This window comes from Thauera sp. (genome assembly GCF_034003485.1).
In the GTDB taxonomy this organism is placed as follows: Bacteria; Pseudomonadota; Gammaproteobacteria; order Burkholderiales; family Rhodocyclaceae; genus Thauera.
On record NZ_JAVEYL010000011.1, the window covers coordinates 1 to 55,771 of the forward strand.

Sequence of the window (55,771 nt, forward strand, 5' to 3'; positions counted from 1 at the left end):
CCCGCGCCGCCCTCCGCCTCGGCGCTCGTGAAGTTGGCGACCCCCACCCCGGCCCCGCGACTGGAAACGTGGGTGCGGCTCGATGGAGGAACCCCTTTGGGGCTTCAGCGTTCGTTCGCTTTCTGCATTGCTTGTTCGAGGTCGGCGATCAGGTCGTCGGGGTCTTCGATGCCGACGGAGATCCGGAGCAGGTCGAGCGGGCAGCGCGTGCCGGGGCCCTCGATCGGGCCGCGGTGCTCGATGAGGCTCTCGACCGAGCCCAGGGAGGTTGCACGGCGGAATATCTTTACGGCGCCTGCGACCCGGCGCGCGGCCGCTTCGCCGCCTTTCACGCGCAGCGACAGCATGGCGCCGAAGCCGCCGTCCATCTGGCGGCAGGCGATGTCGTGGCCGGGGTGTGCGGGGAGGCCGGGGTAGAGGACCGCGAGCAGCGCGGGGTGGTGCTCGAAATGCTGCGCGATGCGCAGCGCCGAGGCAGCGGCGGTGCGCACGCGCGGGAAGAGCGTGCGCAGGCCGCGGTTGAGCAGCCAGGCCTCGAAGGGGCCGAGCACCGCGCCGCCGGCGGCGCGCGCGGTCTTGATGCGCGTCCAGAAGTCGTCGGTGGAGCGGGTCACCAGCACGCCGGCGACCACATCGGAGTGGCCGTTGAGGTATTTGGTCGCCGAGTGCATCACCACGTCGGCGCCGAGCGCGAGCGGGCGGGTGAACACCGGGGTCGGTACCGTGGAGTCGACCACCAGGTGGGCGCCGGCGGTGTGGGCGAGCTTTGCAGCGCGGGCGATGTCGGTGATCTCCCAGGTCGGATTGGCGGGGGTTTCCACCCACACCAGGTCGGCGGGGCGCTGCAGCAGCGCGGCGAGTTCGGCGCCGTCGGCGTAGAAGTCGAGGCCGATCTGCCAGGTGGCGGCAAAGCCGATCATCCAGTTGCGCAGCGACCAGTACATGTCGTGCGGGGCGACGATGCGCGCACCGGGCTTCAGCGCCAGCAGCACCGCGGAGGCCGCGGCCATGCCGGAGGCGAAGAGCGCGGCCTCGGCGCCACCTTCGAGTTTGCACAGCAGGGCTTCGGCGGGGTCGTAGGCCGGGCTGGCGTCGCGCGCGTAGATACGCCCACCGGGGAGGGTGCCGTCTTCGGTGCGCTCGAAGGTGGTCGCCATGTGGATCGGCGGCACGATGTCGCGGTGCGGCATCGTGGTCGCGCCGAGGCCCTGGGCGGCGAGGGTGGCGGGGGAGAAGGTGTCGTCGTGCTGCATGATGCGCAGTCCTTGCGGGCGAGAGGCGTTGAAGACGATGAGCCGATGATCGGAGCGGTGCGTCTGGAGCAGAGCGGGGCGGGGCGGGCTGTCTGCGTGAGGCGAGGGCTCATCCTCGCGCCGTGGGAGCGGGCTTGCCCGCGAAAGTGGCGCTCGGTTTTGCGACATTCGCGGGCAAGCCCGCTCCCACAGAGCGTTGCTCCCACGACATTTGCGGGCAGGCCTGCTGCGGTCGGGGGGCTTGTTTCTTCGGGTGATCGTTCTGAGGTGCCGAGAGCCTACAAGCTCGTCTTGTTGGTGTCGAGTCGGCGGCGCGGGTAAGATCGCAAGCTTTTTTCCAGCTCGGGCACCCTCCGTGATCCGCATCGAAAACCTGCGCAAGACCTACCGTGCCGCCGACGGCCGCGAGGTGGAGGCGCTTGCCGACATCGAGCTCGAGATCGGCGCCGGCGAAGTGTTCGGCATCATCGGCCGCTCGGGCGCGGGCAAGAGCACGCTGATCCGTACGCTGAACCTGCTCGAGCGCCCCTCGGCCGGCCGTGTGCTGATCGACGGCGAGGACATCACGACGCTTGACAGCGAAGGCCTGTACGCGCTGCGCCGGCGCGTGGGCATGATCTTCCAGCACTTCAATCTGCTCAACGCCAAGACCGTCGCCGACAACATCGACTGGCCGCTGAAGGCGACCGGACACACGAATGCCGCCGAGCGTTCGGCCAGGGTGAAGGAGCTGCTGGCGCTGGTCGGGCTGTCCGAGCAGGGGCACAAGTACCCGTCGCAACTGTCGGGCGGGCAGAAGCAGCGCGTGGGCATCGCGCGTGCGCTCGCCAACCGGCCGCGGATCCTGCTGTGCGACGAGGCGACCTCGGCGCTCGACCCCGAGACCACCCAGTCCATCCTGCGCCTGCTGCTCGACATCAACCGCCAGCTCGGGCTCACCATCGTGCTGATTACCCACGAGATGCAGGTCATCCGCACGATCTGCGACCGCGTCGCGGTGATCGACGGCGGGCGCATCGTCGAGGCCGGGAAGGTGGTCGATGTCTTCCTGCATCCGCAGCATCCGGTCACGCGCAGCATGGTGGCGCAGAGCGACGCGCTCGCCGCGGCGAGCTTCGACCCGGCGCATGTCTACATGAAGGACAAGCTGCGCGGCAGGCTGGTGCGCCTGACCTACATCGGCGACGTGACCTACCAGCCGATCCTGAGCCGCATCATGGCCGGCGCGAAGGTGCAGGTGACGATCCTGCAGGGCGAGGTCTCCAGCATCAAGGACGTGCCCTTCGGCCAGCTCCTGCTCGAGCTCGAAGGCAGCGAGGACGACATCCGCGCGGTGTTCGCCGAGCTCGACCGCCACCAGATCCACCACGAGGTGCTGCAGTAATGGACCTGTCCGTCATCGACTGGAGCGACATCTGGCTGGCGACCTGGGAGACCCTGGTCATGACCGGCGTGTCGCTGTTCTTCACCATCCTGCTCGGCCTGCCGCTGGGCATCCTGCTGTTCGTCACTGCCAAGCGCCAGCTGCTGGAGCAGGGCTTCGTCTACACGGTGCTGTCGTTCGTGGTGAACGTGCTGCGCTCGGTGCCCTTCCTGATCCTGCTGATAGTGATGATCCCGGTCACGGTGATCCTGATCGGCACCTCGCTCGGCGTCGAGGGCGCGATCCCGCCGCTGGTGGTGGGCACCGCGCCCTTCTTCGCGCGCCTGGTCGAGAACGTGCTGCGTGAGGTCGACCGCGGCGTGATCGAGGCCTGCCAGGCGATGGGCATCCGCAACTCGCGCATCATCTTCGGCGCGCTGCTGCCCGAGGCCCTGCCCGGGCTGATCGCCGCGGTGACCGTGACGGCGATCACCTTGATGTCCTATGCTGCAATGTCCGGCGTGATCGGCGGCGGTGGCCTCGGCGACCTCGCGATCCGTTTCGGCTATCAGCGCTTCCAGACCGAGGTGATGGTGATCACCGTTGCCCTGCTGGTCGTGCTCGTCCAGATCATCCAGTACTCGGGCGACCGCCTGGTGCTGTATTTCACCCGCAAGTGATCCTCACGAAGGAGACTTCAACGATGTCGTTTACCCTGCGCAAACTCCTGGCGGCCGCCCTCGGCACGCTGACCCTGGCCGCCGGCACCGCCGCCGTGGCCGCCGACCGCCTGGTCATCGCCGCCACCCCGGTGCCGCACGCCGAGATCCTCGAGTTCGTCAAGCCGATGCTGGCCAAGGACGGCGTGGAGCTCGAGGTGAAGGTGTTCACCGACTACGTCCAGCCCTCGATGCAGACCAACGAGAAGCGCGTCGACGGCAACTTCTTCCTGCACCAGCCCTACCTCGACGAGTTCAAGAAGAAGCAGAAGAACGACATCCAGGTCGTGGTGGCCAAGGTGCACGTCGAGCCGCTCGGTGCCTACTCGGGCAAGCACAAGGCGGTGGCCGACATCCCTGACGGCGGGACGGTTGCGATCCCGAACGACCCGTCCAACTCCGGTCGTGCGCTGCTGCTGATGGCCAAGAACGGGCTGATCACGCTCAAGGATCTGAACAACATCTCGGCCACGCAGAAGGACATCGCCGAGAATCCGAAGAAGCTCAAGATCCGCGAGCTCGAGGCTGCGACCCTGCCGCGCATCCTCAACCAGGTCGACCTGGCGGTGATCAACACCAACTACGCGATCGAGGCCAAGCTCAACCCGCTGACGGACTCGCTCTTCATCGAGGATGCCAGCTCGCCCTACGCCAACCTGCTGGTGGCGCACGAGGAGAGCGCGAACACCGAGGCGATGAAGAAGCTCGCCGCTGCGCTGAATTCGCCTGAGGTGAGGCAGTTCATCGCCGACAAGTACAAGGGCGCGGTGGTGCCGGCGTTCTGATCGGCATCTGAGGATCGCGCAGCCCGATCGCGGCGCTCATGAAGCAAGAGGCCTGCAGTCCCGTGTCCGGGGTGCAGGCCTTTTTGCTTGCTTGGGGCGCGCGTTCGCGGGCAAGCCCGCTCCCACAGTGCCGGAGGCGCGCAGATGGCGGAGTGTCTCCAACCTCGTGGGAGCGGGCTCGCCCGCGAATGCTGAGCCTGAACGGCTTGCCCCGAGGCTTGTGGGGCGTCGCAAGGCCAGGTGCGGGTGCCTCAGGGCCAGGCGCGGGCGCCGAACATCATTCGGCGCGCAACGAAATGGCGCAGCGGGGGGATCAGGTCGAGGGCGAACAGCGCGGCGCCGCGCGCGTGGCGCAGCGGGGCGAAGTCGTTGCTGAACACGCGCACCAGGGTGTCGGTGAAGCGGATCGTGCCGAGGCGGTCGAGGCCGCGGGCTGCGGCGTAGGCTGCGAGCACCTCGGCCCGACCGGGGTCGAAGGACATGGAGACTTGTGCCCCGGGGTTCGCCGTGTGCGAGCCCGAGGATTGCCCGGGTGAAGCGATCGGGCTGGCATGCGAGCGCGCCGCGGCAGCGAAGTGTGCGTCGCGCTGCTTGAGCAGCGTGTCGGCCAGCGCCCATACATCACGAAGCGCGAGGTTGAAGCCCTGGCCCGCGACCGGGTGCAGCGTCTGCGCGGCGTTGCCCAGCCACACCGTGCGCTGGGCGATGGTCGAGCGCCGGTAACGCAGCACCAGCGGATAGCGCAGGCGCGTGCCCACGCCGGTCAGCCGTGCGCGGCCGCCGATGTGGGCCTGCAGGCGGCCGAGGTAGGCGGCGTCGTCGAGCGCGAGCAGTTCGTCGGCAGTGTCCGGGCGGGCGACATGCACCAGCGCGTAGCCTTCGCCCTTGGGCAGCAGCGCAACCGGGCCCTGCGGGGTGAAGCGCTCGAAGGCGGCGTGGCGATGGCCGCCCGCGACCTGCACGTCGGCGATCAGTGCGTGCTGGTCGTAGTCGTGCTCGACCACGTTGGGGTCGCCCGCGCGCAGGCCGCCTTCTGCGCAGGCGGCAAGGCGCGTACGCAGCGTGGGCGCGGGGCGGCCGGCGCCGGCGAGGCTGGCGATCACGTCGCTCTCGCCGGCGGCCAGGTTGGTGATCTCGGTTTCGTCGAACACGGGGATGCCAGCCGCGTCCACCGCCTTGCGCAGGGCGGCGGCGAGCGCGCCGGCCGAGGCAACGTAGCCGAGCGCGGGCATATCGTGTTCGGCGGCGTCGATCAGGGTGCGCCCTAGCCCGCCCTGGTGCGAGATGTGGATGTGCTGGATCGCGGTGGTCGGCAGCCCATCCCACACGCCGAGGCGCTGCAGCGTAAGCCGGGTGCCGTGGGCGAGCGCGAGGTCGCGCGGGTCCCTTGTCACCGCGTCGCGCGTGCGTGTGTCGGCGAGCACGATGTCGAGGCCGGCGTCCTTCAGCGCGAGCGCCAGCGCCAGACCGACCGGGCCGGCGCCGACGATCAGCAGGTCATGGACGCGGTCGGGGGTGTCGTCAGCCATGGCGAGTGTCTCGCATCAGCGCCTCGATCTCTGCGACCGCCTTGGGCACGTCCCCGGTGATCAGCTCGCAGCCGTCGGCGGTGACGACCGCGTCGTCCTCGATGCGGATGCCGATGTTCCAGAAGGCCTCGGGCACATCGTCGGCCGGGCGGATGTAGCAGCCGGGCTCGATGGTCAGCACCATGCCCTCGGTGAGCGGGCGCCAGTCGCCGCCGAGCTTGTATTCGCCCGCGTCATGGACGTCCATGCCGAGCCAGTGGCCGGTGCGGTGCATATAGAAGCGGCGGTAGTCGCCGTTCTCGAGAACGCCGTCCAGGCTGCCCTTGATGAGGCCGAGGTCGAGCATGCCCTGGGCGAGCACCTTCACCGCGGCGTCGTGCGGCTGGTTCCAGTGCGCGCCGGGGCGGGTGGCGGTGCGCGCAGCGGCCTGGGCGGCGAGGACGATTTCGTAAACCTCGCGCTGCGGGCCGGAGAAGCGGCCGTTCACCGGGAAGGTCCGGGTGATGTCGGAGGCGTAGCCGTCGAGCTCGCAGCCGGCGTCGATCAGCAGCAGGTCGCCGTCTTTGAGGCGCTGATCGTTTTCGACGTAGTGCAGCACGCAGGCGTTGGCGCCGCCGGCGACGATGCTGGTGTAGGCGGGCGCCTGGCTGCCAGCGGCGCGGAAGGCGTGCAGCAGCTCGGCTTCGATCTCGAATTCGAAGTGGCCCGCGCGGGTGGCGCGCATGGCGCGGCAGTGCGCGGCGGCGGAGATCTGCGCGGCGCGGCGCATGGTTGCAAGCTCGGAAGCGTCCTTGACGAGGCGCATCTCGTCGAGCTCGGCGCGCAGGTCGCGCACCGAATGCGGCGGGGTGAGGCCGCTGCGGGCCTTGTCGCGCACGGCGTTGAGCGCGCCGAGCACGCGTGCGTCCCAGTCGTTGTCGTAGCCGAGGCTGGTCCATAGCAGGGGCTGGTCGGCGAGGTAGTCGGGCAGGCGCTTTTCGAGGTCGCCGATGGTCCAGGCTTCGTCGAAGCCATAGGCTTCGCGCGCGGCCTCGGGGCCCCAGCGGTAGCCGTCCCAGATCTCGCGTTCTTCGTTCTTTTCGCGGCAGAACAGGATCTGCTTGGGCTCCTTGCCGGCGACGAGCACAACGACGGCCTCGGGTTCGCGGAAGGCGGTGAGGTAGTAGAAGTAGCTGTCATGGCGGTAGGGGTAGTGGGCGTCGCGGTTGCGCACGCGCTCGGGGGCGGTGGGCAGGATGGCGACGCCGCCGCCGGCGGCCTGCATGCGCTGCATGAGGCGGGCGCGGCGGGCGCGGAAGGGGGCGGTGTCCATGGGGGTGGTGCCGGGTGCGTTCATGGGAGGAATTATCTCACGCGGAGGGAGTGGGGGCAGGTCGGTGGCGAGCATGAGGTGGGTGGGGCTTCTGGCGGCTCATCGGATGATATGGATCGCGTTCGTCGTGGGAAGTGCCGGGCGCGGAGCATGGGGGGGCGGGTGCTGGTCCGCTTGGGTTGGTATGTGGCGCGGTGGCACGTGGCGCGGGCTGGTCGGCGGCGGGACGGGGCGGGCGTGTGGCGGGCAGACGTTCGCGGCCTTCGGCTTCCCGATCCGGCGAACGTTCGCGGGGCGGCGATGCAAACTCGCTCGCTGCGCTCGCTCAGACATGCATCGCCTTGTTTCCCCGCGAACGCCCGCCGGATCGGCGCTCTCGACAGCCCGCCCCCCGCCCGCCCCATCCCGCCGCCTGCGTGGGCAAGCTCGCCACCTCCCATGTAGGAGCGCCGGAAGGTGCGAATGGGGGGATGGTCGGCGGATGGGCAAATGGGCAGAGGGTGGACGATGAGCGTCGCCGGAAAGCGGGCCGCCAGGTTCGCGCCTTCTGGCGCTCGCGCAGGAAAACCATCGCGGAGGGGTTCCGCAGCCGGTTCAGTCCCGCGCGCGCACCAGTTCTCGATCGAGTTCGGCCAGGCGCTCTGGCGTGCCGACGTCGATCCAGCGGCCGGTGTGGTGCTGGCCGGTGACTTGGCCGGCGGTCATCGCCGTGCGCAGCAGGGGGGCGAGCTTGGCGGGGGTGTTGTCGGCGAGGTCGGCGAACAGGGTGGGGTGGTAGGCGCCGAGGCCGGAGAAGGTCAGGCGCGGCTGGCCGTCGGTGTGGATGCGGCCTGCGGTGCCGAGGTGGAAGTCGCCTTCGGGGTGGTGCTCGGGGTTGTCCACCAGCAGCAGGTGGGCGAGCGGGCCGTCTGCGCGCAGCTTTTCGGCTGCGGTGCGCAGCGCGGTGAAGTCGGCGTCGCAGAAGACGTCGCCGTTGACGACGACGAAGGGCGCGTCGCCGAGCAGCGGCAGGGCGTGGCGGATGCCGCCGGCGGTTTCCAGGGCGCTGGCTTCGGGTGACCAGGCGATGCGCACGCCGAAGGCGGCGCCGTCGCCCAGCGCTTGTTCCAGCCGGTGGCCGAGGTGGGCGTGGTTGATGACGAGCTCGGTGAAGCCGGCGGCGCGCAGGCGCTCGATGTGCCACACGATGAGGGGCTTGCCGCCGGCTGGCAGCAGGGGCTTGGGGGTGTGGTCGGTGAGCGGGCGCATGCGCTCGCCGCGGCCGGCGGCGAGGATCATGGCGCGGGGGTGGGCCATCAGAAGGTGTAGCCGACCTGGGTCTGCTCGGGCTCGAGGCGGTCGAGCAGCTTCAACAGCGGGCCGAGGTCGCGGTAGCGTTTGCAGGCGCGGCGCAGGTAGTCCATCACCAGCGGCATGTCGGCGAGGTAGCCCTCCTTGCCGTCGCGGTGATAGAGACGCGCGAAAATGCCGAGCACCTTGATGTGGCGCTGCACGCCCATCCACTCGAAGTCGCGGTGGAAGTCGGCGAATTCCGCGCGCACGGGCAGACCGAGCTTTCTGGCCGTCTCCCAGTAGCGGATCAGCATGTCGAGCACGAAGTCTTCGTCCCAGCGGATGTAGGCGTCCTTGAACAGCGACACCAGGTCGTAGGAGATGGGGCCGTAGACCGCGTCCTGGAAGTCGATGATGCCGGGGTTGGCACCGAGGCCGTCGGAAGGCTCGAGCAGCATCAAGTTGCGCGAGTGGTAGTCGCGATGCACGAAGACCTGCGGCTCGGCGAGGTTGACCGCGAGGATGCGCTCGAACACGGTGTTGAGCTTGGCGGTTTCGGCATCGGTGAGGGTGACGCCCTTGTGGCGGGCGATGTACCACTCGGGGAAGAGCTGCAGCTCGCGCAGCAGCAGCGCGCGGTCGTACTCGGGCAGCACGTCGGGGCGGCTCGCACTCTGGATGGCGGCGAGCGCGCCGAGCGCGTCGGCGTAGAGGTGGGCGGCGCGGTGGAGGTCGGGCTCCTGGCCCGCGGGGGGCTGCAGGGCGTTCAGGTAGGTGGTCGAGCCGAGGTCGGAGAGCAGCAGGAAGCCCTGGTCGAGGTCCTGCGCGAGCACCTCGGGTACGTGGGCGCCGGCGGCGCGGAAGAGTTCGGCCACGTGCAGCCAGGGGCGCACGTCTTCCTTTTCGGGCGGGGCGTCCATGACGATGCGGGACGGGCTGCCATCGGCGAAGCTGGCGCGAAAGTAGCGCCGGAAGCTCGCGTCGGCCGAGGCCGGGGCGAGGTCGAAGGGCTGGCCGGGCAGGGTTGCGGCGAGCCAGGCCCTGAGTTGTTCGAGACGATGCAAACCGGTTCTCCGCGGACGTTCGTGTAGAATCCGCGAGTTTATCAATACGGTGGTCCGGGTGTGCAGTCGTGCATGCCGGGCAATCGCAAAGGCTTGATCCGCATGGCTCCCCGTATGGCTCCAAACGCGCGCATTCGTCTGATTCCGCTGCTGCTGCTCTGCATGTCGGGCGCGAGTCTCGCAGAGTCCTTGCCGCCGCTTAAGGTGTCGCCCGATCTGCTGCGCACGTCGCGGCCTGCGCCGGCGAAGGCATCCGTGCCGGTGGTCGAGCGCGCCGTGAAGGCGGTCGACTCCACACCGGCAACCGATGCAGTGCCCGCTGTTCCGGCAGCGAAGGCGGTTGGGGCTGGCGCAGAGCCGTCGTCCGGTGCCGACTCGACGGCTGTGCATTCGTCTGCAGTCGAGACCTCTGAGGAGCAGGCTTCAACGGCGGCGCCGCTGCCGGTCGGCACCACCGCCATCAGCGCGCTGCGCATCCACGGTTCGCGCAGCATCGAACTCGTCGCCGAGGGCGACGCCGAGCTGCAGCGCGACGACACCGTGCTCACCGCCGATAAGGTCACCTACCGCGAGCCGACCGACGAGGTGGTGGCCGAAGGCAACGTCGTGCTCAGCCGCGGCACCGACACCATCCGCGGGCCGCAGGCGACGTTGGTGGTGGGGGACCGCACGGGGCGCTTCGAGTCGCCGCAGTACCAGCTTTCCCGCGCCCGCGGCCCCGTCCTGGCCGGCGATGCGCCACGCTCGGTGTCGGGTAGCGGCGAGGCCGACGTGCTGAACCTCGAGGGCGAGAACCAGTACAGCCTGAAGAACGCCACGTGGACGACCTGCAGCCCGACCGACCCCGACTGGTACATCAAGGCGCGCGAACTCGAACTCGACTACGACCGCGAGGTCGGCACCGCGCATGGCGCCTCGATCGTGTTCATGGACACGCCGATCTTCTGGATGCCGTGGGCCGAGTTCCCGCTCAACGGGCAGCGTCAGTCAGGCTTCCTGCCGCCGACCTTCGGCTCGTCGAACAAGACCGGTGTCGACTTCACCCAGCCCTACTACTGGAACATCGCCCCCAACTACGATGCCACCGTCGCCCCCCGCATCATGAGCCGGCGCGGCCTGCAGGTCGGTGGCGAAGTGCGTTACCTGGGGGAGGACTACCAGGGCACGACGCGTGTCGAGTGGATGCCGGAAGACAAGGTGACGGGCGAAGAGCGTCGGCTCGGGTCGATCCAGCACCAGCATCGGTTTGCGCCGAATCTGTACGGTACGCTGGATCTGAACGCTGTGTCCGATGACGATTACTTCGAGGATCTGTCCTCCAACATCGGCGTCGCATCACGAGTCAACCTGCTGCGCGAGGGCCGACTGATCTACGCGGGCGGCTGGTGGTCCGCATCCGCCCTGGTTCAGCGTTACCAGACACTCAGCCCAGAGGGCGAGGCGCCCAACGCCGAGCCCTATCGGCGCTTGCCGCAGATTGCGCTCAATGCGTACCGTGCGGACCTTGTGGGTGGTCTGGCGGCCACGCTGGAAAGCGAGGTCACCCGCTTCGCGCACGCGAATCCGGACGCTAACGACGAGGCGACCCGCTTCGTTGCTTATCCGCAATTGTCGCTGCCGCTGCAGGGCGCCTCGTGGTTCGTGACCCCGAAGGCCGGCGTGCACTACAGCAGTTACGACGTCGATCGTGCCAAGGCGAATGAGGCCAAGCCGAATTCGATCACGCGCAGCCTGCCGATCATGTCGCTCGATTCCGGCCTGTTCTTCGAGCGTGAGACAAACATCTTCGGGGGCGACTATGTGCAGACGCTGGAGCCGCGTCTGTTCTACCTGCGTGTTCAGGACAAGGACCAGACTCAGATCCCGGTCTTCGACAGCAATCGCTTCGACGTGGGTTTTGCGCAGATCTTCTCTGAAAACCGTTTCTCGGGCAGCGACCGCATCGGCGACGCCAACGACCTGACCGCGGCGGTGACGACACGCTTCATCGATTCGGATACGGGTGTCGAGCGCCTGCGTGCGCTGTTGGGGCAGCGCTATTATTTCTCGGATCAGCAGGTTTATCTGTTCGACGAGAGTGAGCTACGCCGTGCCGGGCGCGGCAACGAGATCCTGGCTGGCCTGGGGGGCCAGATCAACAAGCGGGTCTCGGTCGACTCGTACATGCAATTCAACACCGAAACCAGTCAGACCGAGCGCCTGAATGCCAACATCCGCTATCAGGCCGGCTTTGCTAGAACGCTGAACCTCAGCTACCGGTACGCGCCCAAGCTGCCAGTCGACAGGGGTGTTGTCGGCCTCGAAGACATCGACGTCTCCGGCCAGTGGCCGATCGCGCGCAACTGGTACGGTGTCGGCCGCGTGACCCACTCCCTCAAGGACAACCGCGTCACCGAAGCCGTCGCCGGTCTCGAATACGATGGCGGCTGCTGGGTGTTCCGCACCGCAATGCACCGCTTCGCCATCGACGAGAACGACGTTACCAATGCCATCTTCGTCCAGCTCGAACTCAACGACCTCGCCGGCATCGGCTCCAACCCGCTCAGCCTGATCAAGCGCAGCGTGCCGGGCTATGGCAAGATCAACGACTCCTCCGCCGACCGGGTGTTCGGTGCCGAGTGAGTCCCGCTCCGCGAATCCACAGCGAATGAACATGACCCGTCTCTTTCTCCATACCCGTGTCGCGCTGGCCATCGGCCTGGCGGCGGCGACGATCGCAATGCCCGTCCACCCCGCGCCGCGCGCGGTCGAAGTCGATCGCATCGTCGCGGTCGTCAACAGCGAAGTGATCACGTCCCTGCAACTGCGCGCCCGCATCGAGCAGGCCAAGCGCCAGCTCGCCCGCCAGGGCGTCGAGTTGCCGCCCGACAACGTACTCGAGCGCCAGTTGCTCGAGCGCCTGATCGTCGAGCGCGCGCAGGTCCAGCTTGCGCAGGAGACCTCGTTGCGGGTGGACGACGCCACGCTCGAGCGTGCGATCGAGCGCATCGCGGGCAACAACAAGCTGTCGGTCGAGCAACTGCGGACGACGCTCGAAACGGACGGCGTCGCCTGGAACCGCTTCCGCGACGAGATCCGCACCGAGATCCTGCTCACCCGCCTGCGCGAGCGCGAGGTCGACAGCCGCGTGGTCGTCACCGACGCCGAGATCGACAACTTCATCGCCAACAACCCGGATGCGTTCTCCGGTCAGGAGTTCTCGGTCGCGCACATCCTGCTGCGCACGCCCGAAGGCGCCACGCCGCAGCAGATCGAGGCGGTGGCGCGGCGTGCAGAGCAGGTCATGGTGCGTCTGCGCTCGGGTGAGGACTTTGCCCGCGTGGCGGCCGAAGTGTCGGATGCACCGGACGGCCTGTCGGGCGGCGCCCTGGGCTGGCGCCCGCTCGATCGTCTGCCGGGGCTGTTCGCCGACGCAGTGCGTCGCATGCAGCCGGGGGAGACTTCGCCGATCCTGCGCAGCGCGGCCGGCCTGCACATCGTGCGTCTGGTCGAGCGTCGCGGCGGTGGCGCCGAGGCGGTACAGCAGCTCGAGCAGACCCGCGCGCGACACATCCTGATCAAGACCTCCGAGGTGCTCTCCGATACCGACGCCGAGACGCGTCTGCTGGCGATCCGCGAGCGCGTGGTCAACGGGGCCGATTTCGGCGAGCTCGCCAAGGCCAGCTCGGCCGACCTGTCCGCCGCCAAGGGTGGCGATCTGGGCTGGCTGAACCCGGGCGACACGGTCCCTGAATTCGAGCGTGCGATGAACGCGCTGCAGGCGGGCGAGGTGAGCCCGCCGGTGCGCTCGCCCTTTGGCTGGCACCTGATCCAGGTGATGGAGCGTCGCGTGCAGGACGTCACCGACGAGCGCAAGCGTTCGGCGGCACGCCAGGCCCTGCGCGAGCGCAAGGCCGAACAGGCCTACGAGGACTGGGTGCGGCAACTGCGCGACAGCACCTACGTCGACTACCGCCTAGAGCGCGAATGAGCGTCGCCGCAGGCACGCCGTCGCCGAGCGCCGCGCTCGGCGCGCAGCGGCCGATCGTCGCCATCACCAGCGGTGAGCCTGCCGGTGTCGGCCCGGAGCTGTGCCTGCGTATCGTCGAGCGTGAATGGCCGGTTCGGCTGGTGGTGCTCGGCGACATCGAGCTGATGCGCGCGCGCGCGGCAGCGCTGGGCTGCCGCGTGCGAATCGTCCCCTTCGATGCCGACGTGGCGGCAGCGCCGGATACGGTCGAGGTCATCCACCAGGGGCTCGCCCGTCCTGCGGTTGCCGGCAAGCTCGATCCTGCCAACGGCGCCTACGTCCTGCGCCTGCTCGATCATGCGATCGAGGCCTGCCTCGACGGTCGCTTCGCGGCGATGGTCACCGCGCCGGTGCACAAGGGCGTGATCTGCGAGGGCCTGGGCGCGCACGACACCATGCCCTTCACCGGCCACACCGAATACCTCGCCGAGCACACCGGCACGCCGCGGGTGGTGATGATGCTGGTGGGAGGTGGCCTGCGCGTGGCGCTGGTGACCACCCACCTGCCGCTCGCCGCAGTGCCGGCGGCGATCACGCCGCAGGCGCTGGAAGAAACCCTGCGCATCCTGCACGCCGACCTCGTCCATCACTTCGGGCTCGAGTCGCCACGCATCCTCGTCGCCGGCCTCAACCCGCACGCGGGCGAGGGCGGCCACATGGGGCGCGAGGAAATCGACGTCATCATCCCGGTGCTCGAGCGCCTGCGCGCCGAAGGCATGCAGCTCGTCGGCCCGCTGCCGGCCGATACCTTGTTCGTGCCGCACACGCTCGCGCACGGCGACGCGGTGCTGGCGATGTACCACGATCAGGGTCTGCCGGTGCTCAAGCACGCCAGCTTTGGCGGCGGCGTCAATGTCACGCTCGGCCTGCCCATCATCCGCACCTCGGTCGACCACGGCACCGCGCTCGACCTCGCCGGCAGTGGTCGCGCCGACGCGGGCAGCCTGTTTGCCGCGATCGAACTCGCGATCGCCATGGCTGCCGCCCGCGCCACCGCGCGTGCCGCGGCCTGATCCGGCGCACAAAGGATTTCCATGCACGACCTAGAAACAGACGGCCATCGCGCACGCAAGCGCTTCGGCCAGAACTTCCTGTCCGACCCCAACATCATCCGCAAGATCATCGACGGCATCCGCCCGCAGCCGGGCGAGCTGATGGTGGAGATCGGCCCCGGCCTGGGGGCGATGACCGCGCCGCTGATCGAGCGCCTCGGTCACCTGCACGTGGTCGAGATCGACCGCGATCTCATCGCCCGCCTGCACGAGCGCTACACCGCCGAGCAACTGACGGTGCATGAGGGCGATGCGCTCAAGTTCGACTTCGGCAGCCTGTGCGGCAGCCAGGACGCCGGTGCCGAGCCCTCGCTGCGCATCGTCGGCAACCTGCCGTACAACATTTCCACGCCGATCCTGTTCCACCTCGCCGGCTTTGCCGACAAGGTCAAGGACATGACCTTCATGCTGCAGAAGGAGGTGGTGATGCGCATGGTGGCCGAGCCGGGTACCGAGGAATACGGCCGGCTGTCGGTGATGCTCCAGTACCGCTTCCGGATGGGGCGGCTGTTCGACGTGCCGCCGGGCGCCTTCCGGCCGGCGCCCAAGGTGATGTCGAGCATCGTGCGCCTGGCGCCGCTGCCGGCGGATCGACTGGGCGCGAAGGATGAGGACCTGTTCAGCCGCATCGTCACCGCTGCGTTCGGTCAGCGTCGCAAGACCTTGCGCAACACGCTGCGTGCGTTCCTGGACGAGGCCGACTTCGATGCGGTGGGCATCGACCCGGGCCTGCGCGGCGAGAGGCTGTCGGTGGAGCAGTACGTCGCCATCGCCAACCACTGCGCCTCGCGCGGCTGAGATAGTGCGTCGGGCGCGGCTCGCAGCGCAGACCGCGCCCTCAGCGCGCCCTCAGGTTGGCGGCGTGGCCGCCAGACCCGAAGGCAGGCTGCTTACTTCTTGCTCAGCGGGCAGGTGTTCATGCCGAACAGCGTGTAGGCCGGGCACCAGCCGAGCAGGCCGGTAGCGAGCGGGACCACGCCGATCCAGGCCCACACCGGGCCGCCCATCAGCGCCCAGGCGATCAGAGCGATGCCTGCAAGGATGCGGATGATCTTGTCGATGCCGCCAACGTTGGTTTTCATGGTGTTCTCCTGAATGGAATGGGGTAGTGGCGCGATTGGATCACGCCAGCATGACCACCGTCTGTAACCATGGTTACACAGCCCTTACAGGATAGGTGCGCGCGCCCCGTTTTCCAAACGGCATCGACGCCCGGCCCCCGCGTGCGCAGACCGGCGCAGCGCGGTCGTCAGGCCTTGCCCGAGCCTTCGCTGGAGAGCCGGCGCAGCCCCGCGGGGTCCAGGATCTCGAGCTGTTCGCGGCCAAGTTTCACCAGACCCTGATCGGCGAAGCTCTTGAGCAGGCGGCTCACGATCTCGCGCACGCTGCCCAGTTCGTCGGCGAGCTGCTGGTGAGTGATGTGGAGCAAGCGGCCCTTGCCCAGGAGCAGGGCCGCGAGGCGCTGGTCGAGCTTGCGGAAGGCGACTTCCTCGATCAACTGCATCAGGTCGGCGATGCGCTCGGCGAAAAGGTGGAAAACGAAGTCGCGGAACGGACGCTCGCCCATCAGCTCGTCGAACACGGGCTTTGGCAGCAGCATCAGCAAGGTGTCTGACTCGGTGACGCCGCGCGCGTTGTAGTCCTCGTGGCCGAGCAGGCAGGACGAGGAGATGATGCACGTTTCGCCCGGGCCGACACGATACAGCGGCAACTCGCGCCCGCTCGGCGCGCACTTGCTGACGCGCACCGTGCCCTCGACGACGAAAGGGAAACCCTCGCAGGCCTGGCGGTCGTCGAACAACATCGCCCCCGACGGCACGCGCATCCACTGCGCGCTGTGCAGCAGGCGGCTGCGTGCGGGGGGCGACAGCGCCGACAGCACCGGGTAGCAGCGCTCGAGGCGCTCGGTTTCGGTCTGAGCCGTCGGTGCGGAGTCGGCGTGCGTGGTCATGGGCGCATTGTCGTACAGAAGAATGACGGTCAGCGCGCGCTCACACGTCGGGCGCCAGATCCAGCACCACCGGGGCGTGGTCCGAGGGGCGCTCCAGGCGGCGCGGTTCCTTGTCCACCACGCAACTACGGCAGGCCGCGCGCAGCGCGGGCGACACCAGCAGGTGGTCGATGCGCAGGCCGAAGTTGCGGCGGAAGGCCATCATCCGGTAGTCCCACCACGAGAAGGCGCGCTCGGGCTGCTCGAACAGGCGGAAGGCGTCGATCAGGCCGAGGTCCTGCAGCGCGCGGAAGGCGGCGCGCTCGGGCTCCGAGACATGGATCTCGTCCTTCCAGTCCGGGTGGGCGTCGCGGTCCTCAGGGGCGATGTTGAAGTCGCCGGCCAGCACCAGGCGTTCGTGCGTCTTCAGTTCCTCGCGCAGCCACTCGGTTAGTGCCGCGAGCCAGCGCAGCTTGTACTCGAACTTGTCCGAGCCCACCGCCTGGCCGTTGGGGAAGTAGCCGCACACCACCCGCACGCCATTGATGGTGGCTGCGATGATGCGCTTCTGCTCGTCCTCGAAGCCGGGGATGTTGCGCACCACGGTGGCTTCGTCGATCGGCTGCGGGCTCAGGATGGCGACGCCGTTGTAGGTCTTCTGGCCGATGAACACGGCGTGGTAGCCGGCGGCCTCGAACTCGGCGACCGGGAAGGCCTTGTCCTCGAGCTTCAGTTCCTGCAGGCAGAGCGCGTCGGGCTTGTTGGCCGCCAGCCAGTCGAGGACGTGGGGCAGGCGGACCTTGAGCGAGTTGACGTTCCAGGTGGCGATCTTCATGCCTGCGCCACCATGCCGCTGTGGCGCAGGAGCGCGTCGACCTTGGGCTCGCGGCCGCGGAAGGCCTTGAAGGAGTCGAGCGCCGGGCGGCTGCCGCCCACCGCCAGAATCTCGCGCCAGAAGCGCTCGCCGGTCTCCGGGTCGAGCAGGCTGCCGCGGCCGGCGCCGGCTTCCTCGAAGGCCGCGAAGGCGTCAGCCGACAGCACCTCGGCCCACTTGTAGCTGTAGTAGCCCGCCGCGTAGCCGCCGGCGAAGATGTGCGAGAAGCTGTGCGGGAAGCGGTGCCAGGCGGGCGGGATCATCACCGCGACTTCCTTGCGCACCTCGTTGAGCAGGCTCATGACGCGCTCGATCGGCACCGGGCCCGAGCTTGCATCAATCTCGCCGTGCAGGCGCAGGTCGAACATCGAGAACTCGAGCTGGCGCACGGTCTGCATGCCGCTCTGGAAGTTCTTGGCGGCGATCATCTTGTCGTACAGCGCGCGCGGCAGCGGCTCGCCGGTATCGACGTGCGCCGTCATGCCCTGCAGCACGTCCCACTCCCAGCAGAAGTTTTCCATGAACTGGCTGGGCAGCTCGACCGCGTCCCACTCCACGCCGTGGATACCGGACACCGCGAGCTCATCGACCTGGGTGAGCAGGTGGTGCAGGCCGTGGCCGCACTCGTGGAACAGCGTCAGCACGTCGTCGTGGGTGAAGGTGGCCGGCTTGCCACCCACCGGGCCGGGGAAGTTGCACACCAGGTAGGCGACCGGCGTGTCGCTGCCCCAGGTGTTGCGGTGGCGGCTGCGCGCCGAATCCATCCATGCACCGCCGCGCTTGGTGCTGCGCGCGTGCAGGTCGAGGTAGAAGTGGCCGACGAGCTCCCCTTCCTTCTCGATGCGGAAGAAGCGCACGTCGGGATCCCAGCTCGGCGCCTCGTCGGGGAGGATGTCGACGCGGTACAGCGCGCGGATCACGCCGAACAGGCCGTCGAGCACTTTGGGCTCGGGGAAGTACTGCTTCACCTCCTGGTCGGAGTAGGCGTAGCGCTGCTCGCGCAGCTTCTCGGAGGCGTAGGCCACGTCCCAGGGTTCTAGCGTGTCCAGCCCCAGCTCGGCCTTGGCGAAGGCCTTGAGCTCTTCCAGGTCCTTCTCGGCAAAGGGCTTGGCCCTGGCGGCTAGGTCGTGCAGGAAGCCAAGTACCTGTTCCGGCGTGTCGGCCATCTTCGGCACCAGCGATACTTCGGCGAAGTTGCGGTAGCCGAGCATGCGCGCCTCTTCATCGCGCAGCGCGAGAATGCGGCCGATCAGCGGGCCGTTGTCCAGTTCCGGGTTGCCGAGTTCGGACGCGCGGGTGGCGTAGGCGCGGTACATGCGCGCGCGCAGCTCGCGGTCGTCGGCGTACTGCAGCACCGGCAGGTAGGACGGCATCTGCAGCGTGAACTTCCAGCCTTCCTTGCCCTCGGCTTCGGCGGCGGCGCGGGCGGCCTGGCGCGCATCCTCCGGGATGCCGGCAAGGCCGGCTCCGTCGCTGATCCACTCGGCGTGGGCGTTGGTGGCGTCGAGCAGGTTCTCGGAGAACTTGGCGGCGAGCTGGGACTGCTCTTCCTGGATTTCCTGGAAACGCGGCTTCTGCGCGTCGGGCAGCTCGGCGCCGGAGAGGCGGAAGTCGCGCAGCGCGTGCTCGAGGATGCGCTGGCGCACCGGTGACAGGGTGGCGAATTCGGCACTGTCGTGCAGCGCCTTGTATTTCTGGAACAGCGCCAGGTTCTGCCCGACCTCGGCGAAGAAGCGCGAGATCTCGGGCAGCATTGCGTTGTAGGCCTCGCGCCACGCGGGCACGTCGAACACGCTGTGCAGGTGGCCGACCACGCCCCAGGCGCGGCCGAGGCGCTCGCCGGCCTCGTCCATCGGGCTCACGAAGTCGTCCCACGTCGGGGTGGCCGGGTCGGCGGTGAGGCGCTCGATGAGCGCGCGGTTCTCGTCGATCAGGCCGCGGATCGCGGGTTCGACGTGTTCCGGCTTGATGTCGGCAAAGCGCGGCATGCCCGAGAAGTCGAGCAGGGGATTGGTTGGGGTGGTGTTGGCGGAGGTCTTGGCGTGCATCTTCTACCTTGTCTGTTCGTTCCGGGTTGCCCGGACAAGTCGGCTATTCTGCCGCAAAAAAATGCGGCGGGCGCCGCGTTCGGCGCCCGCCGCCGGTTCGACTTGAATGGGTCAGCGGACCAGGTCGCGATACGCATGCCAGGTGGCATGGCCCACCAGCGGCAGCAGGATCACCATGCCGATCATCATGCTCGCGAAGCCGACGCCGATCAGGGCGACGATCATCACCGCCCAGAGCAGCATGGTGTCGAAATTGACCTGTACGGCCCGCAGGCTGGTCATCGCCGCGGTGACGGTGTCGCTTTCGCGGTCCATCACCATCGGAATTGCGATCGCCGAAAGTGAGAACACGACGAGCGCGAGCACGGCACCGACGATGATGTAGGCCGCCATGAAGTAGAGGTTGGAGCCCGAGCCCAGAATGCCGCTGACGAAGTTCGTCACGTCACTGACTTCGCCCCGGTAGAAGAGGGCGAACATGATGGCCGAGAGCCGTTCCCAGGCGATGAGCGCGACGGCAAGGAAGGCGCCGAACATCGCCAGCCCGTCGGCGTTCCTGGCCAGTCCGCGGATCGATCCCACGAACGAGATCTTCTCGCCCTTCTCGTAGCGGCGTGAAATCTCGTAGAGGCCGGCGGCTGCGATCGGTCCGATCAGCATGAAGCCCGAAATGGCGGCCATGAACAGATAAGGCTTGTTCGCCGCGTAGGACAGGATCACATAACCGATCGCGGCCAGGATCACGCCATAGGAAAGGCTGGCCCCCAGGTTGTCGCGCATGTCGCTCCACCCCATGCGCAACCACTGCATCGGCCGATCGGTGCCGATCGACCGGATGTGAGGCAGCTTGAAATGCTGGTCCAGCGAGTCGTAGGGTTTGTCCATGTTCTTCTCCACATCTCTGTTGTTTTGGGTGAGCCGTGCCCCGGGCGTGCGCAGGTGGCGGGCATGAATGCCCACGTCAGTCACCGGGTCTTCACTTTTTTAGAATAGGACATGTGCGAAGAGTTCGCGAATGCGAGTTATTCCTTGTTCACATAGGCTGATGCTATGCAGCATACGTTGGTTTGGCCTCACGCCGCGCGGGTGGATCGATCAGGCACGCAGTGGAAATCGGAACGCGGAACCAAAAAAGGCGCCCTCTGGACGCCCCTTCCCCTGATCACGCGTGGTCCGCGTACGCAGTTCAGGCCAGCTTCTGGCCGGTCAGGCGCTCGTAGGCCTCGCGGTACTTGCCTGCGGTGTGCTCGATCACGTCAGCCGGCAGTTTCGGGCCGGGCGCGGTCTTGTTCCAGTCCAGCGTTTCCAGGTAGTCGCGCACGTACTGCTTGTCGAAGGACGGCGGGCTGATGCCCTCGCGGTAGCTGTCGGCCGGCCAGAAGCGCGAGGAGTCGGGGGTCAGCGCCTCGTCGATCAGATGCAGCGTGCCGGCGGCGTCGATGCCGAACTCGAACTTGGTGTCGGCGATGATGATGCCGCGGCTGGCGGCGAACTCGGCCGCCTCGGAATACAGCGCGATCGCCGCCGTGCGTGCTTCCTCGGCGAGTTGGGCGCCGGTCTTGCCGGTGCCGGCGAGCGCGTCCTTCAGCATCGCCTCGCAGCGCGCCTGCGCCTGCGCGAAGGAGATGTTCTCGTCGTGCTCGCCCATGTCGGCCTTGGACGAGGGCGTGAAGATCGGCGCCGGCAGCTTCGCCGCCTGCTGCAGGCCCGCCGGCAGCGCGATGCCGCAGATCGCGCCGGTGGCCTGGTAGTCCTTCCAGCCCGAACCGATCACGTAGCCGCGCACCACCGCCTCGATCGGCAGCGGCTTCAGGCGCTTGACCACCAGCGCGCGCCCGCGCACCTGTTCACGCTCGTCGGCGGCCACCACGGTCTCGGGGTCGATGCCGGTGAGCTGGTTGGGCAGGATGTGAGCGAGCTTGTCGAACCAGAAGTTCGCCAGCGCCACCAGCACGCGACCCTTGTCGGGAATCGGGTCGGGCAGGATCACGTCGAAAGCCGACAGGCGATCGCTGGTCACGATCAGCAGCTTTTCGTCGTCGACGGCGTAGATGTCGCGCACCTTGCCGCGGCCGAGCAGCGGCAGGCTCTTGATGGAAGTCTCGAAAATGGGCGTCGCCACGGTGGGGCCTCGGGTTGCTGGCAAAGCCGGGATTATAGGGGAGGTGAAGGTGCCCGGCGGTGCTACATCCAAACGCGGAAGGGAAGCCCTTGGGGCCAGGTCTTTCGTTTGCTCGCGAGTTGCCGGGAAACTCGTTGGTGCGCTCAAGTTGTTAGCGATGATCCTTGCCAAGTTGTCACGGTGGATCTCGGCCCAAGGAAGCCTGCGCGCCAGCATTGACGAGGCGTACGCTATGTCGTACGTTCATCGTCTCGACGGAGACCAGCCATGACCACACTTACCGCCTCCGAAGCACGGGCCAACCTCTACCGCCTCATCGATCAAACCGCGGAGTCCCATCAGCCGATCCACATCGCGGGCAAGCGCACGAGCGCCGTCTTGCTGTCCGCGGAGGATTGGCAGGCCATACAGGAAACCCTTTACCTGCTTTCGATTCCGGGGATGCGCGAGTCCATCAAGGAGGGTATGGCCGAGCCGCTTGGCGAGAGTGCCGGGGAGCTTGACTGGTGAGTTGGCAGCTCGGGTTCTCGAAGCACGCCCAGAAGGACGCGAAGAAGCTGGCCGCTGCGGGCCTGAAGTCGAAAGCTCAGGAATTGCTGGCGATCCTGGCAAACGACCCTTTCCAGAAGCCGCCGCCCTACGAGAAGCTCGTCGGTGATCTTGCCGGGCCTTACTCGCGGCGGATCAACATCCAGCACCGCCTGGTCTATGAGGTCTTCGCAGATGAGCGCGTGGTTCGCGTGCTCAGGATGTGGTCGCATTACGAGTAGGAGCGCGGGCTTCCTGTGCGCCGCCCTACGCCGCAAGCTCCGGAAACAGCACGTCCGTGAACCCGAACCTGCTGAAGTCCCGCACCCGCATCGGGTACAGCATGCCGTCGAGGTGGTCGCATTCGTGCTGCACCACGCGGGCGTGAAAGCCGTCGGCGATGCGGTCGATCGGTTCCCCATCGGGCGTGAAGCCCTGGTAGCGGATGCGGGTGTGGCGGGGCACGACGCCGCGCAGGCCGGGGACCGAGAGGCAACCTTCCCAGCCGTCCTCGGTTTTGTCGTCCAGCGGCGTGATCACCGGGTTGATGAGGACGGTCATCGGCACGGGCGGCGCGTCCGGGTAGCGCTCGCTGTGCTCGAAACCGAAGATCACGACGCGCACGCCGACGCCGATCTGCGGGGCGGCGAGGCCGACGCCGCCTTCGGCCGCCATGGTGTCGAACATGTCGGCGATGAGCGCGGCGAGCTCGGGCGTGCCGAAGGCGGTGACCGGGGCGGCGGGCTGCAGCAGGCGCGCATCGCCCATGCGCAGGACGGTGCGGACGGTCATGGACGGGTGGGCCTCCGGTCGGGGCCTGGATGCGCGCGTTGAGGGTTCATGGCTGCAGGGTCATCCGCAAGAGGGCTTCAGGATCGGGGTCAGGCCGAGTGTGCCTCCCCATGTGCCTCCGGATGGGCCTCGAACAGCCCGGCCAGCACCGGCGACAACACGAAGTCGAATTCTGCCGCGAGTTCGGCGACCGGGTCATCCACCGCGACGAAGTCGGCGAGCAGCAGCGGGCGCAGTGCCTCGGGGACGCGCATGAAGAGGCCGTCGCGCTCGTTGAGCGGCTCGCCGGCGACGTAGATCTGGGTGACGAAGGGGCGGTCGGCTTCCTGGAACACCGCGGCATGGATGTGCGGCGTGCGCCCCGGGTAGGGCACCGGGCGGATGGTGCGGAAGCGATAGCGTCCCTCGGCGTCGGTGACGGTGTGGCCGAAGCCCTGGAAGTTCGGGTCCTCGTCGAGGCCGCCGCGGTCGCGCGGGTGGCGGTAGCGGCCGTTGGCGTCGCACTGCCAGATCTCCACACGCAGCCCGGCCAGCGGCCGGCCATTGATGTCGAGCACGCGGCCCGACAGGTCGGCGACCTGCCCGGCGGCGCGGCCGCTGCGACCCTCGACCTGGGTGAGGTCGTTGTCCTTGTGCAGCGGCGGCGTGACCGGATAGAAGGGGCCGAGCATCTGACTGGGCGTGAGCGCGCGTTGCGCGGCGGTGATCGGCGTGGCCAGCAGCAGGGCGCTGCTGCCGAGGACGAGCTGGCGACGCAGTCTGGCGTGGGGCGACATGGTGGCAGGTCCTGTGTTGTGCATGCTCTGCGGACCACCGCGGCGCGGTTCGGTTCCGCCTTTCGCGGCGGGTTCGGATGATCTACCTTTCGTTCAGGGCCCAGACGCGCGTTGTGTCGCTGTGGCTTCCCGCACCACGCACTGGGGCACGACCATGAAGAGAAGGGCGTTCATCACCGCAGCGACCGCCGCAGGCCTGGGCGTGGCTGGCGGCCTGGCCTATGTCTCGCACACGAGGCGTGTTGCGCACTATGAGGACGCGGTGCGCCGGATCTGGCGCCATGGCGAGCCCGCCGGCGACGACGCTGCAGCGCTGCGCGAGCTCGTGCGCTACGCCACGCTTGCGCCGTCCAGTCACAACACCCAGTGCTGGAAGTTCAGGCTGGGCGAGCGCCGGGTGTCGATCTTGCCCGACCATGGGCGCAGGTGTCCGGTGGTGGACCCGGACGATCACCACCTCTTCGTCAGCCTCGGCTGCGCCGCCGAAAACCTCATGCAGGCCGGGCTGGCAATGGGGCTTCGAGCCGAGCCTGAATTTGTCCCGGGTGCGGATGAGGCCCTGCACATCGCGCTCGAGCCTGCGGCCGCCGAACGCACCCCCTCGTTCGAGGCCATTCCGCGCCGCCAGTCGACCCGGACCGAGTTCGATGCCAGGCCGCTTGCGCTCGACGAGCTGAAGCGGCTCGAGGCGGCGGGCACCGGCAAGGGCGTCCGGGTGCTGCTGCTGACGGATTCGCGGGCCATGGAAGAAGTGCTCGGCTTCGTCGTCGAGGGCAACACCGCACAGATGCGCGACCCCGCATTCGTGCGCGAGCTCATGGACTGGATCCGGTTCAACGGCGGCGAGGCAGCCCGCTCGGGGGACGGGTTGTTCTCGGGCGCGTCCGGAAATCCGTCCCTCCCGGGCTGGTTGGGCCGGCTGATGTTCGATGCCGTCTTCTCGGAGCAGGCAGAGAACGACAAGTACGCGCGGCATGTCCGGAGCGCGGCCGGCATTGCCGTGTTCGTGTCCGAGGTGGACGACAAGGCACACTGGATCGAAGTCGGCCGTTGCTTCCAGCGCTTTGCGCTGCAGGCGACGGCGATGGGCGTGCGCACCGCACATCTGAATCAGCCGGTCGAGCTGGTGTCGCTGCGTCCCGCTTTCGCCCGCTTCCTCGGCATCACCGGCGGCCGGCCCGACCTCGTCATTCGCTTCGGCCGCGGACCCGAGATGCCGCGCTCGCTGCGGCGCCCGCTCGAGTCCGTGTTGCTGTGATCGAGCGCGCTCTGCCTCGCACGACGCCACTTGGCCGATGGCCGACCTGGACGCCGGGCCAGACCGATCGACATCTTGAGGAGCCGCGGCGTCAACCGTGCGCGTCGCCGCCTTCTTCCTTGCTCAACAGCTTGCGCATCCGCCGCAGCCCCATGAACACCAGCCCCGCGATCACCGGGATCGACAGCGCGGTAAGCACCTCCGGCGTGGCCGGGGCGATGAAGTCCTTGGCGCCCTTGGCGATGTAATTGACCAGTTGCGAGGCGTAGTAGGTGATCGCCACCACCGACAGCCCTTCCACCGTCTCCTGCAGGTGGAGCTGGATCTTGGCGCGGCGGTTCATCTGCGCGAGCAGTTCCTGGTTCTGGCGCTCGATCTCGATGTCGACGCGGGTGCGCAGCAGTTGCGAGTTGCGCGCGATGCGGCCGGAGATGTCGTCCTGGCGGCGGGCGATCGAGGTGCAGGTGTCGATCGCGGGGACCAGGCGGCGATCCATGAACTCGCCGATCGGCGAGAAGCCGGGCAGGCGCTGCTCGCGCAGGTCGTCGATGCGCTGGCGCACCAGGCGGTAGTAGGCGCCGGCGGCGCCGAAGCGGAAGGTGGTGCGCGCCACCGAGCGCTCGACCTCGGCGGCCAGCCGCGACAGGCGGACGAGCACGGCGCGGTCGTCCTCGGCGCTGCGCGACTGGCCCATGCCGTCCATCAGGTCGGCGAGTTCGTCCTCCGCGCGCGACACCAGCCGGCCGACGTCCTTGGCAACTGGGAAGGCGAGCAGCGCCATCACCCGGTAGGTCTCGATCTCGACCAGGCGCTGGGCGATGCGGCCGGCCTGGCGTGGCGTGAAGCCGTTGTCGAGCAGCAGGAAGTGCGAGAAGCCCTCATGCAGGTGGAAGTCGGTCATCACCCAGCCCGCGCCGTCGGAGACGCTGGAGGCCACCATCGCCTGGCCGTAGCGCGACTGCTGGTGCAGCACGGTCTCCAGCGGTACCTCGGTAACGCTGCGCAGCTCGATGTGGGTGGCGGCGATCAACTGGCCGGGGATCGCCTTGCGCCAGGCCGCGGGGACATGCAGCAGCGCGTATTCGTCCGGGCTGTCTTCGGGCTCGATGCGGCGGAAGAAGCAGTAGCTCGAGAATTCGTTGTGGCGCTCCCACTTGAGCCGGAAGCCCTCGGCCTCGAGCAGCACATGGCCCGTGTCGGTGATCGGTGCCGGCAGGCCGAGCTGTTCGGCGAGCTGAGCCAGGTGCGAGGACTCGCGGCTAGCGCTGCCCTCGTGGTGCAGGAAGGCGAGATAGGTGACGAACTCCGGCGTGTCGAGTGGAACCGGCGGGCGGGCATGGACCTCGTCGTTGAGGGTCTGGCGCAGGGGGTGCTGTTCGAACAGGGAGGACATGATGGCGGGCGGGTCGGCGCGCGGTTCAGCGCGTGGCGGGGCAGAAGTGCCGAGGGCCATTCTTGCCCACGGCTTCAGGCACTGACAAGCGTGAAATCATGAGGACTGGGGCGATCAGGCAAAAAAAGCCCGCTTCCGGAACGGAAGCGGGCTGAATGCCCGAGGGCAGGGAGTAAGGAGAGACGGTCGTGCGCGGCGGCAGCGGCGAGCGATGTCCGATGAAGGGCGTGCCGCGCTGGGCCTGCAGACGCGATGAGCGCGAAACGGGGCTCGGTGAGCCGCGATCCGTTGGCGATCAGCGCTGCCCGGCGGCGTAGCGACGCGCGAGCACGTCCAGCGCCAGCGGCTTGATGCGGCTGGCGTGCCCGGCGCAGCCGAAGGCCTCGAAGCGCGCGCGGCAGATGTCGCGCGCAGCATCGCGGGCGGCCTTGAAGAACTTGCGCGGGTCGAACTCCTTGCGGTCGGTAGCCATCAGCCGGCGCATCGCGCCGCTCATCGCCAGGCGCAGGTCGGTGTCGATGTTGACCTTGCGCACGCCGCTCCTGATGCCCTGCACGATGGCCTCGACCGGCACGCCGTAGGTCTCGCCGATCTCGCCGCCGTGCTCGCGGATGATGGCGAGCCACTCCTGCGGCACGCTGCTCGACCCATGCATCACCAGGTGGGTGTCGGGGATGCGCGCGTGGATCGCGGCGATGCGCTCGATTGCGAGGATGTCGCCGGTGGGCGGACGGGAGAACTTGTAGGCGCCGTGGCTGGTGCCGATCGCCACCGCCAGGGCATCGACGCCGGTGGCGGCGACGAAGTCGGCGGCCTCCGCGGGGTCGGTCAGCATCTGGCTGTGGTCGAGCGTGCCTTCGGCGCCGACGCCGTCTTCTTCCCCGGCCTGGCCGGTCTCGAGCGAGCCGAGGCAGCCGAGCTCGCCCTCCACCGACACGCCCACCGCGTGCGCCATCTCCACCACGCGGCGGGTGACGTCCACGTTGTATTCGTAGCTCGCCGGGGTCTTCATGTCCTCACGCAGCGAGCCGTCCATCATCACGCTGGTGAAGCCGCTGCGGATCGACTGCTGGCACACCGCCGGGCTGGCGCCGTGGTCCTGGTGCAGGCAGATCGGGATGTCGGGCCATTGCTCGACGGCGGCCTCGACCATCTTCTTCAGGAAGGCCTCGCCGGCGTAGCCGCGCGCACCGGCCGAAGCCTGCAGGATCACCGGGCTGGCGGTGGCCTCGGCGGCGAGCATGATCGCCTGGATCTGTTCCATGTTGTTGATGTTGAAGGCGGGCACGCCGTAGTCGTGCTCGGCGGCGTGGTCGAGCAACTGGCGCAGGGCGATCATGGCCATGAGGAGTCTCCGGGAAGATGGCTGGACGGTTTTGTGGGCGGATTCTTGTCGAGCGGGTTTTGGGGGAGCGGGCTTGCCCGCGAATGCTGTGGGCACCGTTCGCGGGCAAGCCCGCTCCCACGGCGACCCTGGTGCGGATGGTCAGGTGAGCTCGGGTTCGTGCTCGAACTGTGGTACCGGCTCGACGCGGCGGCTGGCCGGACGGGCGCGGGCGCGCAGCGCGGCGATGGCGGGCAACTCGCGGCCCTCGAGGAATTCCAGGAAGGCGCCGCCGCCGGTGGAGATGTAGTCGATGCGTTCGCCCACGCCGAAGCGCGCGATCGCGGCCAGCGTGTCGCCGCCGCCGGCGATGCTGTAGGCGGGGCTGTTGGCGATGGCCTCGGCGAGCGCGCGCGTGCCGGCGGCGAAGGCGTCCATCTCGAAGACGCCGACCGGGCCGTTCCACACGATGGTGCCGGCGCGCGCGAGCACGCTGGCGAGGGAGTCACGACTCTTGGGGCCGATGTCGAGGATCATCCAGCCCGGTGGCACGGCCTCGGCATCGCAGATGCGGGTGGCGGCATCTGCTGCGAAGCGGTCGGCGATCACCACGTCCTCGGGCAGCCAGACCACGCCGCCGCGCTCGGCCAGCCGGCGCTCGACCCGGCGCGCGGCCTCGAGCAGCTCGGGCTCGTGCAGCGAGCTGCCGACCTCGCAGCCGCGTGCGGCAAGGAAGGTGTTGGCGATGCCACCGCCGAGCACCAGCACATCGACCTTGTCGGCGAGGCTGTCGAGGATGGTGAGCTTGGTCGAGACCTTGGAGCCGGCGACGATGGCGGCGAGCGGGCGCGCGGGCTGGGCGAGTGCACGACCCAGCGCGTCGAGCTCGGCGGTCATCAGCGGCCCGGCGCAGGCCAGCGGCGCGGCGAGCGCCAGCGCGTGCAGCGTGCATTCCTTGCGGTGGGCGGTGCCGAAGGCGTCGTTCACATAGACGTCGATGAAGCGGGCGATGCGTGCGGCCAGCGCCGGGTCGTCGGCCTTCTCGCCGACGTTGCCGCGGCAGTTCTCGAGCAACACCACCTCGCCCGGCTGCACGCTGAACTGGCCGTTGATCCAGTCCCTGATCAGCGGCACCGGGCGGCCGAGCAGCGCGGACAGGGCCGCGGCGACCGGGGCGAGGGAGTCGGCCGTGGTGAGCGCGCCTTCGATGGGGCGGCCGAGGTGGGAGGTGATCATCACCGCCGCGCCGGCCTCCAGACAGTGACAGATCGCCGGCAGCGTGGCGCGGATGCGGGTGTCGTCCGAGAGCGTGCCGTCGGCATTGAAGGGCACGTTGAAGTCGGCTCGGATGAAGACTCGCGTGCCGGAGAGATCGAGCTCGGAGAGACGCAGGAAGTTCATGACAGGGCTCCGTTCGGGGTGGGGCGATGCGTTCATGGCGCGGGCGTGAGCAGGGCGCGGGCGCGCTCGACCACGGCTTCGGGGGTGAAGCCGAAGCGCTTCATCAAGGCCCCGGCGGGAGCGGATTCGCCAAAGCGGTCGATGCCGATGACCTCGCCCCCGGCGCCGCCATCGCTCGCGATATAGCGCCACCAGCCGTCGCTGCGCGCGGCTTCGACGACCAGGCGCGGCACGCCCGGCGACAGCACGCTGCGCCGCCATTCATCGGTCTGGCGGTCGAACAGCGTGGTGCAAGGCATGGACACCACACGCACGGCAAGGCCATCCGCTGCCAGCGCCTCGCGCGCGGCCATCGCCAGCGCGACCTCCGAGCCGGTGGCGATGATGATGAGCGCGGGTGTGTCCGCATCGGCGAGCACATAGCCGCCGCGCAGGATGGCCTGGACCTGCATCTCGTCTCTGGGTTGATGCGGCAGGTTCTGGCGCGACAGTGCGAGCAGGCTGGGACCATCGCGGCGCGTGACTGCGGCGTTCCAGGCAGCTTGCGTTTCCACCGCGTCGCAGGGCCGCCACACGTCCAGCCCCGGGATCAGGCGCAGGCTGGGGATGTGTTCGACCGGCTGGTGGGTGGGGCCGTCCTCGCCGAGGCCGATCGAGTCGTGCGTCATCACGTACACCACGCGCTGCTTCATCAGCGCGCTCATGCGGATGGCGTTGCGGGCGTAGTCGGAGAACACCAGAAAGGTGGCGCCGAAGGGGATGAAGCCGCCGTGCAGGGCGATGCCGTTCAAGGCCGCGGCCATGCCGAACTCGCGTACGCCCCAGTTGATGTGGCGCCCGGGCTCATCCGCGCGCACCGCGCCGCAGCCTGGCCAGTCGGTGAGGTTGGAGTGGGTGAGGTCGGCCGAGCCACCGAGCAGCTCGGGCAGCGCGCGCGCCAGGCGGCCGATGGCCTGCTGGCTGGCCTTGCGGGTGGCGACGGTTGCGGCTTCCTTGGCGACCCCGCGCAGGATGGCGTTGGACAGGATGTTGAAGCCCACCGGCAGCTTGCCCGCCATGCGGCGGGCGAACGCTTCCGCCTCGTCGGGAAACGCGGCGGCGTAGGCGTCGAAGCGCGCCTGCCAGTCGGCATGCCGGGACGCGCCGCGGGGGCGGGCGTCGAAGGCCTGGCGCACCTCGTCCGGGATCTCGAAGGGGCCGTGCGCCCAGCCGAGCGCGCTGCGGGTGGCGGCGCTCTCTTCGGCGCCGAGCGGCGCGCCGTGCACATCGGCCGTGCCGGCGCGGCCCGGGCTGCCATGGCCGATGTTGGTACGGCAGCAGATCAGGGTGGGGCCGATGTCGTTCTCGGTGTTGGCGAGCGCCTCGCGGATCGCGCGGTCGACGGCCTCGACGTCGTGGCCATTGACCGCCTCGACCACGTTCCAGCCATAGGCGCGAAAGCGTGCCGGGGTGTCGTCGGCGAACCAGCCTTCGACTTCGCCGTCGATCGAGATGCGGTTGTCGTCCCAGAAGCAGATGAGTTTCGACAGCCGCTGCACACCGGCGAAGCTCGCGGCCTCGTGGCTGATGCCTTCCATCAGGCAGCCGTCGCCGAGGAAGACCCAGGTGCGGTGATCGACGATGGCGTGGCCGGGGCGGTTGAACTCGGCGGCGAGCAGCTTCTCGGCGAGCGCCATGCCCACGGCGTTGGTGAGGCCCTGGCCGAGCGGGCCGGTGGTGGTCTCCACCCCGGGCGTGTGGCCGACTTCGGGGTGGCCGGGGGTGCGGCTGTCGAGCTGGCGGAAGCGCTTGAGCTCCTCCACCGGCAGGTCGTAGCCGCTGAGGTGGAGCAGGGCGTAGAGCAGCATCGAGCCGTGGCCGTTGGAGAGCACGAAGCGGTCACGGTCGGCCCAGGCGGGGTCCGCCGGATCGTGCTTCAGGTGCCGCGTCCACAAGGTGACGGCGATCTCGGCCATGCCCATCGGCATGCCGGGGTGGCCGGACCTGGCGGCTTCGACGGCGTCGATGGCGAGAAAGCGCAGCGCGTTGGCGCACAGGGTGTCGATCGGCGCCTGGGTGAGTCGCATGTTCATCGAGGTGTCTCCGGTGCGGTGGGCGTCACTGCGCCAGCGCCTTGCGGCGGCGGTCCATCAGGCGCCAGATGAAGGGGGTGAAAATCAGCTGCATCGCCAGTTCCATCTTTCCGCCCGGCACCACGATGGTGTTGGCGCGGCTCATGAAGCTGTCGTTGATCATGTTGAGCAGGTAGGGAAAGTCGATGCCCTTCGGGTTGGCGAAGCGGATCACCACCATCGACTCGTCTGCAGTGGGGATGGCGCGCGCGATGAAGGGGTTGGAGGTGTCCACCATCGGCACGCGCTGGAAGTTCACATGGGTGCGTGCGAACTGCGGGCAGATGTAATGCACGTAGTCGTGCATGCGACGCAGGATGGTGTCGGTGACGGCCTCGGTGGAGTAGCCGCGCATGCTCTTGTCGCGGTTCAGCTTCTGGATCCACTCCAGGTTGATCACCGGCACCACGCCGATCAGCAGATCGACGAAGCGCGCCACGTCGATGTTCTCGTGCTGCACGGCGCCGTGCAGGCCTTCGTAGAACATCAGGTCGGTGCCGGTCGGGACCTCCTCCCATGGGGTGAAGGTGCCGGGCTCCTGCTTGTACGGCTCGGCTTCTTCGACGCTGTGCAGGTATTTGCGCCGTTTGCCGGTCCCGGACTCGGCATAGCTGCGAAACAGGTTCTCGATTTCGCCGAACAGGTTGGCCTCGGGGCCGAAGTGGCTCAACTGGCAGTTGCCGTCGACGTCGCAGGCGGCGAGCTTTTCACGCATGGTCTTGCGGTCGTAGGCATGGAAGCTGTCGCCTTCGATGACCGCGGCGGTCACGCTCTCGCGGCGGAAGATCTCCTCGAAGGTGCGCTGCACGGTGCTGGTGCCGGCACCGGACGAGCCGGTGATGGCGACGATCGGATGGCGTTCGGACATGGTGTCTCCCCCTTTTCTTGTGGCTACTGAGCGAATTCGGTGTCGCGGAACAGCGAGCGGGCGTGGAACAGCGGCAGCTCGTCCTGTTCGCCGCCAATGAGCGGCTCGTTGTGGTAACGCTCGACGCGCTCGACCTCTTCCTTCGAGCCGAACACGAAGCCGATGCGCTGGTGCAGGCCCTCGGGCTGGACCTCGAGCACCGGGCGCACGCCGGTGCTGGCGCGTCCGCCCGCCTGCTCGATCAGGAAGCCGATCGGGTTGCATTCGTAGAGCAGGCGCAGCCGCCCGGGCTTGGCCGGGTCCTTGCGGTCGCGCGGGTAGAGGAAGACGCCGCCGCGCATCAGGATGCGATGGGTCTCGGCCACCAGCGAGGCGATCCAGCGCATGTTGAAGTCGGCGCCGCGTGGGCCGGTACGCCCCGCCAGGCATTCGTCCACGTAGCGCCGTACCGGCTGTTCCCAGAAGCGCGAGTTGGAGGCGTTGATGGCGAACTCGCGCGTGGTTTCGGGCACGCGGATGTCGGGGTGGGTGAGGTAGAACTCGCCGATGATCGGGTCCAGGGTGAAGCCCGCGACGCCGTTGCCGACCGACAGCATCAGCATCGTCGATGGGCCGTAGATCGCGTAGCCGGCGGCAACCTGCTGGCTGCCGGGCTGCAGGAATTCCTCGGCTGCGGCGTCCTCGCCCGGGCGCGGCGCGCGCAGCACGGAGAAGATGGAGCCGACCGCCACGTTGACGTCGATGTTGCTGGAGCCATCGAGCGGATCGAACGCGAGCAGGTACTTGCCGCGCTGGTCGCTGGCGGGCAGCGGGATCGGGGCCTCGTTCTCTTCCGAGACCATGCCGGCGAGTTCGCCGCCCCAGTGCGTGGCGCGCAGGAAGATCTCGTCGGCGAGCACGTCGAGCTTCTTCTGCTCCTCGCCCTGCACGTTGGTGCTGTCGCGGCTGCCGAGCACGTCGGCGAGGGCGCCGTGGGCCACTGCGCGCGAGATCGCCTTGCAGGCCTGGGCGACCTGCAGGATGAGGGCGTTGAGCTCGCCGGTGGCCTCCGGGTTGCGGCGGCGGTGTTCGATCAGGTATTCGGTGAGCGTGCTGCGGTCGAGGCTGAACATGGTGTGTCTCCTCCGGGTGGTGCCGGACTGGCGCCCGTTGTGGTGCGTTGTCGTTATGGTTGCGGCGCGTCTGTGGCGCTCAGTCGGCTTCGGCCTGCTGGAAGTGGCGGCTGGCGCGCACGTCGGATTCGGTGATGGTGGTCAAGGCCTCGGCATCGACGATCGCGCCGGATTCGAACAGGCGCAGGGCCTGGCGCAGGCGCATGCGGTCGAGCGCATTGCGCACGCTGCGTGCGTTGGCGAAGTGCGACTGGCGCCGGCGCAGCACGACGTATTCGTCGAAGGCGCGGCGCGCGGCCTCGTCGAAGCGGTAGTTCCAGCCGGTGAGCATGCGCTGGGCGATCTCGCCGAGCTCATCGTTGCTGTAGTCGGGGAAGTCGACGTGGTGGGCGACGCGCGACTTCATGCCGGGGTTGGATTCGAAGAAGCGCTCCATGCGGTCGGCGTAGCCGGCGAGGATCACCACCAGGTCGTCGCGCTGGTTCTCCATCACCTGCAGCAGGATCTCGATCGCCTCCTGGCCGTAGTCCTTTTCGTTCTCGGGCCGGTAGAGGTAGTAGGCCTCGTCGATGAAGAGCACGCCGCCCATCGCGCGCTTGAGCACTTCCTTGGTCTTGGGCGCGGTGTGGCCGATGTACTGGCCGACGAGGTCGTCGCGCGTCACCGCCACCACGTGGCCGCGGCGGCAGTAGCCCAGCCGATGCAGGATCTCGGCCATGCGCATCGCCACCGTGGTCTTGCCGGTGCCGGGGTTGCCGGTGAAGCTCATGTGCAGCGAGGGGTGCTCGGTGGCGAGCCCCAGGCGCTGGCGCACGCGGTCGACGAGCAGCAGGGCGGCGATCTCACGCACGCGACGCTTCACCGGGGCGAGGCCGACGAGGTCGCGCTCGAGCGACTCGAGCACCTCGCCGATGCCGGCGTCGCGGAACTCGGCGCCGAGGTCGATGCTGGCGGGAGCCTGCTCGGGGGGCTGCTTGGGGGCCTTCTCGGGGGCGTTCATGGTCTCGTCTCCTGACTGGGTGGGGGCGTGGGAGCGGGTTTCTGGGAGCGGGCAAGCCCGCTCCCACCGACAAGGGCGCCGTCAGGCGCTCAGCTCGCGTAGCGCGCGCCTTCCGGGTTGCGGCCGACGGCGTAGCTCTCCATCGTGTAGCGCAGGTTGCGGCCCTGCGTTTCCTGGCGGATGAGGCGGAAGCCGGGCTCGACGGTGGGGCGCTGGACGATGAATGACATGCGCACCGTCTCCCAGCCCTTGGTCGAGTCGAAGGCGTTGATGCGGATGTAGTTCTCGGGGTTGGCCTCGCGGCAGGCCTTGAGCTCGCCCATCACGCCGGCCGGGTCGCGCAGGTCGAACATCGGCAGGCCCCACATGTTCCAGTAGGTGTTGCGCGGGTGCGGGTCGTCGGTGAACTCGAGGGCGACCGCCCAGTTCTGCTCGAGGCAGTAGTTGATCTGCGCCGCGACCTGGGTGTCGGTGAGGTCGGGCAGGAAGGAAAAGCAGCCTTGGGTGATGCGCATGATGGTGTCTCCTCTGGCGCGATGGCTCAGGCCACGCTGGCGGTCGGCACGAAGTCGGACGTGTCGGTGCTGGTGTAGTTGAAGGTGATGTCGCCCCAGGTATCGAGCGCGGCGCGCAGCGGCTGGCACCACTTGGCGGCGTCGGCGAGGATCTGCGGGCCTTCGTTGAGGATGTCGCGGCCTTCGTTGCGGGCGAGCACCATCGATTCGAGCGCGACGCGGTTGGCGGTGGCGCCGGCCTGGATGCCCATCGGGTGGCCGATGGTGCCGCCGCCGAACTGCAGCACGCATTCGTCGCCGAACAGGTCGAGCAGCTGGTGCATCTGGCCGGCGTGGATGCCGCCCGAGGCCACCGGCATCACGCGCTTGATGCTCGCCCAGTCCTGGTCGAAGAACAGGCCGCGCGGCAGATCCTGTTTGGTGTAGGTGTCGCGGCAGACGTTGTAGAAGCCCTGCACCGTCATCGGGTCGCCTTCGAGCTTGCCCACCGCGGTGCCCGCGTGCAGGTGATCGACGCCGGCCAGGCGCAGCCACTTGGCGATCACGCGGAAGCTCACGCCGTGGTTCTTCTGCCGGGTGTAGGTGCCGTGGCCCGCGCGGTGCATGTGCAGGATCATGTCGTTGTCGCGGCACCAGTTGCTGATCGACTGGATCGCGGTCCAGCCGATGACGAGGTCGATCATGACGATGCACGAACCGAGCTCGCGGGCGAACTCGGCGCGCTTGTACATCTCCTCCATGGTGCCGGCGGTGATGTTGAGGTAGTGGCCCTTGGATTCGCCGGTCTGCGCCGCGGCCTGGTTGACGCCTTCCATGCAGTACAGGAAGCGGTCGCGCCAGTGCATGAAGGGCTGCGAGTTGATGTTCTCGTCATCCTTGGTGAAGTCCAGACCGCCGCGCAGGGCTTCATAGACCACACGGCCGTAGTTCTTGCCCGAGAGTCCCAGCTTGGGTTTCATCGTCGCGCCGAGCAGCGGGCGGCCGTATTTCTCGAGGCGCTCGCGCTCGACGACGATGCCGGTCGGCGGGCCGCGGAAGGTCTTCACGTAGGCCACCGGCAGGCGCATGTCCTCGAGGCGCGCGGCCTTGAGCGGCTTGAAGCTGAAGACGTTGCCGATGATCGACGCGGTGAGGTTGGCGATCGAGCCTTCCTCGAACAGGTCGAGGTCGTAGGCGACCCAGCAGAAGTACTGGCCTTCCTGGCCCGGCACCGGGTCGATGCGGTAGGCCTTGGCGCGGTACTTGTCGCAGGCGGTGAGGCGGTCGGTCCACACCACGGTCCAGGTGGCGGTGGAGGATTCGCCGGCGACCGCGGCGGCGGCCTCGATCGGGTCGACGCCTTCCTGCGGGGTGATGCGGAAGACGGCGAGCACGTCGGTGTCCTTCGGCTCGTAGTCGGCGTCCCAGTAGCCCATCTGCGCGTACTTGAGCACGCCAGCCTGGTAGCGCTTCTTGGGATCGAGGATCTGCTGCGGGGTGTCTGCGGCGCCCATGTCGTGTCTCCTTCCTTTTGTATGCTGCGAGTGGTGTGTCAAGCAGTGGTGACTGGACAATAGTTCGGCGCTTCAATAAGCTCAAATGACGTTTTATGGCCTTTTGAGATAAGGTTTTCTGATGAAGCTCGCGCAACGCCTGACCTTCAAGCAGCTCCGTGCCCTGGTGGCGGTGGCCGACAGCGCCAGCTTCACGCAGGCCGCGCGCCTGCTGCACCTGACCCAGCCCGCGATCTCGATGCAGATCCGCGACGCGGAGGCCATCGTCGGCCAGGTGCTGGTCGATGGCCGGCGCGAGATCCACCTCACGCCGGCGGGCGAAATCCTGGTGCGGGCGGCGCGCCAGGCGCTGCAAAGCCTGGAGATGGCCGAGGTCGAGCTGAAGGCGCGCATGGGCGTGGCGGCGGGCACGCTGGATGTGGTGGCGATCACCACCGCCGAATATTTCGTGCCGCACCTGCTGGCCGAATTCGGCCGCCGTCACCCGGACATCACCTTCCGGCTGACGGTGGAGAACCGCGAGCGCGTGCGCACCCTGCTGCAGGAGCAGCGCTGCGACGTCGCCATCATGGGCCAGCCGCCGCGCGGGCTGGACCTGCGCCGCATCCCCTTCGCGCCGCACCGGCTGTCCTTCGTCGCGCGCCCGGATCACCGCCTGGCGGGGCGCAAGCGCATCCCGCCCGCGGCGCTCACCGACGAGCGCCTGCTGCTGCGCGAGCAGGGCTCGGGCACGCGCGACAACCTCGAGCGCTTCCTGCGCGCGCACGGCGTCAAGCCGCTGGCGGCGGACGAGCTCGGCAGCAACGAGACCTTGAAGCAGGCGGTGATGGCCGGCATGGGCATCGCCTTCCTGTCACACCACACCTTTGCGATGGAGGTGGAAAGCGGGCGCCTGGTGCGCCTGGACGTGGCCGATACGCCGGTGATCCGGGAGTGGAACGTGGTGTCGCGCACCGACCGGCCGATGACGCCGGCGCTCGATGCGCTGCTGGAATTCCTGCAGACCGAAGGGGCGGCGCGGATGCGGGCGATGGAGCGCTGAAGGTCTTGCAGCCGGGCAGCGCCCAAAATGAAAAACGCGCCACGAGGGCGCGTTTTCAGGTGCTTCGGAGGCGGTGAAACTCAGCGCACGATCTGCGTCAGCTCGCCCGCCTTGTAGCGCGCTGCCATCTTCTCGAGCGAGACCGACTTGATCTTCGAGGCCATGCCGGCGCAGCCGAAGGCTTCGAAACGCGCCTTGCACACCAGCTTGGCGGCTTCGCGGGCGGGCTTGTTGAACTCGCGCGGGTCGAACTTGGAGGGGTTCTCGACCAGGAACTTGCGCACCGCGCCGGTCATCGCCAGGCGGATGTCGGTGTCGATGTTGATCTTGCGCACGCCGTACCTGATGCCCTGCACGATCTCCTCGACCGGCACGCCGTAGGTCTCCTTCATGTCGCCGCCGTACTGGCGGATGATCTCGAGCAGCTCCTGCGGCACCGACGACGAGCCGTGCATCACCAGGTGGGTGTTGGGGATGCGGGCGTGGATGGCCTTGATGCGCTCGATGGCGAGGATGTCGCCGGTGGGCTTGCGGCTGAACTTGTAGGCGCCGTGGCTGGTGCCGATGGCGATGGCGAGCGCGTCGCAGTCGGTGTGCTTGACGAAGTCGGCGGCCTGGTCGGGGTCGGTGAGCATCTGGCTGTGGTCGAGCGTACCCTCCGCGCCAACGCCGTCTTCCTCGCCGGCCTGGCCGGTCTCGAGCGAGCCGAGGCAGCCGAGCTCGCCTTCCACGCTGACGCCGATCGCGTGCGAGAACTTCACCACCTCACGGGTGACGGCGACGTTGTATTCGTAGGAGGAGGGTGTCTTGCCGTCTTCCAGCAGCGAACCGTCCATCATCACGCTGGAAAAACCGGAGCGGATCGCGCCCATGCAGATCGCCGGGCTCTGGCCGTGGTCCTGGTGCATGACGATGGGGATGTTCGGGTAGGACTCGACGGCGGCCTCGATGAGGTGGCGCAGGAAGGCCTCGCCCGCGTACTTACGCGCGCCGGCCGAGGCCTGCATGATCACCGGGCTGTCGCATTCGGCAGCCGCTTCCATGATGGCCTGGACCTGCTCGAGGTTGTTCACGTTGAAGGCGGGCAGGCCGTAGCTGTGTTCGGCGGCGTGGTCGAGCAGCTGGCGCATGGAAACGAGGGGCATGGAGTCTCTCCGGAAGAGGGCAGCCCGCGTGGGCGGCGGGCGATCGTAAAATGATATTTTAGCCTGTGTCGCGACGAATGCGGCTTCCGGGCACGGCCGGCGTGTGAGCGACGCGTGCGCGGAGCCTGATCGTGAGCGTCAGACCGGGTCGTCGAGCGTGCCCGGCATGTGGTGCTCGCCGACGCGCACGATCTTGAGCGTGTTGGTACCGCCCGCGGCGCCGATCGGCTCGCCGATGGTGAGCACGATCAGGTCGCCGTAGTCGACCACGCCCTGCTCCAGCAGCACCTGCTCGGCCTCCCACAGCAGCACGTCGCGGTCCTGGTGGGTCTGGCTCATCAGCAGCGGATGGACCTCGCGGTACAGCGTCATCTGGTTGCGCGCCGAGACCTCGGGGGTGAGGGCGTAGATCGGTACCCCGGCATTGAGCCGGCTCATCCAAAGTGCGGTCGAGCCGGTCTGGGTGAGCGAGGCGATCGCCTTCACCTTGAGGTGGTAGGCGGTCCAGATAGCAGCCATCGCGATCGACTGGTCGATGCGCGTGAACACGCGGTTGAGCACCTCGCGGTCGAGGCTCACCTCGGCGGATTTCTCGGCCTCGAGGCAGACGCGGCTCATCGCCTCGATGACCTCCACCGGGAACTGCCCGGAGGCGGTCTCCGCCGACAGCATCACCGCGTCGGTGCCGTCGAGCACCGCGTTGGCCACGTCCGAGACCTCGGCGCGGGTCGGCACCGGGCTGGTGATCATCGACTCCATCATCTGGGTGGCGGTGATGGTGAGCTTGTTGCGGTCGCGCGCGGCGCGGATCATCTTCTTCTGCAGCGCGGGCACCGCAGCGTCGCCGACTTCCACCGCGAGGTCGCCGCGCGCCACCATGATGCCGTCCGAGGCGTCGAGGATCTCGTCGAGGTTGGCGACTGCCTCGGTGCGCTCGATCTTGGCGATCAGCAGCGCCGAACTGCCTGCCGCGCGCAGCAACTGGCGTGCCATGTACATGTCGGCCGCGGTCTTGGGGAAGGACACGGCGACGAAGTCCACGCCGATCTGCGCCGCGGTGCGGATGTCGTCCATGTCCTTGGCGGTGAGCGCCGGCGCGGTCAGGCCGCCGCCCTGGCGGTTGATGCCCTTGTTGTTCGACAGCTCGCCGCCCACCTTCACGACGGTGTGGATCTCGTGGCCGAGCACGCGCTGCACGGTCAGCTTCACGCGGCCGTCGTCGAGCAGCAGCACGTCGCCGACCTTGACGTCTTTCGGCAGGTCCTTGTAGTCGAGGCCGACGCGCTGGATGTTGCCCAGCTCGCAGCGCGCGTCGAGCACGAAGGGCGCATCGCGGGTCAGGGTGATGCGGCCGTTCTCGAACTTGCCGATGCGGATCTTCGGGCCCTGCAGGTCGGCGAGGATGCCGACCGGGCGCCCGGCAAGTGCGGATGCATCGCGGATGGCATTGGCACGCGCAACATGTTCTTCCGCCTTGCCGTGGGAGAAGTTCATGCGTACGACGTCCAGGCCAGCCTGCACCATGCGTTCGAGGGTGTGGAGGTCGGACGAGGCGGGGCCGAGGGTGGCGACGATCTTGGTGTGGCGGGACATGCGGTCTCCGGTTCGATGTTTTGCCTGGCGCGTGGTGCCTGCGGATTCTACCGTGGCCGGGTTTGGCGAAAACCTGAAGATCGTCCGCGCAACGCAGTCATGCTGAGGGCACGCGAATTCGATTGTTGATCGAATCGGTTCTTGATCGCATTGACAGGCCCAAAGGCGTCTGCCACAACACAATCATGGTCCCCGTCCCCTTGCGGGAGGCGCGATGCAGGCAGATGTCTTTCTCAGCTATGCCGAAGAAGATCGCGCACGCGCTGGTGCGGTTTCGAGCGCGCTCGAAGCCTTGGGCTGGACGGTGTGGTGGGATCGCGAGATCGCACCCGGCAGCACTTGGCGCGAGACGATCGAACGCGCGATCGAAGGCACGCGGTGCATGGTCGTGCTGTGGTCGGCAAGCGCGCTCGCGAGCCGCTGGGTGCACGAGGAGGCGGAGGAGGGGTTGGCGCGTGCGCGCCTGGTACCGGTGCTGATCGAGCAGGTCCGGCCGCCGATGGGGTTTCGCAGCGTGCAAGCCTGTGACCTCAGCGACTGGGAGGGGGACCCCGAGGCGGCGGAGTTCGTGGCCCTGACGAGGGCGATTTCCACGCTGGCGGGTCCGCCACCTCAGGGCGGGCCGGTCCAGTCCAGTACGCCATTGCCGCCGGCCGAGCCGCCGCGGCGCGGAGTGCGGCGGTATGCGTGGGGTGTCGCTGCCGTCATGGCTGCGTCAGTGCTGGCGGTGGCGGGCATGTGGCGGTGGGGGAGCCCGGCGCCGACGCCCGATCCGTTGCCGGTCTCGACCGTGGTCGAGTCTGCTCCTCGAAGTGATCCGCTTGTGCCGGGTGGCTCCCCGATTCCGGCGCCGCCCCTTGCGCCGGAAGCAGGCCCTGTGCAGCGTGAGATCGAAGCTCGGGTGATCACCGTCCCTGGCGCGGATTCGCCCGTAGCGCCGAACGTTGATGTACAGCAGGCGACGGTGTCCAAGCCACCGCCGGCACCGCGCATCGCGCCGAAGGCGCAGACGCGATTGAGCAGTTCGACGCTGTCGGCACGCTGTACCGCGGTGCTCGAGCGCATGCAGCTCGGCGAACCCGTATCCGACAGCGAACGCAGGGAGTGCACGCGATGAAGCACAAGGCCATTCAGATCCTCGCCGTGGCGACCATGCTCTTCATCGGCGGCTGCACGCAGATGTCGGCGCTGCTCGACGGATCAGCACCTGCGCCTGCTCCTGCGGCATCGACGCCAGCGCCCGCTGCGGCACCCGCGTCCCCGCCGATCCTGGCATTCGACGAAGCGGTGCTGGCTGCGGCCAACGACGTGTTCACCCGCGCCGCTCTGCCTGCCGGAGCCGATCGCGTTGCCGTGGTCATCGACCCGCTGGTCGACGGCATGGCCGGTGAGCAGACCGTCGCCACGAAGGCGATCGGCGAGCGCATTGCCGAACTGGCGCGCAGCCGTTACCCCCGCTTCGAGATCCTGCCCTTCGATGCCGCCAGCCTGCGCCGTGCGCCCTGGGTGCTGGTCGGCACCTTCACCCCGGTGAGCGCGGCGGGACGCACCGAAGGCAGCCGGGCCGCTTATCGCTTCTGCCTTGCGCTGGCCGACCTGGGGACTGGCAAGATCGTCAGCAAGGGCTTGGCACGTTCGCAGCTCGAAGGCGTGGACAGCACCCCGCTGCCGGCCTTTCGCGACAGTCCCGCCTGGGCGCGCGACCCGCGTGTCGACGGCTACATCCGCACCTGCCAGGGCACCAAGGCGGGCGATCCGATCCAGCCCGCATATCTTGACGGCATCCTCACCGCAAGCCTCATCAGTCAGGCGGTCGACGCCTACAACGCGGGGCGGTACAGGGATGCGCTCGAGCGCTACGAGGCTGCCGAGGAAACGCCGGCGGGCCGACAACTGCGCGTGCTCAACGGGCTCTATCTCACCAACACTCGACTGGGGCACGTGGATGCGGCGAACCGGGCTTTTGGCCGGCTGGTCGATTTCGGGCTCGAGCAGCAGCGCCTGGCGGTGAAGTTCCTGTTCCGCCCGGGCAGCACGGGTTTCGTCCCCGAGCGCAGGCTGTCGGGCGCTTATCCGATGTGGCTCGGCCAGATTGCGCGCAGCGCGGCACAAGGCGAAGCCTGTCTCGAAGTGGCGGGACACGCCAGCCGCACGGGGCCCGAGCCGCTGAACGAGCGGCTGTCGCTGCTGCGTGCCGAAGCCGTGCGCCGGTCGCTGCTTGCGAACGAGGCGAAGCTGGCGACACGCACGATCGCGGTCGGCTATGGCTCGCGCGAGACCATGGTGGGCACCGGGCGCGACGACGCCAGCGATGCGATGGATCGTCGCGTGGAGTTCCGCGTGGTCAACTGCGCCGCCGGTTGAGCTTGGAAATGAAAGCGGCCACCCGAAGGTGGCCGACAGCGGACGTGGGGCCGCGGGTCAGCCCTCGTAGCGCTCTTCCAGCGCCGCGATCGCCGGCAGGGTCTTGCCTTCGAGGAACTCGAGGAAGGCGCCCCCGCCGGTGGAGATGTAGCCGACGTCCTGGGCGATGTCGAACTTTGCGATGGCGGCCAGGGTGTCGCCGCCGCCGGCGATCGAGAAGGCTTCGGAGTGGGCGATGGCCGAGGCCATCATCTTGGTGCCGCCGGCGAACTGCGGGTACTCGAACACGCCGACCGGGCCGTTCCAGACGATGGTCCCGGCGTGGGCGATGATGTCCGCGAGCTTGGCCGAGCTCTTCGGGCCGAAGTCCAGGATGCGGTCGTGCGGGCCGACCTCGTCCACCGAGATGCGGTTGGCACGGGCGAGCGCGGAGACCTCGTCGGCCACCACCACGTCAACCGGGAGCGGCACTTCGGCGCCGCGCGCCTTCATGATGTCCATGACCTGCTGCGCCTCGCGCACCATCTCGGGCTCGGCGAGCGACTCGCCGATGCGCTTGCCAGCAGCGAGCAGGAAGGTGTTGGCGATACCGCCGCCGACGATGAGCTGGTCGACCTTGTTGGCCAGGGTCTTGAGGATGGTGAGCTTGGTCGACACCTTGGCGCCGCCGACGATGGCAACCAGCGGACGCGTCGGGCTCTCGGTGGCCTGGGACAGGGCGTCGATCTCGGCGCCCATCAGCATGCCGGCACAGGCGACCGGGGCGAAGCGGGCGATGCCGTGGGTGGTGGCTTCGGCGCGGTGGGCGGTGCCGAAGGCGTCATTGACGTAGACGTCGCACAGCGCCGCCATCTTTCTCGACAGCTCTTCGTTGTTCTTCTTTTCGCCCTTGTTGCAGCGGCAGTTCTCCAGCAGCACCACTTCTCCGGCCTTCACCTCGAAGCCGCCGTCGACCCAGTCCTGGATCAGGCGCACCGGCTTGTGCAGGAGCTGGCCGAGGCGCACCGCGACCGGCGCCAGGGTGTCGTCGGGGCCGACCGTGCCCTCGGTGGGCCGTCCCAGGTGCGAGGTGATCATGACCGCAGCGCCCTTGTCCAGGCAGTACTGGATCGAGGGGATCGAGGCGCGGATGCGGGTGTCCTCGGTGATGTTACCGGCGTCGTCCTGAGGCACGTTGAGGTCGGCGCGGATGAAGACTTTCTTGCCGCTGACGTCGAGTTCGGCGAGTTTCTTGACTTGCATGGTCTGTTCGGTCTCGTGAAAACGCCCTGCGGGGCAGGGCGTCGTGGGTTCTTGACTGGCGGTCGGCTTGGTCGGCGCTTACTTGGCGTTGCAGAACGCGCGGGCGGCGTCGAGCATGCGGCAGGAGTAGCCCCACTCGTTGTCGTACCACGCCAGCACCTTGACCAGCACCGAGCCGTCCTCGCCCTTGATGACGCGGGTCTGGGTGGCGTCGAAGGTGGAGGACACGGTGGTGTGGTTGAAGTCGGAGGACACCAGCGGCTCGGTGTTGACCGCGAGGATGCCCTTCAACGGGCCCTTGGCCGCGGCGGTCATCAGTTCGTTGATCTCTTCCTTGGTGGTGGCGCGCTCGGCGGTGAAGGTGAGGTCGACCAGCGAGACGTTGATGACAGGCACGCGCAGCGCAAAGCCATCGACCTTGCCCACGAGCTGCGGCAGCACCAGGCCGACGGCCTTGGCGGCGCCGGTCTTGGTCGGGATGATGTTCGCCGCAGCGGCACGGGCGCGGCGCAGGTCCTTGTGGCGCACGTCCACTGTGACCTGGTCGTTGGTGTAGGCGTGGATGGTGGTCATCAGGCCCTGCTTGATGCCGACGCTATCGGCCAGGACCTTGGCGACCGGCGCCAGGCAGTTGGTGGTGCACGAGGCGTTGGAGACGACGGTCATGCCGGCCTTCAGCACGCCTTCGTTGACGCCCATGACGATGGTGGTGTCCACGTCGTCGCCGCCCGGGGCGGAGATCAGTACGCGTTTGGCGCCCTGGTCGAGCAGGACCTGGGCCTTGGCCTTGGTCGTGTAGGCGCCGGTGCATTCGAGCAGCACGTCCACGCCGTGGCTGCCCCAGTCGACGCCCAGTGGGTCCTTGGTGGAGTAGAAGGGGATCTTCTTGCCGTCGATGATGATGACGTTCTCGCCCTCGGTCTCGACCGAGGTGGCGAAGCGGCCGTGGGTGGTGTCGTACCTGAGCAGGTGGGCGTTGGTGGTCAGATCGCCGGAGGCGTTGATGGCGACCACTTCGAACTCATTCTGCAGGCCCTGCTCGTAGATGGCGCGCAGCGTGCAGCGACCGATACGACCGAAACCGTTGATGGCGACCTTGATGCTCATCGATGCTTCTCCTTGGAATAGTGGTGGAAAACCGGGTGCTTGTGTTTGCTGTTGCCCTGCCGGCCCGTGTCGAACCGAGCCCTGATGTACAGCGGGAGCGGTCCGCTTCCGGAGCCGCTCCCGCGCCAGGTCGTGGTCAGAGCACCGACTTCACGGCCTGCACCACCGCATCCGCGGTGATGCCGAAATACTTGAACAGCTCGCCCGCCGGTGCCGACTCGCCGAAGCGGTCGATGCCGATCACGCGGCCTTCCAGCCCGACGTACTTGTACCAGCCGTCGGTCGTGCCGGCCTCGACCGCGACGCGCGGCAGGCCCGCGGGCAGCACGCTCGCCTTGTACGCGGCGTCCTGGCGGTCGAAGACGTTGGTCGAGGGCATGGACACCACGCGCACGGCCACGCCTTGTTCGGCCAGGGTCTGCTGCGCGGCCATGGCGAGCGCGACCTCGGAGCCGGTGGCGAGGATGACCGCCTGCGGCTTGCCTCCATTCACCTTGGATGGGGCTTCCGACAGCACGTAGCCGCCCCTGCGGATCGCGGCGACCTGTTCTGCCGTCCGCGCCTGGAAGGGCAGGTTCTGGCGCGAGAAGCACATGCTGGTCGGACCATCCTTACGCTCGATCGCATTCGCCCACGCCACGGCCGATTCGGTGGTGTCGCAGGGGCGCCACACGTCCATGTTGGGGATCAGGCGCAGGGTCGCGGTCTGTTCCACCGGCTGGTGGGTGGGGCCGTCTTCGCCGAGGCCGATCGAGTCGTGCGTGAACACGAAGATCTGGCGGATCTTCATCAGCGCGGCCATGCGCAGGGCGTTGCGCGCGTACTCGCTGAACATCAGGAAGGTGGCGGTGTAGGGGATGAGGCCGCCGTGCAGCGCGACACCGTTGGCGATGGCCGCCATGCCGAATTCGCGCACGCCGTAATACACGTAGTTGCCGCCGCTGGTCTTGCTGACGCCCTTGGCGCCCGACCACAGCGTGAGGTTGGAGCCGGCGAGGTCGGCCGAGCCGCCGAGGAGTTCGGGCAGCTTGGGCGCGTAGGCTTCGATGCTGTTCTGGCTGGCCTTGCGGGTGGCGATGGTCTCGGCCTTATCGACGACCTTGGCGAGCACCGCGGCGGCGTGGGCGTCCCAGTCGGCGGGCAGGTCGCCGGCCATGCGACGCTCGAACTCGGCGGCGAGCTCGGGGTGGGTCGTGCGGTAGGCAGCGAAGCCGGCGTTCCACTGCGCCTCGAGCGAGGCGCCCCTGGTGCGCGCATCCCAGGCGGCATAGACGTCGGCCGGGACGTGGAAGGGCGGGTGGCTCCAGCCGATGAAGGCGCGCGCGGCCTCGATCTCGGCAGTGCCGAGCGGGGCGCCGTGCACGTCGTGGCTGTCCTGCTTGTTGGGCGCGCCGGCGCCGATGATGGTCTTGCAGCAGATCAGCGTGGGCTGGGCGGTGTTGGCCTTGGCCTGCTGGATGGCGGTCTCGATCTCGACCGGGTCGTGGCCCTGCACGTCGCGGATCACCTGCCAGCCATAGGCTTCGAAACGCTTGGGGGTGTCGTCGGTGAACCAGCCGTCGACGTGGCCGTCGATCGAGATGTTGTTGTCGTCGTAGAAGGCGATCAGTTTGCCCAGCCCCCAGGTGCCGGCGAGCGAGCAGGATTCGTGCGAGATGCCTTCCATCAGGCAGCCGTCACCGAGGAACACATAGGTGTTGTGATCGACGACTTCATGGCCTGGGCGGTTGAACTCGGCGGCAAGGATCTTCTCGGCCAGCGCCATGCCCACGGCGTTGGTGATGCCCTGGCCGAGCGGGCCGGTGGTGGTCTCGATGCCGGGGGCGTAGCCGTACTCGGGGTGCCCGGGGGTCTTGCTGTGCAGCTGGCGGAAGCGCTTGAGCTCCTCGATCGGCAGATCGTAGCCGGTCAGGTGCAGCAGCGCGTAGATCAGCATCGAGCCGTGGCCGTTGGAAAGCACGAAGCGGTCGCGGTTGGCCCACTTCGGGTTGGCAGGGTTGTGGCGCAGGTGGTGACGCCACAGCACCTCGGCGATCTCGGCCATGCCCATCGGCGCGCCCGGGTGGCCGGAGTTGGCCTGCTGCACGGCGTCCATCGCAAGGGCGCGGATTGCGCCGGTGATGGGGTTGAAGACCGGGGGCTTGACGTTGCGGGTCGACTGCATGCTGTTCTCGGGCCGGAGGCCAACATTAGAAAGGCCGCAATTATCCCTTAAAAGGCAGGGTGATTGGCAATGTTGCGGTGCACTTACGTCGTGCGCTGGCCACTGCGAGCGTGCGGCGTGCGCGCTCCTACACCCACTGTCGCCTGCGTTCCATCAGCTTCCAGATCAGCGGCGTGAGGATCAACTGCATTGCCAGATCGAGCTTGCCGCCAGGGATCACGATGGTGTTCGCGCGGCTCATGAAGGCGTCGTGGATCATGCGCAGCAGGTAGGGGAAGTCGACGCCGCGCGGGTCCTTGAAGCGGATCACCACCATGGATTCGTCCTGCGTCGGCACGTCGCGTGCGATGAATGGGTTGGAGGTGTCGACCACCGGCACGCGCTGGAAGTTGATGTGGGTGCCCGCGAACTGCGGGACGATGTAATGCACGTAGTCGTGCATGCGACGCAGGATGGTGTCCTGCACCGCCTCGGCGGTGTAGCCGCGCAGCTTGGTGTCGCGATGCAGCTTCTGGATCCATTCGAGGTTGATTGTCGGCACCACGCCGATCAGCAAATTTACGTGGCGGGCCACGTCGACGTCCTCGGTCACGAGTGCGCCATGCAGGCCTTCGTAGAACAGGCAGTCGGTACCCACCGGCAGGTCTTCCCACTCGGTGAAGGTGCCCATCGGCAGGTTCCAGCGCATCGCCTCGGCTTCGTTGTGGATGTAGAAACGGCGGCGCCCGGTCGCGGCTTCGCCGTAGGCGCGGAACAGGCTCTCGAGCTCGGGCAGCAGGTTGGCCTCGGGGCCGAAGTGGCTGATGCCGCGCTTGCCTTCGCGCTCCGCGTCCTCGATCAGGACCTTCATCTCGGCGCGGGTGAAACGGTGAAAGCTGTCGCCCTCGACGATGGCGGCGTTGACGTTCTCGCGGTGGAAGATCGCTTCGAAGGTGTGCTTGACCGTCGTCGTGCCCGCGCCGGACGAGCCGGTGACTGCGATGATCGGGTGCTTCATGGACATGGTGTGCTCCGCCGCTTGCCTATATGAGATCTCGCTTATTGTGCGCCGCCGCATCGCATCAGGAAAGAGGAGCGCAGTCCAAGCTCAGCACCCGTCGCCTGATCAGGAGTGCCCCTTGATCCAGGCCGACCATTCGGCAAACAGCGTCGGGCTGGCGGCCGCGATCACGCCGCGCTTGATCGCAGGGCCCGACATCAGATGGCCACCGTCGAGCGCTTCGGCCTGGCCGCCGGCTTCGGCGAGGATGAGCCGCCCGGCGGCGTAGTCCCACAGCATCTGGCCGCCGTGCACATAGACATCGAGCCGGCCGGCGGCGACGAAGCACCATTCGAGCGCACTGGAGCCGAAGTTGCGCTGCGAGTAGTAGGGCGGGCGCACCGCGAGTTCGTCGCCGAGGTGGTGGCTGATGCGCTTGAAGTCGACGCCGGCGACGGCGTCGCGCAAGCTGGTCGCGCCTGCACGCAGCGGCAGTTCGGTGCCGTTCAGGAAGGCGCCCGCGCCCCGTGCGGCGTAGAAGGATTCGTCGGTGATCGGGTTATAGACCACGCCGAGCACCGGTTCGTGATCGATCAGGTAGGCAATCGACACCGCAAACAGGGGAATGCCGTTGGCGAAGTTGGTGGTGCCGTCGATCGGGTCGATGCACCACAGGCCGCGCGCACCTTCGTTCCACAGCTCGCCCTGTTCGGCGGCGGTCATCTCCTCGCCGAGGACGTTACCGGGCAGGAACTGCGGCAGCGCTTCGCTGAAGCGGCGCTGGGATTCGATGTCGGCCTCGGTGAACAGCGAGCCGTCGGCCTTGCGGTTGCGCGCGGACTTGAGGTAGCGCGGCAGGATCTCGTCACGGGCGATGTCGCGAACCACGGATTCGAGTGCGCGGGCGCGGGCGAGACGTTGCGAGGCGGTGGGCATGGCGGGCTCCTTGCCGGTCGGATGGGGGGGCGCAGGCCTATAATCTTACGATGATTTCACGCTTTCACTTTCCCGGCCGCCTGCCCGCTGCGGGCGAACTCGAATTGCCCGACGCGCTCGCCCACCACGCCGTGCGTGTGCTGCGCCTGCGCGAGGGCGAGCGCATCGTGCTCTTCGACGGCGAGGGCGGCGAGGCCGAGGCCACGCTGCAGGTGCGCGGCAAGGCCGCCTGGGCCCAGGTCGAACCCCGGCGCGAGGTGGATCGCGAATCGCCCGTGCACATCGTGCTCGTGCAGGCGCTGGCCTCCGGCGACAAGATGGACTGGGTGGTGCAGAAGGCGGTCGAGCTCGGGGCGAGCGCGATCCAGCCGGTGCAGGCCGAGCGCTCGGTGCTGCGCCTGGTGGGTGAGCGCGCCGACAAGCGCCAGGCGCACTGGCAGCAGGTGGCGGTGGCGGCCTGCGAGCAGTGCGGACGCAATCGGATCCCGGAGGTCCGGCCGCTGCAGCCGCTGGCGCACTGGCTCGCAGCCCATCGCGATGCGCTCAGCTACGTGCTGGCCCCCGGCGGCGCAGCCAGCTTCGGGGAGGAGTCCGCACCACAGGGCGCGGTGCACGTGCTGGTCGGCCCCGAGGGCGGCTGGAGCGACGCCGAGATGGCCGCCTTCGACGCCGCCGGCTGCCGCCGAGTGCGCCTCGGGCCGCGCGTGCTGCGCACCGAGACCGCGGGCCTCGCGGCGATCGCGGCCCTGCAGGCGCGCTGGGGCGATTTCTAGGCCACCAGGCGGCCCTCACGCCTCACCCGGAGAACCCCATGTTCGAATCCGCTGAACTCGGCCACCGTACCGACGACGAAAGCTTCCGCGCCGCGGTGCCCGGCCTGCGCGCCGAGCTGCTCGATGCCCAGTTCGATCTGCTCGAGCTCAAGCAGTTTGCCGTCGTGGTCCTGATCAACGGCGTGGACAAGGCGGGCAAGGGCGAGACCATCAACCTGCTCAACGAATGGATGGATCCGCGCCACATCGAGACCTGGGCCTTCGACACGCCCACCGCCGAGGAGTCCGAGCGCCCGTTCATGTGGCGGTTCTGGCGGGCGCTGCCGCCGCGCGGCAAGATCGGTGTGATGTTCAACAACTGGTACACCCAGCCAATCCGCGAGCGGGTGGGCAGGGACAGCAAGCGGTCCGAACTCGACCAGCGCCTGGACGAGATCCGCCGCTTCGAGGCGATGCTCACGCGCGAAGGCGTGCTGCTGGTGAAGTTCTGGTTCCATCTCTCCAAGGACGGGCAGAAGACGCGGCTGAAGGTGCTCGAGAAGGACCCGCGCACGCGCTGGCGCGTCACCGAACGCGACTGGTATTACTACGACCAGTACGACCGCTATCGCGAGGTCGCCGGGCACGTGCTGCGCACCACCAGCACCGGCGAAGCGCCGTGGCTGATCGTCGATGGCTCGGACGCCAACTATCGGGCGCTCTTCGTCGGCCGCACCCTGCTCGCAGCGCTGCGCCGGCGTCTGGACGCCGCCTCCCAGCATTGGGCGCCGCGTCTCTCGGCCGCGCCGCTGCCGCCCTGCATCGACCGCCTCAACATCCTCGACAGCCTCGTGCGCCAGGACATGAAGCGCAAGGAATACGAGGCCTTGCTCGAGCCGCTGCAGGGTCGGCTGGCGCTGCTGTCGCGCACCGCCGAGTTTGGCCGCCGCAACCTCGTGCTGGTGTTCGAGGGCGTGGACGCCGCGGGCAAGGGCGGCGCGATCCGGCGCATCGTGGGCGCGCTCGACGCGCGCCAGTACCGCATCGTGCCGATCGCCGCGCCCACCGAGGAGGAGCGCGCGCAGCCCTACATGTGGCGCTTCTGGCGCCACCTGCCGGCGCGCGGCAAGGCGGTGATCTTCGACCGCTCGTGGTACGGCCGCGTGCTGGTCGAGCGCGTGGAGGGCTTCTGCTCCGAGGCCGACTGGATGCGCGCCTACGCCGAGATCAACGACTTCGAGGACCAGTTGATCGCAGCGGGCGCGATCGTGGTCAAGTTCTGGCTGGCGATCACCAAGGAAGAGCAGATGGCGCGCTTCCAGGCGCGCGAGGCCGAGCCGCACAAGCGCTTCAAGATCAGCGCGGAAGACTGGCGCAATCGCGACAAGTGGGACGACTACCGGCGCGCGGTGTGCGACATGGTCGATCGCACCAGCACCGAGCGCGCGCCGTGGACGCTGGTCGAGGCCGACGACAAGCACTTTGCGCGCATCAAGATCCTGCGCACGGTGTGCGAGCGGGTCGAGGCGGCGCTGGGCTGAGCGCCCTGGCGGGCGCGCCTCACTTGCCGTGCAGCGCCTTCACCACCCGGCGCAGCGCGTTCTCCTCCGGGTGCGGCTGCACCAGGAAGCCCAGGCTGTGCATCAGGCGCAGCATCTTCGGGTTCTTGCCGAGCACGTCACCAAAGATGCTGCGATAACCGTTGCTGCGTGCGACCTCGATGAGGGCGCCCATGAGGCGACGGCCGAGGCCGTGGCGTTGCCAGTCATCCGAGACGACGAGGGCGAACTCGACCGATTCGCCATCGGCGGCGAGCGAGTAACGCGCGCTGCCGATCATCTGTTCGGTGCCCTTGTCGTCGGCCGTGGTGGCGATCAATGCCATCTCGCGGTCGTAGTCGATCTGGGTGAAGCGCGCCACCATCGCCGGGCTGAGCTCCTGCAGCTCTTCCATGAACCGCATGTAACGCGTTTCGGCGCTCAGCCCGTCGAAGAAGGCGAGCACCAGATTGGCGTCCTCGGGGCGCACCGGCCGGGTGCGCACGGAACGGCCGTCGCCCACCTTCCAGTCCTGCATCAGGTGCAGCGGATAGGGGTGGATCGCCATGTGCGCGTAGCGATCGCTGCCGGCAGGCATGCCCTGGTCGATGACGACGCGAGCGTCGGCCGCGATCGCGCCGTCGGCGTCGATGATCAAGGGGTCGATCTCCAGCTCGCGTACCCAGGGCAGCTCGCAGACGAGGTCGGACACCGACACCAGCACCTGCTCGACCGCCGCGCGGTTGAGCAGGCCCGCCTGGCTGCGCGGGCCTTGCGCTGCGGCCGGCATGGCCGAGTCGATGAGGTCGCGGGCCAGCACCGGGTTCAGCGGCGGCAGCGCGAAGGTGCGCGGGGCCGAGGCGTCCTGTGCGCCGAGGCTGATGACCGGCCCGAAGGTTGCGTCGCGATGCACCCGGACGCTGAACTCGCGCGCCTGCGGGCGGTACAGGTAGGGCTCGATCGACACGCCGTTGATCTGGGCCTCAGGGTGGCGCAGGCGCACCGCGTCGAGGATGTCGTGGTAGGCGCTCCACACCGATTCGGTGGTGTTGAGGTTGAGCCGCACGCCGCCCGACTCCGACTTGCTGGCGAGCTCGGGCGCGTCCACCTTCATCGCCACCGGAAAGCCCGCCTGCTCGGCGACGAACAAGGCCTCGGTGGCATCGCGGGCGACGGTGGTGTGCGTGACCGGGATGCCGAAGCTGCGCAGCAGCGCCTTCGATTCCATCGCCGACAGGATGTGGCGGCGCTGGTTGAGCAGGGTCTCGATCAGCACGCGCGCGCCGCCGGTGCGGCGATAGGCGGTGGCGCTGCCGCCGCCGGCGGTCTGCAGCAGCAGGGTCTGGCTGTGGTGGAAGCGCGAGATGTTGTGGAACAGCTCGATCGCCGCCTCGGGTGAGTTGAACACCGGCAGGCCAGCCTGTTCGAGCAGCGCGCGCGCCTCGGCGACCTGGCCGCCGCCCATCCAGCAACAGCACAGCTTGAGTCGCACCTGGGCGGCGAGGTCGATGATCTCCTGCGCCACCTCCACCGGATCGACGAGCGCGTGCGGCGACAGGATGACCAGCAGGTTGGACACCGCGGCGTCCTCGGCGAGGGCGAGGATGGCGTCGCGGTAGAGCTGCGGGCTGGCGTCGCCGCCGAGGTCGAGCGGGTTGTGCGAGCGGCGCTCGCGACCGCCGAGGCGCTCGAGCGTGGCGACGGTGGGCGAGCCCAGGCTGACCAGTCCGGTGCCCAGGTCCTTGGCGCGGTCGGCGGCGAGGTCGGCCGGACCGCTGCCGTTGGAGACGATGGCCAGGCTGTCTTCACGCGGTCGAAAGCCACAGGACAAGGCTTTGGTGGCGAAGAAGAGCTGGTCGATGTTCTGCACGCGCACCACACCGGCGCGGCGCATGGCGGCATCGAACACCACGTCGGCGAGTCCGGCGTTGTCTGCGTCCGGGGCGTTGTTATCGTCGCGGCCATGGCGGCCGGCCTTGAGCAGGATGATCGGCTTGACGCGCGCGGCCGAGCGCAGCGCGCTCATGAAGTGGCGGGCGTTACGCACATGATCGACGTAGAGCAGGATGTAGCGCGTCTGCACGTCGTGGATCAGGTATTCCAGGGTTTCGCCGAAGTCGATGTCCACCGTGCCGCCGAGCGAGATCACCGACGAGAAGCCGACGTCGTTGGTGAGCGCCCAGTCGAGCACCACCGAGCACATCGCGCCCGACTGCGAAACCAGCGCGATCTCGCCGGGCTTGACCGCGATGCGGGTGAGCGCGGCATTGAGCCCGCTGCCCGGGCGGGCAATGCCGAGGCTGCCGGGGCCGATGAGGCGCAGGCGGGTTTCACGTGCGGTCTCGATGATGCGGCGCTCGAGCGTGTGCCCGGTGTTGCTGACGATGACCGCGTTGCGCACGCCGGCGCGTCCGCACTGCGCGGTGACGCTGTGCAGCATGCGCGCGGGGGTGGCGATGATGGCGAGATCGACCGGGCGCCCGATGTCCTCGACCGAGCGGTGGCAGGGGTGGTCCTGAACGCTCGGGTACTTCGGATTGACCGCGTAGAGCGTGCCGCGATAGCCGCCCTCGAGCAGGTTGCGGAAGATGATCCGACCGACTGAGCCGGGCGCGTCGGAGGCGCCGATGACGGCGATCGAGGACGGTTCGAAGGCGGTGCTGAGAGCGTGGGGGCCGGCCATGGCGTTCGCAGTGCAAGGTGGATCGAGGTTGAAGTGATACCAGGGTGTCGCAGTTGCTTCGTTGATCTGTATCAGATATCGCCGACGACAAACCCTGCCGCAATAAAAAAACGGCCGTCGAGACGGCCGTCGAAAACGGTGAGCGACCTGCGGGCACGCCTGGCCCGCATGCCGGATCAGCGTTCGTCGAAGCTGATCTTCAGGCGCTTGGTGGTAGCGCGCGCCTGGCAGCTCAGCACGTAGCCCTGCGCCATCTCGTCGGCCTCGAGGGTGAAGTTCTTGTCCATCACGACTTCGCCCTCCGTCACCTTGGCGCGGCAGGTGCAGCACACGCCGGCCTTGCACGAGAACGGCAGGTCGAGGCCGGCGTTGAGGCCGGCGTCGAGCAGGTGCTCGTCCGGGCCGATCGCGATCTCGTGCTCCTTGCCGTCCAGCACCAGGACCATGGTGATGTCCTTGGTCGCCGCGGCGGCGGCCTCGGCGGTGCTCGAGGCACCGACCGGGTGGGCGCCGGCGGGCAGGTTGACGGTGAAACGCTCGGTACGGATGCGGTCGGCGGCCACGCCGGCCTCGACCAGGGCGTTCTCGGTCGCGGTGATCATCTCGTCCGGGCCGCAGATGAAGACTTCGTCCATGCTGCCCACCGGCAGCAGGGTGTTGATGATGTCGCGTACCTTGCCGCCATCGATGCGACCCTGCAGCAGGTCGACTTCCTGCGCCTGGCGCGACAGCACGTGGATCATGGTCAGGCGGTCGCGGAAGCGGTCCTTGAGGTCCTGCAGGGCCTCGTTGAACATCACCGTGGACATGCGGCGGTTGCCGTAGATCAGCGTGAACTTGGAATCCGGCTGCTCTTCGAGCGTGCTCGCGGCGATGCACAGGATCGGCGTGATGCCCGAGCCGGCAGCAAAGCCGACGCGGTGGATCGCACGCTTCTTCCTGATCACGAAGCGGCCGTCAGGCGGCATCACCTCGAGGGTGTCGCCCGCCTTGATGGCACGCGTGGCCCAGTTCGAGAACAGGCCGCCTTCGACCGGGCGGATGCCGATCTCGAGCTCGCCGTTGCGGGCGAGGCGGCTGCGCGGGCTGCTGATCGAGTAGGTGCGGCGCACCTCCTGGCCGTCGATGGTGGCGCGCACGGTGAGGAACTGGCCCGGCTCGAAGGTGAAGCGTTCGCGATCCGAAGGCGGGATGTCGAACGTGATCGCCACCGCGCCCGCAGCCTCGGGGCTTACGCGCTTGACGGCGAGTTCTTGAAAACGGAGTGCTGACATGACGTTTTGGGCTCCGGCTTTAATAGGGTTTGAAGTAGTCGAAGGGCTCCTGGCAGTCGAGGCACTTGTACAGTGCCTTGCACGCCGTGGAGCCGAACTCCGAGGTGACGATCGTGTGCGTGGAGCCGCATTGCGGGCAGGCCACCGCCTCGGCGACGGGGCGGCGCATGAACTTCACCACGCTCACGTCCTGCCGGGTCTGGTGCGGTGGCGCGATGCCGTAGGCGCGCAGCTTTTCCTTGGCCTCGTCGCTCATCCAGTCGGTGGTCCAGGCCGGCGCGAGCTGCGTGATCACACGCGCCTCGATGCCGGCCTGTGCCAGGCTTGAACGCACGTCGTCCTCGATCTGGCCCATGGCGGGACAGCCGCTGTAGGTCGGCGTGATGACGACCTCGATGCCCGCGGGCGTTTCCCTGACCTCGCGCAGGATGCCCAGCTCGCGCAGGGTCACCACCGGGATCTCGGGGTCGGTCAGGGGCTCGAGGGTGGCCCAGACCTTGTCGACGACGTTGCTCATGGCGTTCGCCCTTACCAGGTTGCGCCGGGGTGGGCGCGTGCCAGACCCTGCATCTCGCCGAGCAGGTAGCTCAGGTGCTCGGAGTGCAGGCCGATCTTGCCCTCGGTCACGTAGCCGTGGAAGTTCGGGCGGGTCAGGGTGGCCTCGGCCAGGGCGCTGTTGACCAGCGCATCCCAGGCCGGGCGCAGCGCCCACACATCGATCGCGATCTTGGCCGCCACCGCGGCGCCTTCGGCCGGGCTGGTGGTCCAGAACTCCTCGGTGTACGGCATCAGGTGGTTCACCGCCGCCTGCGCGCGGGCGTGCGATTCTTCGGTACCGTCGCCCAGCCGCACCAGCCAGTCACGCGAGTGATGGAGGTGGTAGCTGGTTTCCTTCAGCGACTTGGCGGCGATGGCGGCGAGGCTGGCGTCGGCGGATTGCTGCAGCCCGTCCCACACATGCACCATCAACGCCGAGTACAGGAAATTGCGCACGATGGTGGTGGCGTAGTCGCGGTCGGCCGCAGCGTAGCCGACGAGCGGGCCGTGGT

General features: G+C 68.2%; 48 protein-coding genes (1 of these 48 cut by a window edge). 15 read left to right on the forward strand and 33 right to left on the reverse strand.

Annotation, left to right across the window (positions count from 1 at the left end; all coding sequences use genetic code 11):
- Positions 1-104: 104 nt before the first annotated feature.
- Positions 105-1,253 (reverse strand): PLP-dependent aspartate aminotransferase family protein, encoded by a 1,149-nt coding sequence (locus tag RBT54_RS07805; RefSeq protein WP_320365853.1) that lies wholly within the window; start codon positions 1,251-1,253, stop codon positions 105-107.
- Between the two features lie 355 nt (positions 1,254-1,608).
- Here RBT54_RS07805 and RBT54_RS07810 point away from each other — a divergent pair, with 355 nt between their 5' ends.
- From RBT54_RS07810 to RBT54_RS07820, 3 genes are read left to right on the forward strand one after another with little or no spacing between them, the layout of a single operon-like run.
- Complete coding sequence (locus tag RBT54_RS07810; protein WP_320365856.1) at positions 1,609-2,637, forward strand: methionine ABC transporter ATP-binding protein; 1,029 nt, start codon at positions 1,609-1,611, stop codon at positions 2,635-2,637.
- A complete protein-coding gene (locus RBT54_RS07815; protein ID WP_320365858.1) occupies positions 2,637-3,296 on the forward strand; it encodes a methionine ABC transporter permease in 660 nt (219 codons plus the stop codon). Before RBT54_RS07810 ends, RBT54_RS07815 begins: the two co-directional genes overlap by 1 nt.
- 23 nt (positions 3,297-3,319) lie before the next feature.
- Positions 3,320-4,120: a MetQ/NlpA family ABC transporter substrate-binding protein gene (locus tag RBT54_RS07820; RefSeq protein ID WP_320365860.1), complete on the forward strand. Its 801-nt coding sequence runs from the start codon at positions 3,320-3,322 to the stop codon at positions 4,118-4,120.
- A 251-nt stretch (positions 4,121-4,371) separates the two neighbouring features.
- On the opposite strand, the gene RBT54_RS07825 is transcribed toward RBT54_RS07820, so the two are convergent.
- From RBT54_RS07825 to RBT54_RS07840, 4 genes are all read right to left on the reverse strand, one after another.
- Complete coding sequence (locus RBT54_RS07825) at positions 4,372-5,649, reverse strand: FAD-dependent monooxygenase (protein WP_320365862.1); 1,278 nt, start codon at positions 5,647-5,649, stop codon at positions 4,372-4,374.
- The gene (locus RBT54_RS07830) at positions 5,642-6,985 is read right to left on the reverse strand and encodes an aminopeptidase P N-terminal domain-containing protein (protein WP_320365864.1); all 1,344 of its coding nucleotides are present in this window, start codon (positions 6,983-6,985) and stop codon (positions 5,642-5,644) included. Before RBT54_RS07830 ends, RBT54_RS07825 begins: the two co-directional genes overlap by 8 nt.
- Positions 6,986-7,555: 570 nt before the next feature.
- Positions 7,556-8,239, reverse strand: coding sequence for an N-acetylmuramate alpha-1-phosphate uridylyltransferase MurU (murU, locus tag RBT54_RS07835; protein WP_320366088.1), 684 nt, complete (start codon positions 8,237-8,239; stop codon positions 7,556-7,558).
- A 17-nt stretch (positions 8,240-8,256) separates the two neighbouring features.
- The gene (locus RBT54_RS07840; RefSeq protein WP_320365866.1) at positions 8,257-9,297 is read right to left on the reverse strand and encodes an aminoglycoside phosphotransferase family protein; all 1,041 of its coding nucleotides are present in this window, start codon (positions 9,295-9,297) and stop codon (positions 8,257-8,259) included.
- 102 nt (positions 9,298-9,399) lie between these two features.
- Between RBT54_RS07840 and RBT54_RS07845 the strand changes: the two genes are divergently transcribed.
- From RBT54_RS07845 to rsmA, 4 genes are read left to right on the forward strand one after another with little or no spacing between them, the layout of a single operon-like run.
- On the forward strand, positions 9,400-11,919 hold the full coding sequence (locus RBT54_RS07845; RefSeq protein WP_320365868.1) for an LPS-assembly protein LptD: 2,520 nt from the start codon (positions 9,400-9,402) through the stop codon (positions 11,917-11,919).
- A 31-nt stretch (positions 11,920-11,950) separates the two neighbouring features.
- Positions 11,951-13,267, forward strand: coding sequence for a peptidylprolyl isomerase (locus tag RBT54_RS07850; RefSeq protein WP_320366090.1), 1,317 nt, complete (start codon positions 11,951-11,953; stop codon positions 13,265-13,267).
- Positions 13,264-14,319, forward strand: coding sequence for a 4-hydroxythreonine-4-phosphate dehydrogenase PdxA (gene pdxA / locus RBT54_RS07855; RefSeq protein ID WP_320365870.1), 1,056 nt, complete (start codon positions 13,264-13,266; stop codon positions 14,317-14,319). Before RBT54_RS07850 ends, pdxA begins: the two co-directional genes overlap by 4 nt.
- Positions 14,320-14,340: 21 nt before the next feature.
- Positions 14,341-15,156 carry a 16S rRNA (adenine(1518)-N(6)/adenine(1519)-N(6))-dimethyltransferase RsmA gene (rsmA, locus tag RBT54_RS07860; RefSeq protein ID WP_320365872.1) on the forward strand — a complete coding sequence of 272 codons (816 nt, stop codon included), beginning with the start codon at positions 14,341-14,343 and terminating at the stop codon, positions 15,154-15,156.
- Positions 15,157-15,248: 92 nt separating this feature from the next.
- On the opposite strand, the gene RBT54_RS07865 is transcribed toward rsmA, so the two are convergent.
- The 6 genes from RBT54_RS07865 to RBT54_RS07890 form a co-directional block, all read right to left on the reverse strand.
- On the reverse strand, positions 15,249-15,440 hold the full coding sequence (locus RBT54_RS07865; protein ID WP_320365874.1) for a DUF2892 domain-containing protein: 192 nt from the start codon (positions 15,438-15,440) through the stop codon (positions 15,249-15,251).
- Positions 15,441-15,607: 167 nt separating this feature from the next.
- Positions 15,608-16,309, reverse strand: coding sequence for a Crp/Fnr family transcriptional regulator (locus tag RBT54_RS07870; protein WP_320365876.1), 702 nt, complete (start codon positions 16,307-16,309; stop codon positions 15,608-15,610).
- A gap of 40 nt (positions 16,310-16,349) precedes the next feature.
- Positions 16,350-17,123, reverse strand: a complete 774-nt coding sequence (gene xth, locus RBT54_RS07875; protein ID WP_320365878.1) for an exodeoxyribonuclease III — start codon at positions 17,121-17,123, stop codon at positions 16,350-16,352.
- On the reverse strand, positions 17,120-19,210 hold the full coding sequence (locus RBT54_RS07880) for a M3 family metallopeptidase (protein WP_320365881.1): 2,091 nt from the start codon (positions 19,208-19,210) through the stop codon (positions 17,120-17,122). The genes xth and RBT54_RS07880 overlap by 4 nt, the downstream gene beginning before the upstream one ends.
- A 111-nt stretch (positions 19,211-19,321) precedes the next feature.
- Positions 19,322-20,095: a DUF2189 domain-containing protein gene (locus tag RBT54_RS07885; protein ID WP_320365883.1), complete on the reverse strand. Its 774-nt coding sequence runs from the start codon at positions 20,093-20,095 to the stop codon at positions 19,322-19,324.
- Positions 20,096-20,396: 301 nt separating this feature from the next.
- The gene (locus RBT54_RS07890; RefSeq protein ID WP_320365884.1) at positions 20,397-21,332 is read right to left on the reverse strand and encodes a phosphoribosylaminoimidazolesuccinocarboxamide synthase; all 936 of its coding nucleotides are present in this window, start codon (positions 21,330-21,332) and stop codon (positions 20,397-20,399) included.
- 267 nt (positions 21,333-21,599) lie between these two features.
- On the opposite strand from RBT54_RS07890, the gene RBT54_RS07895 reads away from it, so the two are divergent.
- Positions 21,600-21,842 carry a type II toxin-antitoxin system Phd/YefM family antitoxin gene (locus tag RBT54_RS07895; protein ID WP_320365886.1) on the forward strand — a complete coding sequence of 81 codons (243 nt, stop codon included), beginning with the start codon at positions 21,600-21,602 and terminating at the stop codon, positions 21,840-21,842.
- Positions 21,839-22,102, forward strand: coding sequence for a Txe/YoeB family addiction module toxin (locus RBT54_RS07900; protein WP_320365888.1), 264 nt, complete (start codon positions 21,839-21,841; stop codon positions 22,100-22,102). The genes RBT54_RS07895 and RBT54_RS07900 overlap by 4 nt, the downstream gene beginning before the upstream one ends.
- Before the next feature lie 25 nt (positions 22,103-22,127).
- Here the strand turns inward: RBT54_RS07900 and def are convergent, their stop codons facing one another.
- On the reverse strand, positions 22,128-22,652 hold the full coding sequence (def, locus tag RBT54_RS07905) for a peptide deformylase (protein WP_320365890.1): 525 nt from the start codon (positions 22,650-22,652) through the stop codon (positions 22,128-22,130).
- A gap of 89 nt (positions 22,653-22,741) precedes the next feature.
- Positions 22,742-23,428: a protocatechuate 3,4-dioxygenase gene (locus tag RBT54_RS07910; protein WP_320365892.1), complete on the reverse strand. Its 687-nt coding sequence runs from the start codon at positions 23,426-23,428 to the stop codon at positions 22,742-22,744.
- 202 nt (positions 23,429-23,630) lie between these two features.
- Here RBT54_RS07910 and RBT54_RS07915 point away from each other — a divergent pair, with 202 nt between their 5' ends.
- Entirely contained in the window at positions 23,631-24,686 is a 1,056-nt protein-coding gene (locus tag RBT54_RS07915; RefSeq protein ID WP_320365894.1) for an Acg family FMN-binding oxidoreductase, read from the forward strand.
- A gap of 91 nt (positions 24,687-24,777) precedes the next feature.
- Here the strand turns inward: RBT54_RS07915 and RBT54_RS07920 are convergent, their stop codons facing one another.
- The 9 genes from RBT54_RS07920 to RBT54_RS07960 form a co-directional block, all read right to left on the reverse strand.
- Entirely contained in the window at positions 24,778-26,079 is a 1,302-nt protein-coding gene (locus tag RBT54_RS07920) for a DUF3422 domain-containing protein (protein ID WP_320365895.1), read from the reverse strand.
- Between the two features lie 295 nt (positions 26,080-26,374).
- Positions 26,375-27,424, reverse strand: a complete 1,050-nt coding sequence (gene fba, locus RBT54_RS07925) for a class II fructose-bisphosphate aldolase (protein WP_320365896.1) — start codon at positions 27,422-27,424, stop codon at positions 26,375-26,377.
- Between the two features lie 141 nt (positions 27,425-27,565).
- Positions 27,566-28,804, reverse strand: coding sequence for a phosphoglycerate kinase (locus tag RBT54_RS07930; RefSeq protein ID WP_320365897.1), 1,239 nt, complete (start codon positions 28,802-28,804; stop codon positions 27,566-27,568).
- A 32-nt stretch (positions 28,805-28,836) separates the two neighbouring features.
- Complete coding sequence (gene tkt / locus RBT54_RS07935; RefSeq protein WP_320365898.1) at positions 28,837-30,876, reverse strand: transketolase; 2,040 nt, start codon at positions 30,874-30,876, stop codon at positions 28,837-28,839.
- 25 nt (positions 30,877-30,901) lie between these two features.
- Complete coding sequence (locus RBT54_RS07940) at positions 30,902-31,783, reverse strand: phosphoribulokinase (protein WP_320365899.1); 882 nt, start codon at positions 31,781-31,783, stop codon at positions 30,902-30,904.
- A 23-nt stretch (positions 31,784-31,806) separates the two neighbouring features.
- Positions 31,807-32,895 (reverse strand): class 1 fructose-bisphosphatase, encoded by a 1,089-nt coding sequence (locus tag RBT54_RS07945; RefSeq protein ID WP_320365900.1) that lies wholly within the window; start codon positions 32,893-32,895, stop codon positions 31,807-31,809.
- 79 nt (positions 32,896-32,974) lie between these two features.
- Positions 32,975-33,895 (reverse strand): CbbX protein, encoded by a 921-nt coding sequence (gene cbbX / locus RBT54_RS07950; RefSeq protein WP_320365901.1) that lies wholly within the window; start codon positions 33,893-33,895, stop codon positions 32,975-32,977.
- 89 nt (positions 33,896-33,984) lie between these two features.
- Positions 33,985-34,410, reverse strand: coding sequence for a ribulose bisphosphate carboxylase small subunit (locus RBT54_RS07955; protein ID WP_320365902.1), 426 nt, complete (start codon positions 34,408-34,410; stop codon positions 33,985-33,987).
- A 26-nt stretch (positions 34,411-34,436) separates the two neighbouring features.
- The gene (locus RBT54_RS07960) at positions 34,437-35,903 is read right to left on the reverse strand and encodes a form I ribulose bisphosphate carboxylase large subunit (RefSeq protein ID WP_320365904.1); all 1,467 of its coding nucleotides are present in this window, start codon (positions 35,901-35,903) and stop codon (positions 34,437-34,439) included.
- A 121-nt stretch (positions 35,904-36,024) separates the two neighbouring features.
- On the opposite strand from RBT54_RS07960, the gene RBT54_RS07965 reads away from it, so the two are divergent.
- Positions 36,025-36,945 (forward strand): LysR substrate-binding domain-containing protein, encoded by a 921-nt coding sequence (locus RBT54_RS07965; protein ID WP_320365906.1) that lies wholly within the window; start codon positions 36,025-36,027, stop codon positions 36,943-36,945.
- Positions 36,946-37,025: 80 nt separating this feature from the next.
- Here the strand turns inward: RBT54_RS07965 and fba (RBT54_RS07970) are convergent, their stop codons facing one another.
- Entirely contained in the window at positions 37,026-38,090 is a 1,065-nt protein-coding gene (gene fba, locus RBT54_RS07970; protein ID WP_320365908.1) for a class II fructose-bisphosphate aldolase, read from the reverse strand.
- Between the two features lie 138 nt (positions 38,091-38,228).
- The gene (gene pyk / locus RBT54_RS07975; protein ID WP_320365911.1) at positions 38,229-39,683 is read right to left on the reverse strand and encodes a pyruvate kinase; all 1,455 of its coding nucleotides are present in this window, start codon (positions 39,681-39,683) and stop codon (positions 38,229-38,231) included.
- A gap of 214 nt (positions 39,684-39,897) precedes the next feature.
- Between pyk and RBT54_RS07980 the strand changes: the two genes are divergently transcribed.
- Both RBT54_RS07980 and RBT54_RS07985 read left to right on the forward strand, forming a co-directional pair.
- Entirely contained in the window at positions 39,898-40,800 is a 903-nt protein-coding gene (locus RBT54_RS07980) for a toll/interleukin-1 receptor domain-containing protein (protein ID WP_320365913.1), read from the forward strand.
- A complete protein-coding gene (locus RBT54_RS07985; RefSeq protein WP_320365915.1) occupies positions 40,797-42,047 on the forward strand; it encodes an OmpA family protein in 1,251 nt (416 codons plus the stop codon). Before RBT54_RS07980 ends, RBT54_RS07985 begins: the two co-directional genes overlap by 4 nt.
- A 57-nt stretch (positions 42,048-42,104) precedes the next feature.
- On the opposite strand, the gene RBT54_RS07990 is transcribed toward RBT54_RS07985, so the two are convergent.
- From RBT54_RS07990 to RBT54_RS08010, 5 genes are all read right to left on the reverse strand, one after another.
- The gene (locus tag RBT54_RS07990; RefSeq protein WP_320365917.1) at positions 42,105-43,289 is read right to left on the reverse strand and encodes a phosphoglycerate kinase; all 1,185 of its coding nucleotides are present in this window, start codon (positions 43,287-43,289) and stop codon (positions 42,105-42,107) included.
- 78 nt (positions 43,290-43,367) lie between these two features.
- Positions 43,368-44,396 (reverse strand): type I glyceraldehyde-3-phosphate dehydrogenase, encoded by a 1,029-nt coding sequence (gene gap / locus RBT54_RS07995; RefSeq protein WP_320365920.1) that lies wholly within the window; start codon positions 44,394-44,396, stop codon positions 43,368-43,370.
- Positions 44,397-44,532: 136 nt separating this feature from the next.
- Entirely contained in the window at positions 44,533-46,560 is a 2,028-nt protein-coding gene (tkt, locus tag RBT54_RS08000) for a transketolase (RefSeq protein WP_320365922.1), read from the reverse strand.
- A gap of 127 nt (positions 46,561-46,687) precedes the next feature.
- The gene (locus RBT54_RS08005; protein ID WP_320365924.1) at positions 46,688-47,563 is read right to left on the reverse strand and encodes a phosphoribulokinase; all 876 of its coding nucleotides are present in this window, start codon (positions 47,561-47,563) and stop codon (positions 46,688-46,690) included.
- A 102-nt stretch (positions 47,564-47,665) separates the two neighbouring features.
- On the reverse strand, positions 47,666-48,475 hold the full coding sequence (locus tag RBT54_RS08010; RefSeq protein ID WP_320365926.1) for an inositol monophosphatase: 810 nt from the start codon (positions 48,473-48,475) through the stop codon (positions 47,666-47,668).
- Between the two features lie 50 nt (positions 48,476-48,525).
- Between RBT54_RS08010 and RBT54_RS08015 the strand changes: the two genes are divergently transcribed.
- Both RBT54_RS08015 and pap read left to right on the forward strand, forming a co-directional pair.
- The gene (locus RBT54_RS08015; protein WP_320365928.1) at positions 48,526-49,248 is read left to right on the forward strand and encodes a 16S rRNA (uracil(1498)-N(3))-methyltransferase; all 723 of its coding nucleotides are present in this window, start codon (positions 48,526-48,528) and stop codon (positions 49,246-49,248) included.
- Between the two features lie 38 nt (positions 49,249-49,286).
- Positions 49,287-50,768 (forward strand): polyphosphate:AMP phosphotransferase, encoded by a 1,482-nt coding sequence (gene pap / locus RBT54_RS08020; RefSeq protein WP_320365931.1) that lies wholly within the window; start codon positions 49,287-49,289, stop codon positions 50,766-50,768.
- Positions 50,769-50,787: 19 nt separating this feature from the next.
- On the opposite strand, the gene RBT54_RS08025 is transcribed toward pap, so the two are convergent.
- The 4 genes from RBT54_RS08025 to paaC all read right to left on the reverse strand — a co-directional run.
- A complete protein-coding gene (locus RBT54_RS08025) occupies positions 50,788-53,448 on the reverse strand; it encodes a GNAT family N-acetyltransferase (RefSeq protein ID WP_320365933.1) in 2,661 nt (886 codons plus the stop codon).
- Positions 53,449-53,624: 176 nt separating this feature from the next.
- Positions 53,625-54,722 (reverse strand): 2Fe-2S iron-sulfur cluster-binding protein, encoded by a 1,098-nt coding sequence (locus tag RBT54_RS08030; protein ID WP_320365934.1) that lies wholly within the window; start codon positions 54,720-54,722, stop codon positions 53,625-53,627.
- A 19-nt stretch (positions 54,723-54,741) separates the two neighbouring features.
- A complete protein-coding gene (gene paaD / locus RBT54_RS08035; protein WP_320365935.1) occupies positions 54,742-55,239 on the reverse strand; it encodes a 1,2-phenylacetyl-CoA epoxidase subunit PaaD in 498 nt (165 codons plus the stop codon).
- Between the two features lie 11 nt (positions 55,240-55,250).
- On the reverse strand, positions 55,251-55,771 hold the 3' portion of the coding sequence (paaC, locus tag RBT54_RS08040; protein ID WP_320365937.1) for a 1,2-phenylacetyl-CoA epoxidase subunit PaaC. 262 nt of this gene lie beyond the right edge of the window; 521 of the gene's 783 nt are visible here — the last part of the coding sequence; its start codon lies beyond the right edge, outside the window; its stop codon occupies positions 55,251-55,253.

Bases quoted from the DNA above. Each gene is read 5' to 3' on its own strand.
- RBT54_RS07805 (WP_320365853.1), bottom strand. From the start codon at position 1,253: ATGCAGCACGACGACACCTTCTCCCCCGCCACCCTCGCCGCCCAGGGC.
- RBT54_RS07815 (WP_320365858.1), top strand. From the start codon at position 2,637: ATGGACCTGTCCGTCATCGACTGGAGCGACATCTGGCTGGCGACCTGG.
- RBT54_RS07820 (WP_320365860.1), top strand. From the start codon at position 3,320: ATGTCGTTTACCCTGCGCAAACTCCTGGCGGCCGCCCTCGGCACGCTG.
- RBT54_RS07825 (WP_320365862.1), bottom strand. From the start codon at position 5,649: ATGGCTGACGACACCCCCGACCGCGTCCATGACCTGCTGATCGTCGGC.
- RBT54_RS07830 (WP_320365864.1), bottom strand. From the start codon at position 6,985: ATGAACGCACCCGGCACCACCCCCATGGACACCGCCCCCTTCCGCGCC.
- murU (WP_320366088.1), bottom strand. From the start codon at position 8,239: ATGATCCTCGCCGCCGGCCGCGGCGAGCGCATGCGCCCGCTCACCGAC.
- RBT54_RS07845 (WP_320365868.1), top strand. From the start codon at position 9,400: ATGGCTCCCCGTATGGCTCCAAACGCGCGCATTCGTCTGATTCCGCTG.
- RBT54_RS07850 (WP_320366090.1), top strand. From the start codon at position 11,951: ATGACCCGTCTCTTTCTCCATACCCGTGTCGCGCTGGCCATCGGCCTG.
- pdxA (WP_320365870.1), top strand. From the start codon at position 13,264: ATGAGCGTCGCCGCAGGCACGCCGTCGCCGAGCGCCGCGCTCGGCGCG.
- rsmA (WP_320365872.1), top strand. From the start codon at position 14,341: ATGCACGACCTAGAAACAGACGGCCATCGCGCACGCAAGCGCTTCGGC.
- RBT54_RS07865 (WP_320365874.1), bottom strand. From the start codon at position 15,440: ATGAAAACCAACGTTGGCGGCATCGACAAGATCATCCGCATCCTTGCA.
- RBT54_RS07870 (WP_320365876.1), bottom strand. From the start codon at position 16,309: ATGACCACGCACGCCGACTCCGCACCGACGGCTCAGACCGAAACCGAG.
- xth (WP_320365878.1), bottom strand. From the start codon at position 17,123: ATGAAGATCGCCACCTGGAACGTCAACTCGCTCAAGGTCCGCCTGCCC.
- RBT54_RS07880 (WP_320365881.1), bottom strand. From the start codon at position 19,210: ATGCACGCCAAGACCTCCGCCAACACCACCCCAACCAATCCCCTGCTC.
- RBT54_RS07885 (WP_320365883.1), bottom strand. From the start codon at position 20,095: ATGGACAAACCCTACGACTCGCTGGACCAGCATTTCAAGCTGCCTCAC.
- RBT54_RS07895 (WP_320365886.1), top strand. From the start codon at position 21,600: ATGACCACACTTACCGCCTCCGAAGCACGGGCCAACCTCTACCGCCTC.
- def (WP_320365890.1), bottom strand. From the start codon at position 22,652: ATGACCGTCCGCACCGTCCTGCGCATGGGCGATGCGCGCCTGCTGCAG.
- RBT54_RS07910 (WP_320365892.1), bottom strand. From the start codon at position 23,428: ATGTCGCCCCACGCCAGACTGCGTCGCCAGCTCGTCCTCGGCAGCAGC.
- RBT54_RS07920 (WP_320365895.1), bottom strand. From the start codon at position 26,079: ATGTCCTCCCTGTTCGAACAGCACCCCCTGCGCCAGACCCTCAACGAC.
- fba (WP_320365896.1), bottom strand. From the start codon at position 27,424: ATGGCCATGATCGCCCTGCGCCAGTTGCTCGACCACGCCGCCGAGCAC.
- RBT54_RS07930 (WP_320365897.1), bottom strand. From the start codon at position 28,804: ATGAACTTCCTGCGTCTCTCCGAGCTCGATCTCTCCGGCACGCGAGTC.
- tkt (WP_320365898.1), bottom strand. From the start codon at position 30,876: ATGAACATGCGACTCACCCAGGCGCCGATCGACACCCTGTGCGCCAAC.
- RBT54_RS07940 (WP_320365899.1), bottom strand. From the start codon at position 31,783: ATGTCCGAACGCCATCCGATCGTCGCCATCACCGGCTCGTCCGGTGCC.
- RBT54_RS07945 (WP_320365900.1), bottom strand. From the start codon at position 32,895: ATGTTCAGCCTCGACCGCAGCACGCTCACCGAATACCTGATCGAACAC.
- cbbX (WP_320365901.1), bottom strand. From the start codon at position 33,895: ATGAACGCCCCCGAGAAGGCCCCCAAGCAGCCCCCCGAGCAGGCTCCC.
- RBT54_RS07955 (WP_320365902.1), bottom strand. From the start codon at position 34,410: ATGCGCATCACCCAAGGCTGCTTTTCCTTCCTGCCCGACCTCACCGAC.
- RBT54_RS07960 (WP_320365904.1), bottom strand. From the start codon at position 35,903: ATGGGCGCCGCAGACACCCCGCAGCAGATCCTCGATCCCAAGAAGCGC.
- RBT54_RS07965 (WP_320365906.1), top strand. From the start codon at position 36,025: ATGAAGCTCGCGCAACGCCTGACCTTCAAGCAGCTCCGTGCCCTGGTG.
- fba (WP_320365908.1), bottom strand. From the start codon at position 38,090: ATGCCCCTCGTTTCCATGCGCCAGCTGCTCGACCACGCCGCCGAACAC.
- pyk (WP_320365911.1), bottom strand. From the start codon at position 39,683: ATGTCCCGCCACACCAAGATCGTCGCCACCCTCGGCCCCGCCTCGTCC.
- RBT54_RS07980 (WP_320365913.1), top strand. From the start codon at position 39,898: ATGCAGGCAGATGTCTTTCTCAGCTATGCCGAAGAAGATCGCGCACGC.
- RBT54_RS07985 (WP_320365915.1), top strand. From the start codon at position 40,797: ATGAAGCACAAGGCCATTCAGATCCTCGCCGTGGCGACCATGCTCTTC.
- RBT54_RS07990 (WP_320365917.1), bottom strand. From the start codon at position 43,289: ATGCAAGTCAAGAAACTCGCCGAACTCGACGTCAGCGGCAAGAAAGTC.
- gap (WP_320365920.1), bottom strand. From the start codon at position 44,396: ATGAGCATCAAGGTCGCCATCAACGGTTTCGGTCGTATCGGTCGCTGC.
- tkt (WP_320365922.1), bottom strand. From the start codon at position 46,560: ATGCAGTCGACCCGCAACGTCAAGCCCCCGGTCTTCAACCCCATCACC.
- RBT54_RS08005 (WP_320365924.1), bottom strand. From the start codon at position 47,563: ATGTCCATGAAGCACCCGATCATCGCAGTCACCGGCTCGTCCGGCGCG.
- RBT54_RS08010 (WP_320365926.1), bottom strand. From the start codon at position 48,475: ATGCCCACCGCCTCGCAACGTCTCGCCCGCGCCCGCGCACTCGAATCC.
- RBT54_RS08015 (WP_320365928.1), top strand. From the start codon at position 48,526: ATGATTTCACGCTTTCACTTTCCCGGCCGCCTGCCCGCTGCGGGCGAA.
- pap (WP_320365931.1), top strand. From the start codon at position 49,287: ATGTTCGAATCCGCTGAACTCGGCCACCGTACCGACGACGAAAGCTTC.
- RBT54_RS08025 (WP_320365933.1), bottom strand. From the start codon at position 53,448: ATGGCCGGCCCCCACGCTCTCAGCACCGCCTTCGAACCGTCCTCGATC.
- RBT54_RS08030 (WP_320365934.1), bottom strand. From the start codon at position 54,722: ATGTCAGCACTCCGTTTTCAAGAACTCGCCGTCAAGCGCGTAAGCCCC.
- paaD (WP_320365935.1), bottom strand. From the start codon at position 55,239: ATGAGCAACGTCGTCGACAAGGTCTGGGCCACCCTCGAGCCCCTGACC.